51 protein-coding genes (1 of these 51 only partly in view) are annotated in these 56,436 nt (G+C 71.8%); 30 read left to right on the top strand and 21 right to left on the bottom strand.

Annotated elements, in window-relative coordinates:
• Window positions 1-51 precede the first annotated feature (51 nt).
• Window positions 52-405 (bottom strand): SsgA family sporulation/cell division regulator, encoded by a 354-nt coding sequence (locus tag P8A18_RS13165; protein ID WP_306054418.1) that lies wholly within the window; start codon window positions 403-405, stop codon window positions 52-54.
• A 217-nt stretch (window positions 406-622) separates the two neighbouring features.
• On the opposite strand from P8A18_RS13165, the gene P8A18_RS13160 reads away from it, so the two are divergent.
• The 11 genes from P8A18_RS13160 (at window position 623) to P8A18_RS13110 (ending at window position 12,536) form a co-directional block, all read left to right on the top strand.
• Complete coding sequence (locus P8A18_RS13160; protein WP_306054417.1) at window positions 623-1,678, top strand: energy-coupling factor ABC transporter permease; 1,056 nt, start codon at window positions 623-625, stop codon at window positions 1,676-1,678.
• A 1-nt stretch (window position 1,679) separates the two neighbouring features.
• Entirely contained in the window at window positions 1,680-2,441 is a 762-nt protein-coding gene (gene cbiQ, locus P8A18_RS13155; protein ID WP_306054415.1) for a cobalt ECF transporter T component CbiQ, read from the top strand.
• On the top strand, window positions 2,438-3,211 hold the full coding sequence (locus P8A18_RS13150; protein ID WP_306054413.1) for an energy-coupling factor ABC transporter ATP-binding protein: 774 nt from the start codon (window positions 2,438-2,440) through the stop codon (window positions 3,209-3,211). The genes cbiQ and P8A18_RS13150 overlap by 4 nt, the downstream gene beginning before the upstream one ends.
• A gap of 105 nt (window positions 3,212-3,316) precedes the next feature.
• Entirely contained in the window at window positions 3,317-4,477 is a 1,161-nt protein-coding gene (locus P8A18_RS13145) for a serine hydrolase domain-containing protein (protein WP_306060875.1), read from the top strand.
• Window positions 4,474-5,274: an SDR family NAD(P)-dependent oxidoreductase gene (locus P8A18_RS13140; RefSeq protein ID WP_306054411.1), complete on the top strand. Its 801-nt coding sequence runs from the start codon at window positions 4,474-4,476 to the stop codon at window positions 5,272-5,274. Before P8A18_RS13145 ends, P8A18_RS13140 begins: the two co-directional genes overlap by 4 nt.
• 119 nt (window positions 5,275-5,393) lie before the next feature.
• The gene (locus P8A18_RS13135) at window positions 5,394-5,960 is read left to right on the top strand and encodes an RNA polymerase sigma factor (RefSeq protein WP_018551980.1); all 567 of its coding nucleotides are present in this window, start codon (window positions 5,394-5,396) and stop codon (window positions 5,958-5,960) included.
• Entirely contained in the window at window positions 5,957-7,015 is a 1,059-nt protein-coding gene (locus P8A18_RS13130; RefSeq protein ID WP_306054409.1) for a hypothetical protein, read from the top strand. The genes P8A18_RS13135 and P8A18_RS13130 overlap by 4 nt, the downstream gene beginning before the upstream one ends.
• 91 nt (window positions 7,016-7,106) lie before the next feature.
• Window positions 7,107-8,345, top strand: coding sequence for a sensor histidine kinase (locus P8A18_RS13125; protein WP_306054407.1), 1,239 nt, complete (start codon window positions 7,107-7,109; stop codon window positions 8,343-8,345).
• The gene (locus P8A18_RS13120; protein ID WP_306054404.1) at window positions 8,342-9,016 is read left to right on the top strand and encodes a response regulator; all 675 of its coding nucleotides are present in this window, start codon (window positions 8,342-8,344) and stop codon (window positions 9,014-9,016) included. The genes P8A18_RS13125 and P8A18_RS13120 overlap by 4 nt, the downstream gene beginning before the upstream one ends.
• Before the next feature lie 140 nt (window positions 9,017-9,156).
• A complete protein-coding gene (locus tag P8A18_RS13115; RefSeq protein ID WP_306054402.1) occupies window positions 9,157-10,002 on the top strand; it encodes an ABC transporter ATP-binding protein in 846 nt (281 codons plus the stop codon).
• The gene (locus P8A18_RS13110) at window positions 9,999-12,536 is read left to right on the top strand and encodes an ABC transporter permease (protein WP_306054400.1); all 2,538 of its coding nucleotides are present in this window, start codon (window positions 9,999-10,001) and stop codon (window positions 12,534-12,536) included. The genes P8A18_RS13115 and P8A18_RS13110 overlap by 4 nt, the downstream gene beginning before the upstream one ends.
• Before the next feature lie 118 nt (window positions 12,537-12,654).
• On the opposite strand, the gene P8A18_RS13105 is transcribed toward P8A18_RS13110, so the two are convergent.
• From P8A18_RS13105 to P8A18_RS13090, 4 genes are all read right to left on the bottom strand, one after another.
• On the bottom strand, window positions 12,655-13,089 hold the full coding sequence (locus tag P8A18_RS13105) for a DoxX family protein (protein WP_306060873.1): 435 nt from the start codon (window positions 13,087-13,089) through the stop codon (window positions 12,655-12,657).
• Between the two features lie 19 nt (window positions 13,090-13,108).
• Window positions 13,109-14,866: a discoidin domain-containing protein gene (locus P8A18_RS13100; RefSeq protein WP_306054398.1), complete on the bottom strand. Its 1,758-nt coding sequence runs from the start codon at window positions 14,864-14,866 to the stop codon at window positions 13,109-13,111.
• A 170-nt stretch (window positions 14,867-15,036) separates the two neighbouring features.
• Complete coding sequence (locus tag P8A18_RS13095; protein WP_018551990.1) at window positions 15,037-16,110, bottom strand: DUF1996 domain-containing protein; 1,074 nt, start codon at window positions 16,108-16,110, stop codon at window positions 15,037-15,039.
• 188 nt (window positions 16,111-16,298) lie between these two features.
• Window positions 16,299-17,189, bottom strand: coding sequence for a LysR family transcriptional regulator (locus P8A18_RS13090; protein WP_306054395.1), 891 nt, complete (start codon window positions 17,187-17,189; stop codon window positions 16,299-16,301).
• 91 nt (window positions 17,190-17,280) lie between these two features.
• Here P8A18_RS13090 and P8A18_RS13085 point away from each other — a divergent pair, with 91 nt between their 5' ends.
• The gene (locus P8A18_RS13085; protein ID WP_306054393.1) at window positions 17,281-18,228 is read left to right on the top strand and encodes an EamA family transporter; all 948 of its coding nucleotides are present in this window, start codon (window positions 17,281-17,283) and stop codon (window positions 18,226-18,228) included.
• Entirely contained in the window at window positions 18,225-18,857 is a 633-nt protein-coding gene (locus P8A18_RS13080) for an NAD(P)-dependent oxidoreductase (protein WP_306054391.1), read from the top strand. Before P8A18_RS13085 ends, P8A18_RS13080 begins: the two co-directional genes overlap by 4 nt.
• Here P8A18_RS13080 and P8A18_RS13075 read toward each other — a convergent pair.
• The 3 genes from P8A18_RS13075 to P8A18_RS13065 all read right to left on the bottom strand — a co-directional run bounded on the left by P8A18_RS13075 (window position 18,851) and on the right by P8A18_RS13065 (window position 22,930).
• Entirely contained in the window at window positions 18,851-19,372 is a 522-nt protein-coding gene (locus P8A18_RS13075) for an NUDIX hydrolase (protein WP_306054389.1), read from the bottom strand. The two genes, P8A18_RS13080 and P8A18_RS13075, sit on opposite strands and share 7 nt — an antisense overlap.
• Window positions 19,369-21,015, bottom strand: coding sequence for a penicillin-binding transpeptidase domain-containing protein (locus tag P8A18_RS13070; RefSeq protein ID WP_306054387.1), 1,647 nt, complete (start codon window positions 21,013-21,015; stop codon window positions 19,369-19,371). Before P8A18_RS13070 ends, P8A18_RS13075 begins: the two co-directional genes overlap by 4 nt.
• Before the next feature lie 136 nt (window positions 21,016-21,151).
• On the bottom strand, window positions 21,152-22,930 hold the full coding sequence (locus tag P8A18_RS13065; protein WP_306054385.1) for a dolichyl-phosphate-mannose--protein mannosyltransferase: 1,779 nt from the start codon (window positions 22,928-22,930) through the stop codon (window positions 21,152-21,154).
• Window positions 22,931-22,983: 53 nt separating this feature from the next.
• On the opposite strand from P8A18_RS13065, the gene rsmI reads away from it, so the two are divergent.
• The 5 genes from rsmI (at window position 22,984) to P8A18_RS13040 (ending at window position 27,761) form a co-directional block, all read left to right on the top strand.
• The gene (gene rsmI, locus P8A18_RS13060) at window positions 22,984-23,880 is read left to right on the top strand and encodes a 16S rRNA (cytidine(1402)-2'-O)-methyltransferase (protein WP_306054383.1); all 897 of its coding nucleotides are present in this window, start codon (window positions 22,984-22,986) and stop codon (window positions 23,878-23,880) included.
• Window positions 23,881-24,039: 159 nt separating this feature from the next.
• Window positions 24,040-24,426 (top strand): hypothetical protein, encoded by a 387-nt coding sequence (locus tag P8A18_RS13055; RefSeq protein WP_306054381.1) that lies wholly within the window; start codon window positions 24,040-24,042, stop codon window positions 24,424-24,426.
• A gap of 57 nt (window positions 24,427-24,483) precedes the next feature.
• Window positions 24,484-25,350 (top strand): TatD family hydrolase, encoded by an 867-nt coding sequence (locus P8A18_RS13050; RefSeq protein ID WP_306054380.1) that lies wholly within the window; start codon window positions 24,484-24,486, stop codon window positions 25,348-25,350.
• A gap of 651 nt (window positions 25,351-26,001) precedes the next feature.
• The gene (gene rsmA / locus P8A18_RS13045; RefSeq protein WP_306054378.1) at window positions 26,002-26,871 is read left to right on the top strand and encodes a 16S rRNA (adenine(1518)-N(6)/adenine(1519)-N(6))-dimethyltransferase RsmA; all 870 of its coding nucleotides are present in this window, start codon (window positions 26,002-26,004) and stop codon (window positions 26,869-26,871) included.
• Complete coding sequence (locus tag P8A18_RS13040; protein ID WP_306054376.1) at window positions 26,868-27,761, top strand: 4-(cytidine 5'-diphospho)-2-C-methyl-D-erythritol kinase; 894 nt, start codon at window positions 26,868-26,870, stop codon at window positions 27,759-27,761. The genes rsmA and P8A18_RS13040 overlap by 4 nt, the downstream gene beginning before the upstream one ends.
• A 4-nt stretch (window positions 27,762-27,765) precedes the next feature.
• Here the strand turns inward: P8A18_RS13040 and P8A18_RS13035 are convergent, their stop codons facing one another.
• Window positions 27,766-28,407 (bottom strand): lipoprotein, encoded by a 642-nt coding sequence (locus tag P8A18_RS13035; protein WP_306054374.1) that lies wholly within the window; start codon window positions 28,405-28,407, stop codon window positions 27,766-27,768.
• A 117-nt stretch (window positions 28,408-28,524) separates the two neighbouring features.
• Between P8A18_RS13035 and P8A18_RS13030 the strand changes: the two genes are divergently transcribed.
• The 5 genes from P8A18_RS13030 (at window position 28,525) to P8A18_RS13010 (ending at window position 37,282) form a co-directional block, all read left to right on the top strand.
• Window positions 28,525-30,345 carry an ABC-F family ATP-binding cassette domain-containing protein gene (locus P8A18_RS13030; RefSeq protein ID WP_306060871.1) on the top strand — a complete coding sequence of 607 codons (1,821 nt, stop codon included), beginning with the start codon at window positions 28,525-28,527 and terminating at the stop codon, window positions 30,343-30,345.
• Window positions 30,346-30,489: 144 nt separating this feature from the next.
• Window positions 30,490-32,331 (top strand): outer membrane protein assembly factor BamB family protein, encoded by a 1,842-nt coding sequence (locus tag P8A18_RS13025; RefSeq protein WP_306054372.1) that lies wholly within the window; start codon window positions 30,490-30,492, stop codon window positions 32,329-32,331.
• Window positions 32,332-32,579: 248 nt separating this feature from the next.
• Entirely contained in the window at window positions 32,580-34,409 is a 1,830-nt protein-coding gene (locus P8A18_RS13020; protein WP_306054370.1) for an outer membrane protein assembly factor BamB family protein, read from the top strand.
• Between the two features lie 110 nt (window positions 34,410-34,519).
• Window positions 34,520-36,466 (top strand): outer membrane protein assembly factor BamB family protein, encoded by a 1,947-nt coding sequence (locus tag P8A18_RS13015; RefSeq protein ID WP_306054368.1) that lies wholly within the window; start codon window positions 34,520-34,522, stop codon window positions 36,464-36,466.
• A gap of 123 nt (window positions 36,467-36,589) precedes the next feature.
• On the top strand, window positions 36,590-37,282 hold the full coding sequence (locus tag P8A18_RS13010; RefSeq protein ID WP_306054366.1) for a response regulator transcription factor: 693 nt from the start codon (window positions 36,590-36,592) through the stop codon (window positions 37,280-37,282).
• Between the two features lie 31 nt (window positions 37,283-37,313).
• Here P8A18_RS13010 and P8A18_RS13005 read toward each other — a convergent pair whose 3' ends face one another.
• Window positions 37,314-37,616, bottom strand: coding sequence for a hypothetical protein (locus P8A18_RS13005; RefSeq protein ID WP_306054364.1), 303 nt, complete (start codon window positions 37,614-37,616; stop codon window positions 37,314-37,316).
• Between the two features lie 15 nt (window positions 37,617-37,631).
• Complete coding sequence (locus tag P8A18_RS13000; protein WP_306054362.1) at window positions 37,632-39,302, bottom strand: sodium:solute symporter family protein; 1,671 nt, start codon at window positions 39,300-39,302, stop codon at window positions 37,632-37,634.
• Window positions 39,303-39,540: 238 nt separating this feature from the next.
• Between P8A18_RS13000 and galT the strand changes: the two genes are divergently transcribed.
• From galT to galK, 3 genes are read left to right on the top strand one after another with little or no spacing between them, the layout of a single operon-like run.
• The gene (gene galT, locus P8A18_RS12995) at window positions 39,541-40,584 is read left to right on the top strand and encodes a galactose-1-phosphate uridylyltransferase (protein ID WP_306054360.1); all 1,044 of its coding nucleotides are present in this window, start codon (window positions 39,541-39,543) and stop codon (window positions 40,582-40,584) included.
• Window positions 40,581-41,561: a UDP-glucose 4-epimerase GalE gene (gene galE / locus P8A18_RS12990; protein WP_306054357.1), complete on the top strand. Its 981-nt coding sequence runs from the start codon at window positions 40,581-40,583 to the stop codon at window positions 41,559-41,561. The genes galT and galE overlap by 4 nt, the downstream gene beginning before the upstream one ends.
• A complete protein-coding gene (gene galK / locus P8A18_RS12985; protein ID WP_306054355.1) occupies window positions 41,558-42,724 on the top strand; it encodes a galactokinase in 1,167 nt (388 codons plus the stop codon). Before galE ends, galK begins: the two co-directional genes overlap by 4 nt.
• A gap of 15 nt (window positions 42,725-42,739) precedes the next feature.
• Here the strand turns inward: galK and P8A18_RS12980 are convergent, their stop codons facing one another.
• Entirely contained in the window at window positions 42,740-43,183 is a 444-nt protein-coding gene (locus tag P8A18_RS12980) for a GNAT family N-acetyltransferase (RefSeq protein WP_306054353.1), read from the bottom strand.
• Between the two features lie 256 nt (window positions 43,184-43,439).
• Here P8A18_RS12980 and P8A18_RS12975 point away from each other — a divergent pair, with 256 nt between their 5' ends.
• Window positions 43,440-44,249: a response regulator transcription factor gene (locus tag P8A18_RS12975; protein ID WP_306054351.1), complete on the top strand. Its 810-nt coding sequence runs from the start codon at window positions 43,440-43,442 to the stop codon at window positions 44,247-44,249.
• Here P8A18_RS12975 and P8A18_RS12970 read toward each other — a convergent pair.
• Entirely contained in the window at window positions 44,208-44,705 is a 498-nt protein-coding gene (locus P8A18_RS12970; RefSeq protein WP_018554244.1) for a MarR family winged helix-turn-helix transcriptional regulator, read from the bottom strand. The two genes, P8A18_RS12975 and P8A18_RS12970, sit on opposite strands and share 42 nt — an antisense overlap.
• Window positions 44,706-44,793: 88 nt before the next feature.
• Between P8A18_RS12970 and P8A18_RS12965 the strand changes: the two genes are divergently transcribed.
• Entirely contained in the window at window positions 44,794-45,588 is a 795-nt protein-coding gene (locus tag P8A18_RS12965) for a trans-aconitate 2-methyltransferase (RefSeq protein ID WP_306054348.1), read from the top strand.
• Window positions 45,588-45,953, top strand: coding sequence for a VOC family protein (locus P8A18_RS12960; protein WP_306054346.1), 366 nt, complete (start codon window positions 45,588-45,590; stop codon window positions 45,951-45,953). The genes P8A18_RS12965 and P8A18_RS12960 overlap by 1 nt, the downstream gene beginning before the upstream one ends.
• A gap of 74 nt (window positions 45,954-46,027) precedes the next feature.
• On the opposite strand, the gene P8A18_RS12955 is transcribed toward P8A18_RS12960, so the two are convergent.
• The 3 genes from P8A18_RS12955 to P8A18_RS12945 form a co-directional block, all read right to left on the bottom strand.
• On the bottom strand, window positions 46,028-47,785 hold the full coding sequence (locus P8A18_RS12955) for an FG-GAP repeat domain-containing protein (RefSeq protein ID WP_306060869.1): 1,758 nt from the start codon (window positions 47,783-47,785) through the stop codon (window positions 46,028-46,030).
• A gap of 194 nt (window positions 47,786-47,979) precedes the next feature.
• On the bottom strand, window positions 47,980-48,666 hold the full coding sequence (locus P8A18_RS12950; RefSeq protein ID WP_306054345.1) for a TetR/AcrR family transcriptional regulator: 687 nt from the start codon (window positions 48,664-48,666) through the stop codon (window positions 47,980-47,982).
• Window positions 48,663-49,643, bottom strand: coding sequence for an acyl-CoA desaturase (locus P8A18_RS12945; protein WP_306054343.1), 981 nt, complete (start codon window positions 49,641-49,643; stop codon window positions 48,663-48,665). Before P8A18_RS12945 ends, P8A18_RS12950 begins: the two co-directional genes overlap by 4 nt.
• Window positions 49,644-49,979: 336 nt before the next feature.
• On the opposite strand from P8A18_RS12945, the gene ppc reads away from it, so the two are divergent.
• Window positions 49,980-52,709, top strand: coding sequence for a phosphoenolpyruvate carboxylase (ppc, locus tag P8A18_RS12940; RefSeq protein ID WP_306054342.1), 2,730 nt, complete (start codon window positions 49,980-49,982; stop codon window positions 52,707-52,709).
• Between the two features lie 36 nt (window positions 52,710-52,745).
• On the opposite strand, the gene P8A18_RS12935 is transcribed toward ppc, so the two are convergent.
• The 5 genes from P8A18_RS12935 to glmU form a co-directional block, all read right to left on the bottom strand.
• Window positions 52,746-53,213, bottom strand: a complete 468-nt coding sequence (locus P8A18_RS12935) for a hypothetical protein (RefSeq protein ID WP_306054340.1) — start codon at window positions 53,211-53,213, stop codon at window positions 52,746-52,748.
• Entirely contained in the window at window positions 53,210-53,803 is a 594-nt protein-coding gene (gene pth / locus P8A18_RS12930) for an aminoacyl-tRNA hydrolase (protein ID WP_306054338.1), read from the bottom strand. Before pth ends, P8A18_RS12935 begins: the two co-directional genes overlap by 4 nt.
• A 107-nt stretch (window positions 53,804-53,910) precedes the next feature.
• Window positions 53,911-54,492 (bottom strand): 50S ribosomal protein L25/general stress protein Ctc, encoded by a 582-nt coding sequence (locus tag P8A18_RS12925; protein ID WP_306054336.1) that lies wholly within the window; start codon window positions 54,490-54,492, stop codon window positions 53,911-53,913.
• Between the two features lie 239 nt (window positions 54,493-54,731).
• Window positions 54,732-55,706: a ribose-phosphate diphosphokinase gene (locus P8A18_RS12920; protein ID WP_306054333.1), complete on the bottom strand. Its 975-nt coding sequence runs from the start codon at window positions 55,704-55,706 to the stop codon at window positions 54,732-54,734.
• 120 nt (window positions 55,707-55,826) lie between these two features.
• On the bottom strand, window positions 55,827-56,436 hold the 3' end of the coding sequence (gene glmU, locus P8A18_RS12915) for a bifunctional UDP-N-acetylglucosamine diphosphorylase/glucosamine-1-phosphate N-acetyltransferase GlmU (protein WP_306054331.1). Its footprint extends 839 nt past the window's final position; the window shows 610 of its 1,449 coding nt (coding positions 840-1,449); its start codon lies off the right edge, out of view; the stop codon is at window positions 55,827-55,829.

Below are 56,436 nucleotides of genomic sequence, written 5' to 3'. Positions count from 1 at the left end.
TCTCGCCATGTCCGCGTGCGTCGTGCACGGGGGCTCTCGCCATGTCCGCGTTCAGGCTCGGGTGGCCTCGGGCGCCGGGGTCTCGCGGTGCGTACGCCGTATGAAGCGGACCAGCGGGGCGCTGTCGAACTGGACCACATCGACGCCGGCCGCGTCGTGCCGCTCCACGACCAGCTGCACCCGGCCGCACGGCCATATCCGCCAGCCATCCTGCTCGACCGGGTAGCGCAGCCCCCGCTCCAGCAGCTCGCGCTCGACGGCCCACTCCGTGCCGCCGGGGTAGGCGACGCGGACGGTGGCGGGGGTGTCGGAGCTGTCGTACCGCAGCTCGACCGGGACGACGGGCAGGTCGCGGGCGTCGGTGACGAGCCGGGCTCTGGCATGTTCATGGATCACGGGGGACATGGGCCGGCTCTCCTCCTGTGTATGTAGCTTTGTCCTCTAATGTCCCATATTTTACGTAAAGAGCATCATGGGAGTCCTGTGCAGTTGTGACTGACGTGCTCTTGCGAATCGTTCGCAACAGGGTCCTATCATTGAGAGGTTCATGACCCCGCGAGAGGTTCATGACCCCGCGCACCCGGCGCAGCAACGCAGGAACGCAGGAAGCGGAGCCTCCCTCATGCATGTACCCGACGGATTCATCAACCCACCTGTATCCGCCGTGGCGGGCGTCGTCGCCGCCGGTGCCGTCGCCGTCAGTCTGAGGGGGGCCCGCCGCGAGCTCGATGAGCGGACCGCGCCCCTGGCCGGGCTCGTCGCCGCCTTCATCTTCGCCGTACAGATGCTGAACTTCCCCGTGGCGGCCGGCACCAGCGGCCATCTGCTCGGCGGGGCGCTGGCCGCGATCCTCGTCGGGCCCTATACCGGCGTGCTCTGCATATCCGTCGTCCTGCTCATGCAGGGCATCCTCTTCGCCGACGGCGGGCTCACCGCGCTCGGCGTCAACATCCTCGACATGGGCATCGTGACGACCGTCGTCGCGTACGCCCTCTTCCGCGGCCTGGTCGGCGTGCTGCCGCGCACCCGCCGCTCCATGACCGTCGCCTCCTTCGTCGCCGCGCTGGTCTCCGTACCGGCCGCGGCCTGCGCCTTCACGCTGATGTACTGGATCGGCGGCACCACGGACATCCCGATCGGCAAGGTCTTCACCGCCATGGTCGGCGTGCACGTCCTCATCGGCCTTGGCGAGGCCCTGATCACCGCGCTGACCGTCGGCGCCGTCATCGCCGTCCGCCCCGACCTGGTCCACGGCGCGCGCGGTCTCGCAGCCCCGCTCAAGCTGCGCGTCGACGGCGAACTGGTCGACGCCCCCGCGCCCACGCCCGAGCCCGCGCCCGCCCACCGTTCGACCCGCGGCCTGTGGGCCACCGGCCTGATCACCGCCCTCGTGCTGGCCGGCTTCGTCTCCTACTACGCCTCCGCCAACCCGGACGGCCTGGAGAAGGTCGCCACCGACAAGGGCATCGACAAGGAGGCCAAGGAACACGCGGCGAAGGACTCCCCGCTCGCCGACTACGGCGTCAAGGACGTCTCCAACGCCCGGCTCTCCGGCGGACTCGCCGGCGTGATCGGCGTCGGCGTCACCCTCGTCGCCGGCAGCGGCGCCTTCTACGTCGTCTCCCGCCGCCGCAGGAACGACGACGACGCCGGCCACCGCACCGACGAGAAGGTCTGACGTGAGCGCGGGTCACACCCACAAGCTCTACCGGCACGGGCACTCGCCGGTCCACGACCTGCCGCCGCACTGCAAGCTCGCCGCCGTCTTCTGCTTCGTCGTGGTCGTCGTCTCCACCCCGCGCGAGGCCGTCTGGGCCTTCGGGCTCTACGCGCTGCTCATCGCGGGCGTCACCGCGCTCGCCCGCATCCCGGCCGGCTTCCTGCTGAAACGGCTGCTCATCGAGGTGCCGTTCGTCGCGTTCGCCGTGCTCATGCCGTTCGTCGTGCCCGGCGAGCAGACCCACGTCCTCGGACTCTCCGTCAGCGTCCCCGGCCTCTGGGGCGCCTGGAACGTGCTGGCCAAGGGCACCCTCGGCGTCGCCGCGTCCGTGCTCCTGGCCTCCACCACCGAACTGCGCTCCCTGCTGCTCGGCCTCCAGCGCCTCAGACTGCCGCCGCTGCTCGTCCAGATCGCCTCCTTCATGATCCGCTACGGCGACGTGATCACCGACGAGATGCGCCGCATGTCCATCGCCCGCCGCTCCCGCGGCTTCGAGGCGCGCGGCGTACGGCAGTGGGGCGTCCTCGCCAAGTCGGCCGGCGCCCTGTTCATCCGCTCCTACGAGCGCGGCGAACGCGTCCACCTCGCCATGGTCAGCCGCGGCTACACCGGCTCCATGCCGGTCATCGACGAGGTGACCGCCTCACGCACCCAGTGGGCGTACGCCTCGGCCCTCCCGCTGCTCGCCCTCGCCGTGTGTCTGGTGGGATGGACCGTATGAGCCCCGACCCCGCCCCAGTACCGCCCTCCCTGGAGGTCAGCGGCCTCGCCTACGCCTACCCCGACGGCCACCAGGCGCTCTTCGGCGTCGACCTGACCGTCGGGCGCGGCGAACGCGTCGCGCTGCTCGGCCCGAACGGCGCCGGCAAGACCACCCTGGTCCTCCACCTCAACGGCATCCTGGAGGCGGGCGCGGGATCGGTGCACGTCGCCGGGCTGCCGGTGGGCAAGCGCCACATGGCCGAGATCCGCCGCCGCGTCGGCATCGTCTTCCAGGACCCCGACGACCAGCTCTTCATGCCCACCGTCCGCGAGGACGTCGCCTTCGGACCCGCCGCCGGCGGGCTGCGCGGCGCCGAGCTGGAGGAGCGGGTCATGGAAGCGCTGAAGCAGGTCGGCATGGAGGAGTACGCGGCCCGGCCGCCGCACCACCTCTCCTTCGGCCAGCGCCGCCGCGTCGCCGTCGCCACCGTCCTCGCCATGCGGCCGGAGATCCTCGTCCTGGACGAACCCTCCTCCAACCTGGACCCGGCCTCCCGCCGCGAACTCGCCGACATCCTGCGCGCGTTGGACGTCACCGTCCTGATGGTCACGCACGACCTGCCGTACGCGCTGGAGCTGTGCGGCCGCGCGGTCATCCTCAGCGACGGGGTCATCGCCGCCGACGACCGCACCCAGGACCTGCTGTGCGACACCGCGCTGATGCGCGCCCACCGCCTGGAACTCCCCTTCGGCTTCGACCCGCGCTCGGTGACGATCCAGGCACCGTGACGGCGTGGGCCCATTTGTTCCGTGCCGGTGAACTTGTGGTGACCCGGCCCACTTCCCACCTGCGGTGCCGTGCACCATGGGGGGATGAGCGGGAGCGGAGCAGGGGTGGACGTACGGGGTACGGCGGCGCCCGGATTCGAAGCGGTCCGGGACGCCTTCGTCCGTAACTTCGAACAGCGCGGTGACCGCGGGGCCGCGGTCACCGTCTACCGGCACGGGCGCAAGGTCGTCGACCTGTGGGCCGGCACCAGAGACGTGGACGGCACCGAACCCTGGGCCGTCGACACCGTCCAGGTCGTCCGCTCCGCCGGCAAGGGCATCGCCGCGGCCGTCCCGCTGCTGCTGCACCAGCGCGGCCAGATCGACCTGCACGCCCCGGTCTCCACGTACTGGCCCGAGTTCAAGGCGAACGGCAAGGAACGCGTCCTCGTCCGCCACCTCCTCGCCCACCGGGCGGGAGTCCCCGCCCTGGACCGGCCGCTGACCCCCGACGAGGCCGCCGACGGGGTGAGCGGGGCACGGGCCGTCGCCGCCCAGCGCCCCGCCTGGGAGCCCGGCACCGACCACGGCTACCACGCGCAGACCTACAGCTGGCTCGTCGGCGAACTCGTGCGGCGCGTCACCGGACGCACCGTCGGCCGCTGGGTCGCCGAGGAGATCGCCCGCCCGCTCGGCCTGGACTTCTGGTTCGGCATCCCGGCCGACGAGGCCCACCGCATCGGCCGGATCGGCCCGGTCGAACCGCCGGCCGGCGAGAACACGGGCGCCCTGCGGATGCGCCCCAAGCGCTCGGTCGTGGACGCCTACCGCGACCCGGAATCGCTCACCCGGCGGGCGTTCGGCGCCATCGACCCGTTCCCCGACGAGAACGCCCCCGGCTACCGCGCCGCCGAACTCCCCGCGTCCAACGGCATCGCGACGGCCCGCGGCCTGGCCCGCTGCTACGCGGCGATGATCGGCCCGGTCGACGGCCACCGGCTGTTCGCCCCGGCCACCCTCACCCTCGCCCGCACCGAGGAGTCGGCGGGCCCGGACCAGGTCCTCGTCGTCAACACCCGGTTCGGGCTGGGCTACATGCTCCACGGCCCCGCGAGCCCGCTGCTCGCGCCCGGCTCCTTCGGCCACCCCGGCCGGGGCGGCTCGCTGGGCTTCGCCGACCCCGAGTCCGGCATCGCCTTCGGCTACGTGACCAACGGCCTCCAGAAGGGAGTTACCGCCGACCCCCGGTCCCAGGCCCTGGTGCGGGCGGTACGGTCGGCGCTATGACTCCTGCCGCCCCCGCCGCCCGCGCGCGCTTCGACGGTCACTCCGTCCTCATCACCGGTGCGGGCCGGGGCATCGGCGCCGCCACCGCCCGCCTGCTGGCCGCCGAGGGCGCCCGCGTCCTCGTCACCGACCTGGACGGCGACCGGGCGGAGTCCGTGGCCGCCGCGATCCGCGAGAGCGGCGGCACGGCCGAGGCGCTGGCCTGCGACGTGGCGGACCGGGGAGCGGTCGAGGCGGCCGTCGCCCGCGCCGTCGAGGCGTTCGGCGGGCTCGACGTCCTCGTCAACAACGCGTACGCCTGCACCGTCGACAGCACGCTCTTCGAGGACGAGCCGGACGAGACCTGGCACCGCGACCTGGACATCACCCTCGGCGGCGCCTACCGCTGCGCGCGCGCCGCGATGCCGCACCTCGCCGCGTCCGGGCGGGGCGCGATCGTCTCCATCGGCTCGGTCAACGGCATGCAGGACTTCGGCAACCACGCCTACAGCGCCGCCAAGGCGGGCCTGGCGAGCCTCACCCGTACGCTCGCCGGCCACGCCGGACCGCGCGGCGTGCGGGCCAACCTCGTCGTGCCCGGCACGATCCGCACCGACGCCTGGGCGGGCCGCGAGGCCGAGCTGGACCGGGTCAGCTCCCTCTACCCCCTCGGCCGCGTCGGCGAACCGGAGGACATCGCGAAGGCGGTCGCGTTCCTCGCGTCGTCGGACGCGGAGTGGATCACGGGCACGTCGCTGTGCGTGGACGGCGGGCTGACCGCGGTCAACACGGGGTTCCGGGCGGCGGTTTCCGAGTAGCGCGTCGGAGCGGCCCCGGCCGGGCGGCTCGCGCCCGTACCTCCTTTGCGAACGCTCACCCCGCCCGTGTGCAAGTACGGGGTGAGACCGCCACCCGGCGGGCTCGGACAGGAGACTCCATGGATCCGGACGAGGACCTGTTGGCTCGCTCCGCACGCGAGCCAACGGCATTCGAGCCGCTGGTCGCCCGGCACTCCCAGGCCCTGCACGGCTACCTCGTACGCCGCGCGCCGGCAGCCGCCGACGACCTGCTCTCCGAGGTGTGGCTCCAGGCGTACGCCCACCGCAAGACGTTCGACGCCGAGCGCGGCTCCGCCAGGGGCTGGCTGTTCGGCGTCGCAGGGAACGTACTGTCCCGGCACCGGCAGGCCGTGGCACGCGCCGCCGCCCGCGAACAGCGCCAGCACCCCGACGCCACGACAGCCGACCCCTGGCAGGCCGTCGACCAGCGCCTGGACGCCGCCTCCGTCGGCCCCGAGCTGCGCGAGAAGCTCGCCGAACTCCCCGAGAACGAGCGCGAGCTGCTGCTCCTCGTGGCGTGGGAGCAGCTGACCCCCGCCGAGGCCGCCGCCGCCGTCGGCGTCCCCGCCGGCACCGCACGTTCCCGTCTGCACCGGGCCCGTACCCGGCTGCGCGACGGACTTTCCAGAACCACCCGTACGACCCTGACGGGAGACTTCGCATGACGCACGAGAACCAGCACAAGGACCTCCTCGACTTCCCCGGCGCCGCCGCCCTGGAGCGCGCCGGCCGGACCGAACCGCTCGACCCGGCCGTCCAGGCACGGGCCCACTCACTGGTCCTGGGGGCCATCGCGGCGGACGCCACGGACACCCAGGAGACCGTCCGGGCCGAGGTCGTCAAGCCCCGCTTCGGCCGGAACCGGATGTTCGCCCTCGCCGCCGCGGTCGCGGCCATCGCGGTGGGCGCCGCGATCCTTCCGGTCACGGACATCGGCGGCGACGGACCGGCGGCCAGCGCGTCGGCGTCCGAGGTGTTCACCACCATGGCCAACCACTTCACCATCGCCGACCGCGTCAACAGCGAGTCGATCACAGAGCACCTCAAGGGCAAGTCGGCGACCGCCCCGTACTGGAAGACCAAGGTGACGGGGTGGGTGGAGGGTAACCACGCCTCCACCGACACCATCTACCTGAGCCGTAACTCGATGACCATCAAGAGCGAGGACGGGACGACCGCCGTCAAGAAGTTCGACTCGGAACGCGAGTGGGCCGTCGGCAAGGGCTGGGTGGACTGGGACCACCTCAAGAACCTGCCCGCCGAGCCGGACGCACTGCGCCGCGCACTTTCCGCCGGAGCCAAGGGGAGCGACGCCGCCGCGGAGCAGACCGTCCGGCAGGCCGGTGAGCTGCTGATCAGCGCGCCCATCACCAACAAGGTGCGAGCCGCGGTCTTCCGCGTCCTGGCGAAGACTCCCGGCGCCACGGTGAAGGAGGGCGTGAAGGACGCGGTCGGCCGCTCCGGCACCCGGATCACCTGGAAGTGGGACAAGCGCTTCACCGAGCAGAACCCGAAGGACTGGGGCTTCAGCCCGGCCACGGACGGGAAAAACCCCAAGGGCTACAAGCTGGAACCCGGCCCGATCCTCCGCCAGCACTGGATCGTCTCCCCGTCCGACGGCCGCATCCTGGAGGTCAACCACGACGAGCACGACAAGCCCGGCCACGTCGTCCGCCGCTCGACCTACCTGAGCGTGGGGCCGGCGAAGACCACGGACTGACACCCGGCCCGCCACCCGGCCTCCCGGCAGCGGACAGCCCCCGGGAGGCCGTTCGGCCGGCCCCCGCCGCGGTGCGCATACGCTGGTGAGCATGACCTCAGTGGAGGAGAAGCGCCCGCGCGCGCTGCTCGCGGGCGCTTCGCGGCGGTGGGTGCGGGCGCTGCCGTGGGCCGTGGCGTTCGTGCTGTGCGTCGCCCTGCTGCCCACCACCATCCAGGTCCTCACCGCCGACTACGGCCTGAACGGGGGCGTCGCCGGCGCGCTGGCCGTCGCCCAGGCCGCACCGCTGCTGCTCGCCGTCGTACGGCCGCTGCACGCCTGGTACGTGGTCTTCGCCGCCGACGTGGCGGGGGCGCTCGCCCTGCTCGCCGTCGACTTCGAGGAGCGGCTGCTGTGGCCGTTCCCGCCCATGGAGATCGTCGGGTACGTCGGCCTCTGCCTGGCCCTGGGCCTGCGCGAGCGGCGCCGGACGCTGCTGCTGGTGTGGCTGGCCACGGCGGTCGCGAACGTGGCCCTCGGGTTCGCCGCGCCCCACGGCTTCGGCGCCGGGGACCTGCTGTTCACCATCCTCGGGGGCGTGGCGCTCCTGCTGGGCGGTGCGCTGCGCGAGCGGTCCGAGGTTCAGCGCAGGCTGGCCGAGCAGGAGACGATCAGCGAGGCCGAGCGCGGCCGGCGCACGCTGCTGGAGGAGCGTGCCCGGATCGCCCGCGAACTGCACGACGTGGTGGCCCACCACATGTCCGTCATCACGGTGCAGGCGGACACCGCGGAGTACCGCCACGACGGGCTGCCGCCGCGGATGCGGGAGGAGTTCACCACCATCGCGGCCACCGCGCGCCAGTCGCTCGGCGAGATGCGCAGGCTCCTCGGCGTGCTGCGCAACGAGGAGGCGGACGGCGAACTCGTGCCCCAGCCGGGCCTGGCGCAGATCGGATCCCTGGCGGAGGCGACGGCGAGGGCCGGCGGGCCGGTGGAGTTCACCCCCTGCGACGCCGACGTGCCGGAAGCGGTGGGCCTGTCCGCATACCGGATCGTCCAGGAGGCCCTCGCGAACGTCGTACGGCACGCGCCGGGAGCACCCACGCGGGTCTCGCTGTCCGTGTCGCAACCCGAACCGCCGGCCGGCCCGCGGCTCACCGTCCTGGTCGTCAACGGCCCGCCGCCCGAGCCGCCCGCCGGGCCGCTCGAAGCGAGCGGTACCGGGCACGGGCTCGTCGGCATGCGCGAGCGGGTACGGATCATCGGCGGCACCCTCGACGCGGGGCCGCTCCCGGACGGCGGCTTCCGCGTCGCCGCCCGGCTTCCTCTGACCGGAACGGACACCACGTGACGACACGCGTCATCATCGTCGACGACCAGGCCATGGTGCGGGCGGGCTTCGCCGCGCTGCTGGCCGCCCAGAGCGACATCGACGTGGTGGGCGAGGCCCCCGACGGCGCGCAGGGCGTCGAGCTGAGCCGGCACACCCACCCCGATGTCGTGCTGATGGACGTCCGGATGCCCGGGATGAACGGCCTGGAGGCCGCACGCGACCTCCTGCACCCGCCGTCGGGCGTGACGCACCGGCCCCGCGTCCTGATGCTCACCACCTTCGACGTCGACGACTACGTCTACGAGGCGCTCCGGGCGGGCGCGAGCGGCTTCCTCCTCAAGGACGCGCCACCGGCCGACCTGATCGCGGCGGTCCGCGTCGTGGCCGCGGGCGACGCGCTGCTCGCCCCGTCCGTGACGCGCCGCCTCATCGCGGACTTCGTCAAGCAGCGCCCCGCCGCCCGGGGCAAGCCCGCGCAGCGGCTGAAGGGCCTGACGGAGCGCGAGACCGAGGTCCTCGCACTGGTGGCCCGCGGCCTGTCGAACGGCGAGATCGCGCGGACACTGGTGCTCGCCGAGCAGACGGTGAAGACCCACGTCAGCCGCGTCCTCACCAAGCTCGACCTGCGCGACCGCGCCCAGGCGGTGGTCTTCGCCTACGAATCGGGGCTGGTGGCCCCGGGCGAGTAGGCGGTGGGCGCTCGCCCGCTCTCCGCCACCCCCTACGGCCGTAGTACCGCCGGTTTGGCTCCCGGGTATGACGCCCGGCGCACAGCCTTCCCCGCACTCTTCATCCGTCGGAGAAGCGCACGTGTGAAGGAGACCGGAAAATGAGGCTACGCAGCGGCAAGCGGCAGAAGGCGGGCGACCGGCCACAGGCGGACAACCGGCCCGGGGGCCCGGCCGCCACGCCCGGCCTCGCCGTGGAACTGCGCGACGTCCGGCGGCACTACGGACGCGGGGCGGGCACGGTGCACGCCCTCGCGGGCATCGACCTGGCCCTGCCGCGCGGCACGTTCACCGCGGTCATGGGCCCGTCCGGGTCCGGAAAGTCGACCTTCCTGCAGTGCGCCGCCGGACTCGACCGGCCGTCGGCGGGATCGGTACGGCTCGGCGGTACGGAGATCACCGGCATGAGCGAGAACGAGCTCACCGAGCTGCGCCGCAGCCGCCTCGGCTTCGTCTTCCAGGCGTTCAACCTGCTGCCGTCGCTGACCGTGGAGCAGAACGTGCTGCTGCCGATGCGCCTGGCCGGGCAGCGCCAGGACCGGCACCGGGCGCAGGCGGTGCTCGCCCAGGTCGGGCTCGCGGACAAGGCGCGGCGCAGGCCGGCGGAGCTCTCCGGCGGCCAGCAGCAGCGCGTGGCCGTCGCCCGCGCCCTGATCACCGAACCGGACGTGATCTTCGCGGACGAGCCCACCGGCGCCCTCGACACCGGCACCGCCGCCGAGGTCCTCGGCCTGCTGCGCAACGCGGTGGACGCCCTCGGCGCCACCGTCGTCATGGTCACCCACGACCCGGCAGCGGCCGCCTGGGCCGACCGGGTGCTGTTCCTCGCCGACGGCGCCTTCGCCGGCCACGTCGAGCGGGGCTCGGCGGAGCGCATCGCGGCCGGGATGGCCGCGCTCACCTCCCGTACCGCCCGCGCCGGGGCGATGGCGGGGGCGGCGGCATGAGGCGCCCCAACGGACTCGCCCGCGAGGCCATCCGCTTCAAGCCCGCGTCCTTCGCGGGAACCTTCCTCGCGCTGCTCATGTCCGCACTGATCGTCTCGGCCTGCGGAATCCTGCTGGAAACCAGCCTGCGCGCCTCCGTGCCGCCCGAGCGGTACGCCGCCGCGCCGGTCGTCGCGGCGGCGGACCAGAACGAGTACGTCGTCACCGGCAGTGGCGAGGACCTGGAGAAGGAGGCGACGCCGCTGCCGGACACCGCACGGATGGACGCCGGGCTGGCGGCGAAGGCCGCCGAGGCACCGGGCGCGGCCGCCGCCGTCGCGGACTTCACCTTCCCGGTGCACGCGCCGGGCGCCGGCTCCGGCGCCCGCGAGCCGCACGTCCCGGGCGGTGTGCTCACCGCGCACGGATGGGGCGCGCACACCTTCACCGGCACCTCGCTGACCGACGGCTCCGCGCCCCGCGAGGGCGAGGTCGTGCTCGACGCGGGTACGGCCCGCGCCGCGCGGGCTGTTGTCGGCGACACCGTCGTACTGGAGACCGCCGCCGGGCGGCAGGACTTCCGCGTCGCCGGCGTCGCCGACGCCGGTCCCCGGGAAACCGCCCGGGACTCCGGCGAGGCGGGCGCCACGACCTGGTTCGCCGACGCCCAGGCCCCCACCCTCGCCGGGCACCCCGGCAAGGCCGACGCCGTCGTCGTGCTGGCGGAGAAGGGCACCGGCACCGACGCCCTCGCCGACGCCGTGAAGAAGGCCCTCGCCGGCTCCGGTGTCCTGGTCCACACGGGCGACGACCGGGGCGCCGTCGAGGACCCTGGCCTCGGGTACGCCAAGGTGACGCTCTTCGGGATCGGCGGCTCCTTCGGTGGCATCGCGGCCATCGTCGCCGTCTTCACCGCCGCCGGGACCGTGGCGCTCTCGGTCGGCCAGCGGGCCCGCTCCTTCGCCCTGCTGCGCGCCATCGGCGCCACCCCGCGGCAGGTCCGCCGCGCGGTCGCCTCCGAGGCGCTGCTCGTCGCGCCGCTCGCCGGGATCGTCGGCTGCCTGCCCGGCATCGGGCTCGCGCACTGGTGGTTCGGGCAGCTCCAGGACCGGGGCGCCGTCCCGCGCGCCGTGGACCTGCACGTCTCCGGGCTCCCGCTGCTCGCCGCCGTCGTCATGGGGCTGCTCACCGCGCTCGGCGCGGGCTGGACGGCCGGGCGCCGGCCCGCGAGGATCAAGCCGGGGCAGGCGCTGTCGGAGGCGTCGGTCGAGCGGCTGCGGCCCGGCCCGGTCCGCACCCTCCTCGGCGTCGCCGCCCTCGTCGGAGGCGCGATCCTCACCGGCGTGGCCGCCCGCTCCTCCGGAGACGACGCCGCCGGCGCCGCCCTCGGCGTGGTCATGCTCTTCATGCTCGCCGTCGGGCTGCTCGGCCCGCTGGTGGCCCGGCTGTGCGCGGGCCTGTTCGGGCTGCCGCTGCGCGGCGCGGGGCCGGCGGCCGGGCTCGCGGCCGCCAACTCCCGCGCCAACGCCCGCCGCCTCGCCTCCGCGATCACCCCGATCGTGCTCGCCGTGGCCTTCTCCTCGACCCTCGTGTTCATGCACACGAGCGAGAGCCACGCCGCCGACAAGCAGCTGCGCGCCGGCATCACCGCGGACCACGTGGTGACGGACCCGGCCGGGCTCCCGGTGGACGCGGCCGCCCGCGCGGCCCGCGCGCCGGGTGTCCAGGCAGCCGTCGGGCTGCTGAACACACAGGTGCTGGTGCCGACCGGCTCCGGCGAGTTCAAGTCGCTGCTGGGCGCGGCCACCCAGGGTGTCACCGGCTCCGGCGCCGAACTGGCGAAGGTGCAGGACCTGGACGTACGCGAGGGCAGCCTCGACCGCCTCGGCACGGGCCGTATCGCGATCGACCGCACCCTGGCGGCCTCGGCGGGCGCCGGTGTCGGCGACCGGCTCCCGCTCCACCTCCCCGACGGGACCGAGGCCGCCCCCGAGATCGTCGCGGTCTACGGCCGCGGGCTCGGCGTGGCCACGGTGACCATGGACCGGGCCTCCCTGGCCGGGCACGTCACCTCGGGCTTCGACAGCACACTGCTGGTACGGGGCGGCTCGGAGAAGTCGCTGGCCGCTCTGGGCCAGGTCACCGACGCCTCCGGCTACGCCACCGAGCAGAACCGCGACGCGAAGCTGGGCGCCTGGATGAACAACACCATGGCCGCGGTCCTCGGCGGGTTCGCCGCCGTCGCAGCGGTCAACACCCTGGTGATGACGGTCCTGGACCGCCGCCCCGAACTGGGCGCGCTGCGCCTCGTCGGCGCCACCCGGCGGCAGGTGATGACGATGCTCCGCTGGGAGGCCCTGCTGGTCTCCGCGGTGGGCCTGGTCCTCGGCTCCGCGATCGCCGCGGCCACGCTGATCCCGATGATGGACGGCGTGACCGGTGACGCGCCGTACGTGCCCCGGGCGATGTACGGGGCCCTCACCGCGGCCGTCGGCGGCCTGGCCCTGCTCGCGGTCGCGCTGCCGGCCAGGGGCGCGCTGCGCCGCCGGCCGTAGCGGAGCCGTACGGGGCGGGAGCCCGGGTGGTGCCGGCCCCGCCTCCGGACCGGCGGGGGAACGCCGAACGGCCTCCCGGGGGCAGTCCCGGGAGGCCGTTGGCGGCGTAACCGTTCCCTCAAACGGGGACGCCGAGATGGTGTTCCGGCCGCTCGTCCGAGGCCCGGCGGCCGGGCAGCAGACGGGCCGCCGACAGGGTGCCGGGGCCCGTGAAGACGAGCAGCAGCAGGGTCCAGCAGAACAGGACCGCCGCCTCGCCGCCGTTCTCGATGGGCAGGAGGGCCGCCCGCTGGTGCACGTCGAAGTACGCGAAGGCCATCGAGCCGGAGCCCAGGAACGCGGCCGTTCTCGTACCGGTGCCGAGTGCCACCAGGACACCGCCGGCCAGTTGGACGACGGCCGCGTACCAGCCGGGCCAGGCGCCCGCCGGTTCGGGCGCGCGGCCCAGGGCGCCGAAGAGCGAGGCGATCCCGTGGCAGGTGAACAGCAACCCGATGACGATACGGAACAGGCCGAGCACGTGGGGCCGGACGCGGTCCAGGTGAGTGATCATCATGAGTGCCGTCCTCCGGTCAGCTGTAGACGCCGAACTCGTAGAGCGAGTAGCCGTAACCCGAGCCGCGTTCCGTGCCGTTGATCCGGACGTAGCGTCCGGTCCCGTTGACGTCGAGGTCGTCGATGTCACCGTTGCCGTCCGTCACGGACTCGACCGTCGTCCAGTTCTGGCCGTCCTCGGACGTCTGGATCTCGTAGGACTTGGCGTACGCCGGGTCCCAGGCGAGCTGCACGTGCTTGAAGGCCGTGGACGTGCCCAGGTCGACCTGGAGCCACTGCGGGTCGCTCCAGTCACTGGCCCAGCGGGTGTCGAAACTGCCGTCCACCGCGTTGTCCGCGCCGCACGGGCAGCCGCCCGTCGGGTCCGTCTGGAAGGAGGAGGCGGTGGCGGGCCTGCCCTGGGCGACGTTCGTGCCGTCCACCTTCGGCGGGACCACCTTGAGGGACTTGGTCTCGATGCCCACGTTGCCGTGGCCGTCCGTGGCCTTCACGTAGACCTTGTAGACGCCCGTCTTGCCCGGGGCCTTCGCGGTCAGGGAGCCGTCGCCGTTGTCGGTGGTCCCGGCGGGGACGAGCGCCTTGTTCTCGTCGATGTAGTTGCTGCTGAAGAGGACCTGGTAGGTGATCGCGTCACCGTCGGGGTCGCTCGTGCGGGTGCTGATGTGCACGTCCGAGCCGGTCGGGACGCCTTCGGTGGCGTTGTCGACGGTCATGTCCGTGATCACCGGCGGGGTGTTGTCGCCGGAGGTGTCGGCGCCGTACGCCTTCTTCACCGCGTAGTACGAGAGCCGCTTCTCGCCGCCCGGCAGCAGGTTGAACCAGACACCGCCGAAGTCGTCCTCGACGCCGTAGTGGAACATCGTCGCGCCCAGGGCCACCCCCGTGTGACCGGTGACGCAGTCCCACGCCTTGGTGTATCCCTCGGCCTTCGCGGGGTCGGTGGGCTCGTCCGGTACGCCGTTGGCGTCGTCGTCCACCTCCCACTCACCGGCCGGCCCCGTCTCGGTGACGATGTACGGCTTGTCGTAACCGCCCTGCTCCCAGTCGGACTTGATGCCGCACACCGCGTCGTAGGCGTTCACGGCGTACAGGTCGAGGTCGGGGGCGTTCTTCTTGTAGTACGGCCAGGCGCCGGTCCAGGCGTCCGTGGAGGTGACCGGGTGGTTCGGGTCCACCTCGTGGATCTTCTTCGCGATGTCGTTGACGAAGGAGGTGTACGCGTCGCGCTGGGCCTCCAGCTCGTCGCCGCCGTAACAGTTCTGAAGGCCGAGCGTGGACTCGTTGCCGACGTTCCACATGAGGACGCCGGGGTTGTCCTTGTAGGTGTCGACCCACTTGGGGAACTCGGCGAGCATGTCGTTCTTGTACTGCGTGTCCGTCAGGTAGTTGACGCAGCCGCCGCTGCCGGGGCCGCCGCCGGGCTGGAGCCAGAAGCCGGCGATCACCTTGACGCCGTTGGCCGCCGCCGTGTCGAAGAGCGGCTTGCTGGTGGCGTCCGTGCCCCAGGTGCGGATGGTGTTGACGCCCATCGACGCCACATCGGGCAGGTACTTCTCGGCGTCGGCGACCGACGGCCCCCAGGTGAGGCCCTTGACGGTATACGGCGAACCGTCCACGGTCAGCTGCCAGTCGCCCTGCGAACCGGTGACCTTCACGACGTTGCCGGCCGCCTGGGCCGCCGGTGCCTGGAGGGCGAGCAGACCGCCGCCGAGCAGGGCGGCCGCCGCGACCGGTGCGACGAGGCGCCGAGCGGTACGGGTGGGGGGATGGTGCATGTGACTCTCCTTGCGAGTGGGGGGAGTTGGGGGGATGGAGGAACGAGTGGGGGGAAGGGGCGGCCGGGTAGGGCGGCCGGGTCGCGCGTGGTCCGGGGCCGATCTTGGAGAGCGCTCTCCGGCGCGGTCCGAAAAAAGGCCCCGGACGTGGGGGTGCGCGGGAGTGCCGGCTACGGCAGTTCGTAGTTCTCGTCGAGCACCGCGCCCTGGTCGGGGTGGTTCTCGTCGTAGCCGTGCGGGTCGCACTGGAGGCCGCCCTTGACGCAGTGGGTGACCATCGCGTCGAGCGTGGCGGCGTCCCAGCCGTTCATGAAGTCGTAGTGGAACGAGAAGCCGGCGCCGCTCGCCAGCTTCACCTGCGACATGTCACCGTTGACCGGCCAGGCCATCTTGAACTCGATCATCGGCAGTGCGACCGGGTGGTCGGCCGGGCAGGCGTTGTAGTTGTTGCCCGAGGCCACCGGGTAGGCCATGTGGCTCGTGTGGTCCGGCGTGTCCAGGTGGATGCCGTCCCAGCAACTCGGCGCCTGGAGACGCAGGTTGAGCTGCACGTCCTGGCGGTCGGGGCAGGTCGCCGGGAAGTCGTAGTTCTTGAACGAGTCACCGCACTCCCAGCCCTCGACGGTGCCCTTGAGGTTCTTGAACTCCTCCTGGCTCTGCATCGGGCTGCCGACGACGTACCGCAGGCCCTTGGGGAAGGGGCGGACGCTGGTGTAGTCGGTGACGCCCGACTTGTAGTAGATGGTCTGGACGCCGTCCGGGAGGATCTTCGTCTCCCCGTCGAACAGACTCGGCATCCAGTAGCCGGACTTGTCGCCGGGCGCCAGGCACGTGGTGTCCCCGGACTCCAGCGAGGCGGCGGTGGTGTAGGCGTCGGTCGTGGTGTTGCCCATGAATGTGTGGTCGTGGGACTTGCCGGGCTGGCCCGGGTAGACGATCGGGTCGTCCGGGGCGGTGTGCGTGGGGGCGCACTTGGCCTGGAACTCGTGGAAGTACGCCTGCGGCGGGACCGCCGTCGAGGGTACGACCCCGGTGACCGGCGGGTCGGCCATGATGTAGCCGTCCCCGTCCGGGTCGTCGCCCGAAGCCTTGGTGGACGCCTCCATGCCGGGCATCCCCGGCATGGAGTACGCGGCGTGCTCCGCGTGCGCGGAGGTGGCCGACGTGGTGGTTTCGGTGGATGCGTTCGCCGTCGCCGCGATCCCGGCGATGCCCGCCGTGGTCAGGCCGAGCGAGGTGAACAAGAGCAGTCCGGTGAGGGTTCTGGACCTCCGTGGCATGGAGAGACCTCCTGCTGCGTCGTGGGGGAGCGTGGAGTGGGAGAGCGTGGACCGGGCAACTGCGGGGATACTGCGAGGGTTTGGGAGAGCGCTCTCCCGCTGTGGAGTGTTCCGCTCCTGACAAGAGCGTGTCAATAGTTCGTGTCGTCACTTCACGAGTCGCGCCCCTCGTGTACGGGAATGCCGAGCGCCCCCAGGAACGCCGTGGCCGCCGGGGTGCGGCCCGAGCGGCTCCAGGCGGCGTGCTGTACGCGGGCCGGCGCGTCGGACACCTCGACGGCGACGATCCCGGGGAGCCGGTCGGCGTACGCCGGGGGCAGCATCGCCACCGCGAGGCCGGGGGCGACGAGGGCGGCGATGTAGTCGGCGGTGGTGACCTCGAAGGCGACGTCGCGGACGAGGCCGGCGGCCGAGAAGGCCTGGTCGGTCTGGGCGCGGCCGGCTGTTCCCGCCGGGAAGTCCACGAACACCTCCGAGGCGATCCTGCGCAGGTCCACGGCGGGCGCGCCGGCCAGTGGATGGCCCGGGGCGACCACGGCGACGAGCCGGTCGCGGCCGAGTTCGTGGAAGGCGAGGCCCCGGGGCGTCGCGGTGGCGGGCAGCCCGAGGAAGGCCACGTCGAGAGCCCCCTGACGGACCTGCTCGGCCAGTTCGTCGCTCGCGCCGACCCGCAGGCTGATCCGCACCTGCGGGTAGCGGCGGCGGAAGTCGCGCAGCGCCGCGGGGATGTCGACGGCGGTGACCGTCGGGATCAGGCCCACGGCGAGCCGTCCGCGCACCTCGCCCACCGCAGCGGCGACCTCGGCGGCGGCGCGTTCCGCGGCCTCCAGGCACTGGCGGGCGGCCGGGAGGAACGCCTCACCGGCCGGGGTGAGCCGCACCCGGCGGGTGGTGCGCTCGAAGAGCCGTGCGCCCAGCTCCCGTTCGAGCCGGCCGATCTGGTGGCTCAGGGCCGACTGCACGACGAGGCACTGCTCGGCGGCCCGGGTGAAGCTGTTCGTCTCGGCCACCGCGATCACGTAACGCATCTGCTGAAGCTCCATGGACTCATCGTGAATCCATCTCGGATCGAGATCAATGACGTGACAGACATGTGTTGGACTCATCAATGGTTCCCGCGTGAGACTTCGAGACATGACAAGACGACCCACGCGGAGGGCCCCCGGCGGGGCGGGCGGTCTCCGTTCCGGGACCCTGCCCCGCACCGCCCTGACCGCGCTCGCCCCGGCGGTGTGGGGGACCACCTACATCGTCACCACCGAGTTCCTGCCCGCCGGGCACCCCCTGTTCGCCGGACTCCTGCGCGCCCTGCCCGCCGGTCTGATCGCCCTCGCGTTCACCCGCACGCTGCCGCGCGGGGTCTGGTGGGGGAAGGCGGCGGTGCTCGGTGTGCTGAACATCGGCCTGTTCCTGCCGCTGCTGTTCATCGCCGCCGAACGTCTCCCGGGAGGCGTCGCCGCGACCCTGGGCGCCGCGCAGCCGCTCGTCGTCGCCGTGCTGGCGGTGGCGGTCCTGCGCCAACCTCTCTCCGCACGCCCGCTGTTGTGGGGCGTGACGGGAGTGGCCGGGGTCGGTCTCGTGGTGATCGGGCCCAGCGCGGCACTGGACACCACCGGAGTCGTCGCGGGCCTCGCCGGAGCCGTCACGATGGGCCTCGGCGTGACGCTCACCAAGCGGTGGGGGCGCCCCGAGGGGGTGGGCCCGCTCGCCTTCACCGGCTGGCAGCTCACCGCGGGCGGCCTGTTCCTGGCACCCCTGACCTTCCTGGCCGAGGGGGCGCCCCCGGCGATCGACGGCCGGGCCGCGCTGGGCTACCTCTGGCTGGGGCTGGTCGGCGGCCTGATCACCTTCGTCCTGTGGTTCCAGGGCATCGCCGCCCTGCCGGTGACCTCGGTGGCGGTCCTCGGGCTGCTCTCCCCGCTGGTCGCGGCCGGCCTGGGCGCGCTGGTGCTCGGCCAGACGCTGGGCCCGGTCCAGCTCGTGGGCTTCGCGCTCGCCCTGGCGTCGATCGTCGGGGGCCAGCTCCCGGGGCGCGCCCCTGTTGTCCTCCCCACTCCCGTACCGGAAAGGACTCCTCGATGAGGATCGCCGTCATCGGAGCCGCAGGCATGGCCGGCTCCCGCGTCGTCACCGAAGCCGCGGGCCGGGGCCACGCGCTCCTCGCGGTGTACCGCCGCAGCCGGCCGGACACCCTGCCACCCGGTGTCACCGCGACCGGGGGCGACGCGGACGACGCCGACGCCATGGCCGCTCTGTTCGAGGGCGTGGACGCGGTCGTGGCCGCGACCCGGCCCCCCGCCGGGCACGAGCACACGATCGCGGCGACCACGACGTCCCTGCTCGACGCGGCGGCCAGGACCGGTACGCGCATCCTCGTCGTCGGCGGCGCCGGGCCCCTGAAGGTCCCCGGCCGCCCCGCACAACTCGTCCTGGACAGCGCGGAGTACGTACCTCCGCAGTGGCGCACGGTCGCCGCCGCCAGCTCCGCGCAACTGGCCGCCTGCCGCGCGCACCCGGCCGACTGGGTCTACCTCAGCCCGCCCGCCGTACTGGAACCGGGCACCCGCACCGGCAGGTACCGCCGCGGCACCACCACCCTGCTCACCGCACCCGACGGCACCTCCCGGATATCGGCGGAGGACTTGGCGGTGGCGGTATTGGACGAGCTGGAAGTGCCGCGCGGGGAGCGGCACTTCACGGTGGGCTACTGAGCGCCGGCGGCCCGCAGGGCGGCGGCGGTCCTGTCGTGGACCAGGAAGTCGCCGGGGGCGCAGTTCTCCTTGAGCCGGGGCAGGTCCTCGGGCCCGAACCAGTCGTACGCGCTGTTCTTGGACCACTCGAGCGCGGGGTGGTCCAGATCGCCGTCGACGTCCACGAGGTAGTCCGCCTCCTGTCGCTCCCCGCGTCCGTCGTCGCCGGTCCAGGGGGCGTGGCCAAGGAACCGCCGGACCCGGCGAAGGCGCCACCCGGTCTCCTCGCCCACTTCCCGGGCGAGGGCGGCCAACAGGGTCTCGCCGGGCTCGACATGGCCGCCGACGAGGTCCCAGCAGCCGGGGAACAGCCGCCGGCCTGGTGCGCGCTTCTGGGCGAAGGCGCGGCCCCGGTGGTCGAGGATCACGGCGCCGACGGCCCACGTCTCGCCGTCGGCGGGGACGGGCACGCGGACGCCGGGGTCGACCAGGATGTGCGGGACCGGCGCCCCGGGCCCCTGGCCCGCCGGGCTCACGGCCCCGCCCGCAGGACCTCCGCGACGACCGGGCCCGCCGCGTCGCCGCCGTGGCCGCCGGACTGGACGAGGGCGGCTGCCGCGAGGTCGTTGCAGAAGCCGGCGAACCAGCTGTCGGACGTGGCGTGGCCGTCGACCTCCGCCGAGCCGGTCTTGGCGCCCTTGTCACCGCGCACGCCCGCCATGGCCTGGGTCGCGGTGCCCTCGCCGCTGGTCGCGGTGTAGCGCAGCATGTTCTTCAGCTGCGAGGACACCCCGGGCGGCAGCGGGCTCGCGGTGGCGAAGGTCCGGTTGTCGAGGTCCTTCGGGACGATGTAGGGCTGGAGGAACTGGCCCCTGACCGCGGTCGCGGTGACGGAGGCCATGTTCAGCGGGTTCATCTGGATCTTGCCCTGGCCGATGAACGAGGCGGCCGTCTCGGCGTCGGAGGACGTCGGCACCTCGCCGTCGACCGTCACCATGCCCGTCTGCCAGTTGAGGCCGATCCCGAAGTACTGCTTGGCCTCGGTGCCGAGGGCGGTGTCGCGCTTGTTGCCCAGGGGCAGCACCGGCTTGATGAACGCGGTGTTGCAGGACCTGGCGAACGCCCGCTTCAGCGTGGGGTTGTCCGTCATCGAGAAGTCGTCCAGGTTGTGGAAGACGACCCCCACCCAGGGCACGGTCGAGGGGCACTCGACGGGCGTGTTCTCGCCGCCCAGGCCGTTCTGGATGATCATCGCGGCGGTGATGATCTTCATCGTGGAACCGGGGGCAACCCGGCCCTGCCGGGCCGCGTCGAATGCGTCGTCCCGGTTGTTCGCGATGGCCCGGATCGCCCCCGTCGACGGCTCGACCGCCGCGACCGACGCCTGCGCGAACTTCTTCACGCCCCGCTCGGCCGCCGCCTGGATCTTCGCGTCCAGTGTGGTCTGCACCTGGCCCGGCTTGCCCTTGACCAGGGTCAGCAGCGTCCTGTCCGCGCCGTCGGCGTTCGCGCTGTTGATCCAGGTCTCGATGCCGGCGGTGCCACCGGCCTTCTCGCCGTACTTCTTGCGGAGCTCGTCCAGGATGCCGCCCAGCGACGGGTACTTCTCGGTACTGAGCACCTGGCCGTTGCGGTCGACCGCCTCGATCGCCGCGGAGGACGCCTCGCCCGTCTCCAGCGACTCGCCCTTCGCGAGGTCCGGGTGGATGACGGACGGCTCCCAGTCGACCAGCGCGTGCCCGGTCGTCAGTCCGCGGACCACGGTCAGCTTCGAGGCGTACGACCAGGGCTTGGACGTGCCCTGGTACGAGACGGTCGCCTTCACGGTGTACGGGACCGTCGAGCCGGTCGCCGCGCCCGGGGTGATGACCGCCTTGGTGACGTGGGCCGTCTCGCTGTAGCCGGCCAGGGCCGGTTCCGCGTCGCCCTTGTTGTTGGTGAGCTCCGCCGCGACCGCCGCGTCGCCCTTCGCCCACGCGGCGAGGAACTTCTCCGACGTCTCGGCGATCTCCTTCTCGGTGACCGGGCCGGTCCTCACCTCGGACGAGTCGGCGGCCGTACTCGTACCGCCGCCCCCGCCACCGAGCCCGTCCAGGACGTTGTACGCCCCGTACCCCACCCCGCCCAGCACGAGCGCGAACGCCCCGCCGACTATGCCTATCTTCGCTCCACTACGCATTCCCTGTCGTCCCCATCCCCCCGGAGCCCCCTCTTGAACGCGTTCAAGAGGGCTGTGCGGGGCACTTTACGGGACAGTAGCGACAAGGGACTTGGTTGTTATCGGAATGCGATGCGCTACGGCGTCAACAAGCGCCTCAAATCCAGGTATCCAGCCACATCCGGTCCCGCCAGGAATCCTCCGGAATGGGAGTTCCCGTGTACAGCGGCCAGAAATAGATGAAATTCCAGACAATCAACAGAACCAGCACACCGGCCGCCACCGCCCCCAGTGTCCGGCGCCGTTCGCCCGAGGGATCGGGTTTCGCCAGGCCCAGTTCGTACCGGGGCCCGGAGTCCGCCGCCGGGCCCAGCATCGCGCCGATCATCATCGCCACCGCGAGACACAGGAACGGCACGAACACCACCGCGTAGAAAAGGAAGATGGTGCGTTCCTGGTACAGGAACCACGGCACCCAGCCCGCGGCCACCCCGCAGGCGATCGCGCCCGCCCGCCAGTCGCGGCGGAAGATCCAGCGCCACAGCACGTACGCCAGGGCGAAACAGGCCGCCCACCACAGCAGCGGGGTGCCGATGGCCAGGACCTCGCGGGAGCACTTGCCGGTCGCCGACGCCGCGCAGCCGTTCTGCTCCTCGTAGAAGTACGAGACGGGCCGGCCCAGCACGATCCAGCTCCACGGATTGGACTGGTACGTGTGACCCGACGTCAGGTTCACATGGAAGTCGAACACCTGGTTCTCGTAGTGCCACAGGCTGCGCAGCCAGTCCGGCAGCCAGGTCCAGCCGCCGCCCCTGCCGTCGGTCGCCGCCCAGTCCCGGTAATAGCCGTGCCGGTCCGGACCGTCGCTGACGATCCAGCCCGTCCAGGACGCGAGGTACGTGAGGACCGCGACCGGCACCGTCGAGACGAACGCCGGCACCACATCCCGCCGCAGCACCGCCAGATACGGGCGCACCGCGCCGGCCGTGCGGCGCGCGCCCACATCCCACAACACCGTCATCAGGCAGAACGCGACCAGGATGAACAGCCCGTTCCACTTCGTACCGAAGGCCAGGCCCAGCGAGATCCCGGCGGCGATCCGCCACGGGCGCCAGCCCAGACGCAGCCTCTCCGCGACCCCGGCGTCCGGACGCAGCACACCCTCCGCGTCGACCGGCAGCGCTGCCGCGAGCCGCTGTCTGGACCAGTCGCGGTCGATCAGCAGACAGCCGAACGCGGCCAGCACGAAGAACATCAGCACCAGGTCGAGCAGCGCGGTGCGGCTCATCACGAAATGCAGCCCGTCCACCGCGAGCAGCAGCCCCGCCAGACAGCCCAGGAACGTCGAGCGGAACAGCCTGCGGCCGATCCGGCACAGCATCAGCACCGACAGCGTGCCGAGCACCGCGACCATGAACCGCCAGCCGAACGGCGTGAACCCGAACATCTGCTCACCGAGGCCGATGATCCACTTGCCGACCGGCGGGTGCACCACATAGCCCGGGTCCGTCGGCACCGGCACCTGCGACGGGTCATTCAGGATCAGCTTGTCGACGTCCTTCGGCCACGCCCCCTCGTACCCCTGGTTGATCAGCGCCCAGGAGTCCTTGGCGTAGTACGTCTCGTCGAATATCACCGCGTGCGGGCTGCCCAGCTTCCAGAACCGCAGCACACCCGCGACCAGCGCCACCAGCAGCGGCCCGCCCCACGCCGACCAGCGCACCACCCGATCCGCGAGCAGCGGGGGCACGCCGAGCACCGCCCACAGCTGGTACCCGGGCCGCGTGTACGGCGGAATCAGCCGCTCCCGCAGCCCGATCCCGGGACGCGGGTAATGGCCGAAGCGGCGGAGCCGCTGCTGCCAGGAAGTCGGCTCCGGGCCGTGCTGCTCCCCGGCGTCTTGGCCCTGCCGGGCTTCGGGCGCTGTACTCGTCACCGCGCCATCGTAGGGAACGCGACTGTGCGGGTCTCGCTGCCCGTGCTGGGAGGATGGGCGTTGTGACTGGAACGACTGGAACGCTCGTGCTCGCAGGGACCCCCATCGGCGACCTGGCGGACGCCCCGCCACGCCTCGCCGCCGAACTGGAGGCCGCCGACGTCATCGCCGCCGAGGACACCCGCAGGCTGCGCCGGCTGACCCAGGGACTCGGCGTCCACACCACGGGCCGCGTCGTCTCCTACTTCGAGGGCAACGAGACCGCCCGTACGCCCGAACTCGTCGAGGCGCTGGCCGGCGGCGCCCGGGTCCTGCTCGTCACGGACGCCGGCATGCCCTCCGTCTCCGACCCCGGTTACCGGCTCGTCGCCGCCGCCGTGGAACGCGACATCAAGGTCACCGCCGTCCCCGGCCCCTCCGCCGTGCTCACCGCGCTCGCCCTGTCCGCGCTGCCGGTGGACCGGTTCTGCTTCGAGGGCTTCCTGCCGCGCAAGGGCGGCGAACGCCTCTCCAAGCTCCGCGAGGTCGCCCGCGAGCCCCGCACGATGGTCTTCTTCGAGGCCCCCCACCGGCTCGACGACACCCTCGCCGCGATGGCCGAGGTCTTCGGCGCGGAGCGGCGGGCCGCCGTCTGCCGCGAGCTGACCAAGACGTACGAGGAGGTCAAGCGCGGCCCCCTGGCCGACCTCGCCGCCTGGTCGGCCGCCGAGCAGGTACGCGGTGAGATCACCGTCGTCGTGGAGGGCGTGGCCCCGGGGGGCGAGGAACTGGACGCCGAGGAGCTGGTACGCAGGGTGCGGGTGCGCGAGGAGGCGGGGGAGCGGCGCAAGGAGGCCATCGCCGCCGTCGCCGCCGACGCGGGGCTGCCCAAACGCGAGGTGTTCGACGCCGTCGTCGCGGCAAAGAATGCCGCCAGGACCGGCCATGCGGACGGTAAAGGACTATCGTGAAAAGCAAAGCGAGAGCCGCGTACCGGGCTGTTTCGCCACGACAAGGCCAAAACCGCTCCAATACTCGACAGGGCCCGGTGCGCTTCCGCCGGTAGAGGCGTCCACTGGAGCCAGGACGCATTCTCCGGAGTGCTTGTCCAGCGGACAAGAGGAGCAGGCATGAGCGACATAGCAACCACCGTGCACGAGGCCTACGCCTTCGCCTGCATGAGGTGCGGACACGGCTGGGAACAGTCCTACGAGATCGAGCACCACGTCGACGCCTCCCAGCACGCCTACGTGGTCTACAAGGCGGACGGCGAGCGGGTGCCCTCCCCCCTCTCCACCCCCACCTGCGCGAACTGCGGCGGGCACGTCGTACGGATCATGAGGGCCGGCCGGGTATCGACCGTCCAGCAGCTCCTGCGCAACCCGGACCGCACCCAGCCGGCGGCGGGGCCGCTGACCCCCGAGGAGCCGCGCGAGGAGCCCGTCGCCGCCACCGCGGCACCGGCCGCCGGCCACCACTGGCACCTCTCCGACCTTCTGCACCCCTTCCGCAAGTGAGCCGTGGGCCGTGTGCGGCCTGAACCCGTCCGCCGCGGTCCTCGTACGATCGTGGCCATGAGCCGTACCGAAGCCCCGCCGCTGCCCGAACCCCTCCGGGTTCCGGTCGCCGATTCGCACACCCACCTGGACATGCAGGACGGCACCGTCGAGGAGGGCCTCGCCAGGGCCGCCGCGGTCAACGTGACGACCGTGGTGCAGGTGGGGTGCGACGTGAAGGGGTCCCGCTGGGCCGCGGAGACCGCCGCCGCGCACCCGGGCGTGCACGCGGCGGTGGCCCTGCACCCCAACGAGGCGCCGCGCATCGTGCACGGTGATCGGGATGGGTGGTCGCGGCAGGGGGCCCGGGAGGGCGGTGGCGCCGCCGCCCTTCACGACGCCCTCGCCGAGATCGACGCACTGGCCGCGCTGCCGCATGTGCGCGGGGTCGGCGAGACCGGCCTCGACTACTTCCGTACCGGGCCCGAGGGCATGGCCGCCCAGGAGGAGTCCTTCCGCGCCCACATCGAGATCGCCAAACGCCACGGCAAGGCGCTCGTCATCCACGACCGCGAGGCCCACGCGGACGTCCTGCGCATCCTCGCGGACGCGGGGGCGCCGGAGCGGACCGTCTTCCACTGCTACTCCGGCGACGCGGAGATGGCGCGGGTGTGCGCCCGCGCCGGGTACTTCATGTCGTTCGCCGGCAACGTGACCTTCAAGAACGCCCAGCCGCTGCGCGACGCGCTGGCGGTGGCGCCGGTGGAGCTCGTCCTCGTCGAGACCGACGCGCCCTTCCTGACCCCGGCCCCCTTCCGGGGCCGCCCCAACGCGCCGTACCTGATCCCGGTCACGCTCCGGGCGATGGCGACGGTGAAGGGGCTGGAGGAGGACGAGCTGGCGGCGGCGGTGGCGGACAATACGGCGCGGGCGTTCGACTACTGAGCCGCCCCGGTCCGGGGTGCGGGGTTCCGTCCTCAATCGCCGGACGGGCTTGGGGGCGTCGTCGTCCGTGGGGTACGGGTCGCCCACCGTCCGGTGGGTGGGGGTGGGGTCCCTCCGGGCAGACTCCTCAAAAATGGCGTGTTCACCCGACGACGCGGAGGACCCCGGTCGTACGCCATTTTCTGCGGGGACTGCCCTGCACGCCCCCACCCGGACGCCTATGCGTCTGCGACAGTCGTCCCACCGGCGTGCAGACGCGTGGCGGCCGGTCCGGGGGCGTGCAGGGGAGTCCCCGCAGGACGACGAACAGATACCCGGGCACGGCTGCGTACCGGCGGAACGTTCGTCGTCTGAGGAGACGCCCCGGAGGGACCCCGGACCCCACCCTGGACGCGCAGGCGTGCTTTTGAGCCCGTCCGGCGCTTGAGGACGGAACCGATCGGCCCGGGACAGGCCAAACCCGCGGGGACCGACGCCCCACCCAAGCCGGTCCGGCGCTTGAGGACGGAACCCTCCGCCCCGGACCGGGGCAAACCCGCGGGGGCCGGCGCCCCACTCAAGCCCGTCCGGCGATTGAGGACGGAGCCCTCCGCCCCGGACCGGGGCAAGCAACGGCACAGGCCCCCGCCCGGAGGGCCGTACGCTGAGTACGTGAGCACAGAGCCCGACGCCCTCCTGGGCCCCGCAGACATCCGTGAGCTGGCCGCGACCCTGGGCGTACGTCCCACCAAGCAGCGCGGCCAGAACTTCGTCATCGACGCCAACACGGTCCGCCGGATCGTGCGGACGGCGGGGGTGCGGCCGGACGACGTGGTGGTCGAGGTCGGGCCGGGGCTCGGCTCGCTGACCCTCGCGCTGCTGGAGGCCGCCGACCGCGTCGTCGCCGTCGAGATCGACGACGTGCTCGCCGCCGCCCTGCCGGCCACCGTCGCCGCCCGGATGCCCGGCCGCGCCGACCGGTTCGCGCTGGTGCACTCGGACGCGATGCTCGTACGGGAGCTGCCGGGCCCGCCGCCCACCGCGCTCGTCGCCAACCTCCCGTACAACGTCGCCGTGCCCGTCCTGCTCACCGTGCTGGACCGCTTCCCGAGCATCGAGCGGACGCTCGTCATGGTGCAGGCGGAGGTCGCCGACCGGCTGGCCGCCCGGCCGGGGAACAAGGTGTACGGCGTGCCGTCGGTGAAGGCGAGCTGGTACACGGACGTCAAGCGCGCCGGCTCCATCGGCCGCAAGGTGTTCTGGCCCGCGCCCAACGTCGACTCCGGGCTCGTCTCGCTGGTGCGCCGCACCGAACCCGTGGCGACGACCGCGAGCAAGGAAGAAGTCTTCGCGGTCGTGGACGCGGCGTTCGCCCAGCGCCGCAAGACGCTGCGCGCGGCCCTGGCCGGCTGGGCCGGCTCCGCGCCGGCCGCCGAGGCCGCCCTGCTCGCCGCGGGCATCTCGCCGCAGGAGCGCGGCGAGTCACTGACGGTCGAGGAGTTCGCCGCCGTCGCCGAGAACAAGCCCGGGAGCGCGGGATGAGTGTCACCGTACGGGTCCCCGCCAAGGTCAACGTCCAGCTCGCGGTCGGTGCCGCGCGCCCGGACGGCTTCCACGACCTGGCGAACGTCTTCCTCGCCGTCGGCCTGTACGACGAGGTCACCGTGACGCCCGCCGAATCGCTGCGGATCACCTGCTCGGGGCCGGACGCGGCGCAGGTCCCGCTGGACGCGTCCAACCTGGCCGCGCGGGCCGCGACAGCTCTCGCGGCGCTCCACGGCATCGCGCCGGACGTGCACATCCACATCGACAAGGACATCCCCGTCGCGGGCGGCATGGCGGGCGGCAGCGCGGACGGGGCCGGCGCCCTGCTGGCCTGCGACGCGCTGTGGGGGACCGGCGCGAGCCGGGACGAGCTGCTCGGGCTCTGCGCCGAGCTGGGCAGCGACGTGCCGTTCAGCCTCGTCGGCGGCGCCGCCCTCGGCACCGGGCGGGGTGAGCGGCTGAGCCCGGTCGAGGTGGGCGGCGCGTTCCACTGGGTGTTCGCGGTCGCCGACGGCGGGCTGTCCACGCCCGCGGTCTACCGCGAGTTCGACCGGCTGACGGCCGGGACCCGGGTCCCCGGGCCCGTCGCCTCGGATGCCCTCCTGGACGCGCTGCGGACCGGCGACGCGAAGGCCCTGGCCGGCGCCCTGAGCAACGACCTCCAGGCCCCCGCCCTGTCGCTGCGCCCCTCGCTGGCGGACACCCTGGCCGCGGGCACCGAGGCGGGCGCCCTGGCCGCGCTGGTCTCCGGCTCGGGGCCGACCACCGCGTTCCTGGCCGAGGACGCGGCGGCGGCCCGCGAGGTGGCCGCCGCGCTGACCGCGTCGGGCACCTGCCGCACCGCCCGCACGGCGGCGTCCCCGGCCCCGGGTGCGACGGTCCTGTAGGCGGTCAGCCCACCCGTACCGTCCGCTTCGCCAGTTCGTACGCCGGCAGCATGCCCTTGTGCTCGTAGGCGTCGAATCCGCCCAGCTGGACGACGACCGGACCTTCGGGCGTGGCGACGGCGAAGGCGCGGGCGGGGCGGGACTCCTCCACGAGCTTGCTGTGGAGGGTGTAGGACACCTCGGCCGCGGTCGTCTTCCCGGCCGCGGCCTTCGTGTAACTGATCTTCGAGGCGTTCTTCTCGGCTCCGACGAAGCCCTCCAGCGTCTCGCGCGGCGAGGCGTCCTTGTTCTTCCCCTGCCACACCCGCAGGAACCCGATGTGCCCGGCCGGCTTGGCGTCGATCTCGCAGACCATGGTGACCGGGCCCTGGGTGGCGAGCCCGGCGAAGTCCGAGTCCGGCTCGATCGGGGCGACGGCCTTCGCCTTCCACAGCTTCGCCAGGTCGAACGTCACCGGCAGCTCGCAGCCGGAACCGGGGCCTCCGACGGTGCCGCCCCCGGCCGCCGTCTTCACGGCCGGAGCCCCGGCGGACTTCTCCGCCTTCGCTCCGCCGTCGGTGTCCGGATCGGATGAGCAGCCGGTCAGCACGGCCGCGGCCAGCAGTGCGGGTACCAGCCCGCGAACGGTACGACGCGTCATGAACATCCCCACCCCTTGATCGTTTGCGCGCAACGTACACCGGGCCGGGCGGGCGCTCGTACCGAGGTCCGCGCCGTGGCGACTACGCTGAAGGCCGGAGTTTTCCTCAATGCTGGAGCGTTCGTGGCCGTCAACCTCGTCAATGTCGAGCAGGTCAGCAAGGTGTACGGCACCCGTGCCCTGCTCGACGGTGTGTCCCTCGGCGTCTCCGAGGGCGACCGGATCGGTGTCGTCGGCCGCAACGGCGACGGCAAGACGACCCTGATCCGGATGCTGGCCAGGCTGGAGGAGGCGGACAGCGGCCGCGTCACCCACAACGGCGGGCTGCGTCTCGGCGTGCTGACCCAGCACGACTCCCTCGACCCGGAGGCCACGGTCCGCCACGAGGTCATCGGGGACCTCGCCGACCACGAGTGGGCGGGCAGCGCCAAGATCCGTGACGTGCTCACCGGCCTCTTCGGCGGGCTCGACCTGCCCGGCTTCGAGCACGGCCTGGACACCGTCATCGCCCCGCTCTCCGGCGGTGAGCGCCGCCGGATCGCCCTCGCCAAGCTCCTGATCGCCGAGCAGGACCTGATCGTCCTCGACGAGCCGACCAACCACCTGGACGTCGAGGGCATCTCCTGGCTCGCCGGCCATCTGCGGGCCCGCCGCTCGGCCCTGGTCTGCGTCACCCACGACCGCTGGTTCCTGGACCAGGTCTGCACCCGCATGTGGGACGTCCAGCGGGGCACGGTCCACGAGTACGAGGGCGGCTACAGCGACTACGTGTTCGCCCGCGCCGAGCGGGAGCGGATCGCCGCGACCGAGGAGACCAAGCGGCAGAACCTGATGCGCAAGGAGCTGGCCTGGCTGCGGCGCGGCGCCCCCGCCCGTACCTCCAAGCCGCGCTACCGCATCGAGGCAGCCAACGAGCTGATCGCCGACGTGCCGCCGCCGCGCGACACCAGCGAGCTGATGAAGTTCGCCAACGCCCGGCTCGGCAAGACGGTCTTCGACCTGGAGGACGTGACCGTCCAGGCGGGCCCCAAGACCCTGCTCACGCACCTCACCTGGCAGCTCGGCCCCGGCGACCGGATCGGCCTGGTCGGGGTGAACGGCGCGGGCAAGACCTCGCTGCTGCGGGCGCTCGCGGAGGCGGCCCGTACCCAGGGCGAGGAGCAGCCCGCCGCCGGGAAGATCGTCGTCGGCAGGACCGTCAGGCTCGCCTACCTCTCCCAGGAGGTCCACGAGCTGAAGCCGAGCCTGCGGGTGCTGGAGGCGGTCCAGCAGGTCCGCGACCGGGTCGACCTCGGCAAGGGGCGGGAGATGACCGCCGGGCAGCTCTGCGAGAAGTTCGGCTTCACCAAGGAGAAGCAGTGGACGCCGGTCGGTGACCTCTCCGGTGGTGAGCGGCGCCGGCTCCAGATCCTGCGCCTGCTGATGGACGAGCCCAACGTCCTGTTCCTCGACGAGCCGACCAACGACCTCGACATCGAGACCCTGACCCAGCTGGAGGACCTGCTCGACGGCTGGCCGGGCTCCATGATCGTGATCTCCCACGACCGGTTCTTCATCGAGCGCACCACGGACCGTGTGATGGCCCTGCTCGGGGACAGGTCGCTGCGGATGCTGCCGCGCGGCATCGACGAGTACCTGGAGCGCAGGCAGCGCCAGGCCGAGACCGCGACGCCCGCCACGCCTTCCGTACCCCGCGAGCGGACGGCCGAGGCCCCGGCACCCGCGGTCTCCGCGCAGGCGGCCCGCGCGGCCAAGAAGGAGCTGCAGAAGGTCGAGCGGCAGCTCGACAAGATGTCGACCCGCGAGACGACCCTGCACGCCCAGATCGCCGAGCACGCCACCGACTTCGAGAAGGTCGCGAAGCTGGACGCCGAGCTGCGCGAACTGGTCGCGGAACGCGATGTGCTGGAGATGCGCTGGCTCGAACTCGCCGAGGACGCCTGAGCGTCGGCCGGTTCGCTGTCGCAACCGAGCCGCGACAGGTGTGACTGCTGGGGCTTGTGAAGCGGGTGGTAGAAAGAAGCCTTGCCCGGTGCGGGGGATGACCGTGCCGCTTCACAGGTGACAACGGAACAGGGGGACGGGCCGATGAGCCAGCCGCCCGGACAGCAGCCGCCGCAGGGCGGGTTCGGAGCACCGTACGACCCGCAGACCGGTACGGGGGCCGGCACCGGATCGTCCGGATCCGGTGCCCATCCGCAGCCGGCCGGACCGTACGACGCACCCGGCAGGCCCGGCCCGTACGGACAGCCGCCGCAGCCCTCAGGCCCGTACGGACAGCCCCCGGCCCAGCCCCGGCCGGGCTACGGCTACCCGCCCCAGCCCGGCCCGTACGGGCAGCAGCCCCCGCAGCCGCCCACCCAGCCCGGCTACGGCTACCCGCCCCAGGGCCACGGCCACCCGCAGCCCGGTCCCGGGCAGCTCTCCGTGCATCAGATGCCGACCCAGCAGTACGGCGCGCCGCCGCCGGCCGGGCCGCAGGGCGGGGGCGGCTGGTTCCGCGGCCGGGCCGCGAAGGCCGTGGGGGTCGCGGTCGCCGTGGCGCTCGTGGCCGGCGCCGGAATATGGTTCGCCGTCGGCGGGGACGGCGACGACGACAAGCCCGTGGCGGGCCCGACCCACTCCGCCTCGCCCACCGTCTCGCCCTCGCCGACCGGGAGCAAGGCCACGGGGGAGCCCGTGATCAGCCCGGAGGACGAGGCCCGGACCATCAACGCGGGCGTCAAGTCCGGTGAGGCGAAGGTCCTCTGGCTCCAGAAGGGCGGCGTCGACCTGCCGGCCGGCGGCGAGGACGTGTACGGACCCTGGTTCGCGGGGGACACCGTCGCGAAGGCCATGTTCTACACGGTCTCGGGCTACTCGGTCTCCGACGGCACCCTCCAGTGGAGCGTCCGGCTCCCCACCCGGATGTGCTCCGCGCCCTCGCTGCCCACCGACGACGGCAAGATCGTCCTCGCGATCAGGCACGACACCTCGGAAGGCGCCGAGTGCAACACGTTGCAGATGATCGACCTCACGACGGGCAAGGCCGGCTGGCGGAAGACGTTCGTACGCAAGGGCATCTGGGACGGGCTCTCCGACCTCGCGATGTCGGTCAACGGCGGCACGGTCACCGTGGGCCGCACCAGCAGGTCCGAGGGGTTCCGGGTCAGTGACGGCAAGCAGCTCTTCGGCGAACAGTCCGGCGCGTGCCAGCCGTTCGGCTTCGCCAGCGGGCCCGTGGCCATCGCGGCGACGAGCTGCCACACCGCCGACGACGACTACAAGGACCAGCAGGTGCAGCGGATCGACCCCGCCACCGGCAAGGTCCTGTGGACGTACAAGCTCAAGAAGGACTGGGAGATCGCGCAGTTCTACTCCGTCAGCCCGCTCGTCGTCTCGCTGAAGCAGCCGGACAAGTGGGGCATCCTGGTGCTCAACGACGACGGCAGCTACCGGACCCAGCTCTCCGGCGGTCCGGGCGAGTACGCGCCCAAATGCGATGACGAACTGATGGCGCTCAGCAAGAACCTGGACAACTGCATGGGCGTGGCCGCCGACGCGAACACGTTCTACATGGCCACCAGGACGGGCACCGAACGCGACAACAAGATCGTCGCCTTCGACCTGACGACCGGCAAGTACCGCTGGTCGGCGAAGTCGCCGGACGGGCAGACGGCCACGCCGCTGCGGGTCGAGAACGGCAAGCTGCTGATGTACGTCAGCCCGGTCCTGAAGAAGGGCGGCGGCATCGCCTCCCTCCCGTCCACCGGCGGCACCCCGCTGATGGTGCTTCGGCATCCGGCGTCGGGCGCCGACATGGAACTCGGCTTCGTCGGGCCACGCGTCGTGTACGTGGGCGGGCGCACCCTCCTGATGCGGACGAGGCTCAGCGGCATCAGCGGAGACGAAGAGGTGGACGCGCGGTCCATGGTGGTCTTCGGGAACTGACGGTCCGGAGCATCACGGCGGTATCACGGCCCGGTCCTCCCTTGGGAACAGGGGTGGACCGAACCGGGGGCGGTGCTGGGGCGGGTGGTACAAAGAAGTCCCGCTCGACTGACGTAACACTGCGGGATCCATGCCCGATTCGCTCCATTTCGCCGTGATCCGGGGGGTCTTGACCGACCCGCGGAGCCCCGGCGGGATCGCGGGGGAGTCCGGAACGGGCACCGGACCGCACGAAGGGGGACGTGCTGATGACCCAGCCGCCCGGACAGCAACCGCCGCAGGGAGGCTTCGGCGCTCCGCAGGAGCCGCCGCACGGGGTACCGCAGCCGCCCCAGGGCCCGCCGCAGACGCCGCCGCCGCCCGCCCAGCCGCCCCAGGCCCCGGCCGCGCCGCCGACCCCGCCGCCCGCGCAGCCGGGCTACGGCTACCCGCAGCAGCCCGGCCCGTACGGTCAGCCGCAGCAGCAGCCGGGACCGTACGGTCAGCCGCAGCAGCCCGGTCCGTACGGTCAGCCGCAGCAGCCGGGGCCGTACGGTCAGCAGCCGCAGCCCGGTTACGGCTTCCCGCAGCAGCAGTACCCCGGCGCCCCCGTGCCGCCCGGCCCGGGAGGTCCGGGCGGTGGTCCGTCGAAGCGCAAGCCCGCCATGATCATCGGTGCCGCCGTCGTCGCGCTCCTGGTCGTCGGTACCGGTGTGTACTTCGCGACGAGCGGGGGCGACGACGACGATGACAAGCCCGTCGCGAAGCAGAGCGAAGAGGTCCAGAAGCCGTCCGTCTCGCCCTCCGTGGACAAGGGCGACGGCAACGGCACCGGGCGGGAGGACGACGACCTCAACAGCGGCCGCAAGGACGGCGAGGCGAAGGTCCTCTGGCTCCAGAAGAACGACGTCGACCTGCCGCGCAACGGCGCGGACGTGTACGGGCCGTGGCTCGTCGGCGACACCGTCGTCAAGGGCATGTACCGCACCATGTCGGCGTACGCGGTGGCCGACGGCACGCAGAAGTGGACGCTGAAGCTGCCCGCGGACATCTGCTCCGCGCCCCAGCAGACCACCACGGACGGCAAGATCGTCATCGCGATCAAGAACGGCACCACCGACAAGGCCGACTGCTCCATGCTCCAGCTCATCGACCTCAACACGGGGAAGGCGGGGTGGAAGAAGGAGGTCAAGAAGAGCGGGCTCTTCGACATGATGTCGGACCTCTCGATGGCCATCAGCGGCGACACCGTGACGGCCGGCCGCACCGGAGCCTCCAACGCCTTCCGGGTCAGCGACGGCAAGGAGCTGTTCGGCAAGCGGAGCGGCAACTGCCAGCCGTTCGCCTTCGCCGGCGGCACCAAGCTCATCGCCGCGACCAGCTGCCGCACCGACGACGCCGACAACCCGCAGCACGAGATCGAAGAGGTCGACCCCGGCACCGGCAAGCCCAAGTGGACCTACAAGCCCGCCCGCGGCTGGGAGGTCGACAAGGTCTACTCGGTGAGCCCGCTCATCGTGTCGCTCACCAAGGGCAGCAGCAGCGACGACAAGAAGTGGAGCATCCTCGCCCTGCGCGAGAACGGCACGCTCCGCTCCCAGCTGGTCGGTGACAAGGGCGACAAGTTCGCCCCGGACTGCGGCGGCGCCTTCACCATCTTCGGCAAGCGCCTCGACGGCTGCACGGGCGTCGCGGCCGACGCCAACACCTTCTACATGGCCACGCAGGACGACACCAGCGGCTCCGCCCGCACCAACCAGGTCGTCGCGTTCAACCTGAACACCGGCAAGCCGAAGTGGAAGGCGAAGGCCCCCGCCGGGCAGACCGTGAAGCCGCTGGGCATGGAGGGCGGCAACGTCCTGCTCTACGTGAACGCGGCCTACGGCAAGGGCGGCGGCATCGCCACCCTGTCCCCGTCCGGCGGCAGCCCGCAGATGGTGCTCAAGCACCCGGACTCGACCTCGTCGATCGAGAGCTCGTTCTACAACGAGAAGATCCTCTACGCGGACGGCCGTTCGTTCGTGGCGAGCGGGCGGGTCAGCGCGAGCAACGACAAGGAAGAGCTGGAGACGAAGACCATGATGGCCTTCGGCAAGTGACGGCTCACCGCGGCATCTGAGACACCGCCGGCCGCGGGCGGCAGCAGCCCCGCCCGCGGCCGGTTCCGGCCCACCGACCGACCCCCTTTTTCTCCGAGGTACGCAACGCCATGACACAGCCGCCCCAGCAGCCGCCCAACGAACCGCCCCAGGGCCCGCCCCCGGGCGGCTTCGGCGCCCCGCAGGACCCCCCGCCCGGCGGCTTCGGCGCCCCGCAGGACCCGCCGCCGGGCGGTTTCGGTGCTCCGACCCCGCCGCCCGCCGACCCGTTCGGCAAGCAGCCGAACACCCCGCCGCCCCCGGCGACCCCGCCCCCGGCCACCCAACCCCCCGGCGGCTACGGCTCCCCGCCGCCCCCCGGCCCGCCCCAGCAGCAGCCGGGCTACGGCTACCCGCAGGCGCCGCCGCCCCAGCAGCCGGGCTACGGCTTCCCGCAGGGGCAGCCGCAGAGCCACGACTACCCGACGCAAGCGGCGTACGGCCACCCGGGCCAGCAGGCCCACGGCTACCCGACCGCCCCGATGCAGCCCGCCTACCCGTCGCCCCAGCCGGGCGGCAACGGGCCGAAGAAGTTCTCCACGCAGGCGCAGATCATCGTCGCCGCCGTGGTCGCCGTGGCACTGATCGTCGGGGCCGGCGTCTGGTACGCCTCCAGCGGCGGGGACGGCGACAAGAAGGACGAGGCCGGCTCCTCCTCCGGCACCACGGGCGAGGGCAAGGGCGGCAAGGGCGGCAAGGACGGCTCGGACGGCTCGGACGAGAACGGCACCGGCGGCGGCACCGGCAAGGAGAAGGCCCCCGCGAACGTCACCTCCGCCGTCGGCTTCCAGCTGCCCCACCCCAAGGTCGCCTCCGTCACCACCGTCTCCGGCTCCTGGATGACCGACAAGGCGTACGTGAAGTCGGGCATCAACGAGATCGTCGGCTACGACCGGGACAAGGGCACCAAGCTCTGGTCGATCCCGCTCGACGGCCAGGTGTGCGCCGCGACCAAGCACATCACCAAGGACTTCAAGACCGCCATCGCCTTCGAGGAAGCCAAGCGCACCAAGACCACCAAGTACGCCAGCTGCACCCAGGTCGGCGTCCTCGACCTGGCCGCCGGCAAGCTCGTGTGGAGCAAGTCGGTGACCGCCTCCAGCAGCGGTGACCGCCCCGTCCGGTTCGACGAGGTCACCCTCAGCGGCACCACCGTCGCCGCCGGCGGACTGGACGGCGGCGCCGCCTTCGACCTGAACACCGGCGCCGAGCGCTGGAAGCCCAAGGTCAGCACCGACGGCTGCTACGACAAGGGGTACGGCGGCGGCGAGGCCCTCGCCGTGGTCCGCAAGTGCGGTAAGTACGACGACCCGCAGCTCGTCATCCAGGCGCTGAACCCGACCACGGGCGCCCCGCTCTCCTCGTACAAGATGCCGGCCGGCGTCGACTACGCGAGCATCGTCTCGACCAAGCCCCTCGTGGTGGCCGCCGACGTCGGCGACACCGCCGGGGACGGCAGCGGCATCTCGGACTTCTTCTCGATCGACGCGGCCACCGGCAAGCTGATCACCCGTATCCCCGCCGACGCGGAGAAGTACGCGGCCAACTGCCGCTCCACCAAGGTCGAGAGCTGCCAGCACCTCGCCGTCGGCAACAACCGGCTCTACCTGCCGACCGAGGAGCACGACGGGGCGGGCGAGGACTACGGCCGGACCAACGAGATCGTCTCCTTCGACCTCACCACCGGCAAGCAGACCGGCGACCGGGCCGACGCGGGCGAGCGCTTCACGGTCTTCCCGCTGCGGATGGACGGCAACAACATCATCGCGTACAAGGAACCCCCGTACAACGAGGGCGGCGAGGTCGTCTCGATCGACGGCAGCACCTTCAAGGAGACCGTCCTGATGCGGAACCCGGGTGACGAGGCCGTCCGGGACGCGGAGACGAGCTTCTCCCCGAACTACGCCGAGTACCTGTACGCGGAAGGCAGGCTGTACATCTCCGAGACGATGGTCAGCGAACCCCGCAAGAGTTCGTTCGGCAAGGAGTACCTGGTGGTGTCCTTCCACACCAGCTGATCCCGATTCACGGGTGTGGGGGTGGAACCGGCCGGTTCCACCCCCACACCCGTACCCGGGCGTGTAACTTGCAGGCCCTGGCAGGCCGGGGGGCCTGGTGTCGGTGTACGGGGGGACAGTTCGATGAGTGTCCGGCTCATGGTGGTCGACGACCACCGCCTGCTGGCCGAGGCGCTGGCTTCGGCGCTGAAGCTGCGCGGCCACCGGGTGCTGGCCGCGGCCGCCCCCACCTCGGGCGCGGCGGACCTGGTGGTCGGCCGGGCCCCCGAGGTCTGCCTGTTCGGCACGGCCGCCCCCGCCGTGCCCGGCACCTTCGACCCCGTCGTCCGGATCAGGCGCGAGCGCCCGCAGACCGCGGTGGTGGTCCTCGGCCCGGTGCCCAGTCCGCGCGGGATCGCCGCGGCGTTCGCGGCCGGCGCCGCCGGTTACGTCCGGCACGACGAGCGCATCGAGGGCGTCGAGCGCGCCATGGTCAAGGCCCGCGCGGGCGAGGCGGCCATCGCGCCCGGCCTCCTCCAGAGCGCCTTCGCGGAGCTGCTCGACCCGGTGAGCCAGCCCGACGACGAGGGCCGGCGGCTGCTGCGGCTGCTCACCCCGCGCGAGGTCGAGGTCCTGGTCCGGGTCGCAGAGGGCGAGGACACCCGGCTGATCGCGGCCGGTATGCGGATCGCGCCGAGCACCGCCCGTACGCATGTGCAGCGCGTCCTGATGAAACTCGGCGTCGGCTCCCGCCTGGAGGCCGCGGCGCTGGCCGCCCGCACCGGCCTGCTGGACCGGGCGGCGGGCACACGGCAGGGGCCGGGCACCGTCGGGTGACGGTGCCCGGCCCCTGCCGCGCGGCGGTGTCTCAGCCCTCCGGCGTGTCCTGCGGTGTGTCCTCCGGCGCGGGTGCCGGGGCCTGGGCCGGGCGCAGTTTCAGCCAGACCAGGAAGAACAGCCCGAGCGCCAGCATGGCGAGGCCGGTCCAGAGGTTGATGTGGACGCCCTCGGCCTTCTTCAGGTCCTCGTCGGACGGGCTGATCCCGGCGATGGTCACGATGATCCCGTAGACCACGAAGAGGCCGCCGATGATCCGCCGGATGTCGAAGAGGCGGGCCGCCGTGGCGGACTTCTGCTCCAGTTCGGAGACTTCCTTGCGCAGGTCGGACATGGTGGGTTGCTCCGATCAGAACGAGTAGGGGACGTAGCACAGGGCGGCGAGCACGATGGCTCCCCAGCCCAGCAGCGCGGGCCTGCGGTACCAGGCGCTGTCGCCCTCCTCGGGCACCTCGGCGGCGTCCGGGGACTCGGTTCCGTAGACGAGGCCGGCGAGTTCGGCCTCGGGCTTGGGAGCGGTGAAGAGCGTGACCGCGATCATGACGACCGCGCCGGCGACGAAGCCGACGATCGCGGAGACGAAGTTGGCGCCCTGGTCGCTCGGGATGTCGATGACACCCTGCTTGTAGATGACGAAGTAGTTGACCATCGCGGCGGTGGTGCCCGCGACCAGCCCCCAGACACCGGACTTCATCGAGGCGCGCTTCCAGAACATGCCGATGATGAACACGACGAACATCGGGACGTTGAAGAACGAGAAGAGCGTCTGGAGGTAGCTCATGATGTTGGAGAAGCTGGCGGCGATGAACGCCGTGCCGATGGAGGCCAGCACCCCGATCGCCGTGATCAGCCGGCCGAAGCGCAGGTAGTACGCGTCCGGCTGGTCCTTCTTCACGTACCGCGCCCAGATGTCCGTGGTGAACACGGTGTTGAACGAGGAGACGTTGGCCGCCATGCCGGCCATGAACGCGGCCAGCAGACCGGTCACCGCGATGCCGAGCACGCCGTTGGGCAGCAGCTCCCGCATCAGCAGCGGGATCGCGTCGTTGTAGGTGGTGCCCGAGCCGGCGGCGCCGATGTTCGGCACGATCACGGCGGCGACCAGTCCCGGGATCATCACGAGGAAGACGATGAACATCTTCGGGAACGCGGCGATCAGCGGGGTGCGCCGGGCGGCCGAGAGGTTCTTCGCGGACAGGGCGCGCTGCACCTCGGCGAAGTTCGTCGTCCAGTAGCCGAACGAGAGCACGAAGCCGAGGCCCAGGATGATCGTCAGCCAGTTGGCGCCGAGGGGGTTGGCGTCACCGATGCCGGTGCCGCCCCAGGCGGTCATGAAGTTCTCGCCGTGGCTCGACGTGAGCGAGTCGCTCAGCCCGTCCCAGCCGCCGACGCGCTTGAGACCGAGCACGGTCAGCGGGATCAGCGCGGCGAGGATGACGAAGAACTGGAGCACCTCGTTGTAGATCGCCGACGAGAGCCCGCCGATCGTGATGTACGCCAGCACGAAGAAGCCGGCGACGACGATCGCGACCCACTGCGGCCAGCCGAGGAGCGCCTCCACGACGATCGACAGGGCGTACAGGTTGACGCCCGCGATCAGGATCGCCGCGAAGGCGAAGAGTATGGAGCTCAGCAGGTGCGCCGACCTGTCGAAGCGCTGGAGCAGGAACTCCGGTACGGAGCGCACCTTCGAGCGGTAGTAGAACGGCATCATCACGAGGCCGAGGAAGACCATCGCCGGGATGGCGCCGATCCAGTACCAGTGCACCACCGCGACGCCGTACTGCGCGCCTGTCGCCGCCATGCCGAGGATCTCGGTGGCACCGAGATTCGCCGCGACGAAGGCCAGACCGGTCACCCAGGCGGGCAGTGACCGTCCGGAGAGGAAGAAGTCGAGGCTGGTCCTGACGCTCGCCCGAGCGGCGAAGCCGATGCCGAGTACGACGGCGAAGTAGATCGCCAGGATCGTGTAGTCGAGCCCGTTCGTGGGGAGTCGGAGCCCTGCTGCCAGGTATTGCATGGGGGGAGTCTCGCTTCGTTTCGCGAACTGAACCCGAAGGAAACTACGCCCTTATGTTCGGAAAGTGAACACTTCCCAAGAGGTTCTTTGTTTGTTTGTGATCGTATTGCCTGAATCCCGGGCTCCACGCCCCTGAGATCCACCACTCGGCACCCTCGCGCGCGCCGCCGTCGACTCATTGACGCATCTGTTGACTTGTGGTTCATTGTGTTCGCTTATGTTTGGTGGGAGGAGTCTGGTGAAGAAGACGGTTACGACGCTCGCCGACGGCCGGGAGCTGATCTACTACGACAGCCGCGACGACGTCGTGCGCGAGGCGGCCGACACGCGTCCCCTCGACGCCGTCTCGACCTCGTCCGAGATCCGCCGCGACCCGCTGCTCGGCGACAGCGTCGCCATCGCCTCGCACCGCCAGGGCCGTATCTACCACCCGCCGGCCGACGAGTGCCCGCTCTGCCCCTCGCGCGAGGGCCGGCAGAGCGAGATCCCGGAGGCGGACTACGACGTCGCCGTCTTCGAGAACCGCTTCCCCTCCCTGGCCGGCGACTCCGGCCGCTGCGAGGTCGTCTGTTTCACCTCCGACCACGACGCGTCCTTCGCCGACCTCACCGAGGAGCGGGCCGGGCTCGTCCTGGAGGCGTGGACCGACCGCACCGCCGAGTTCGCCGGGCTGCCGCAGGTCGAGCAGGTGTTCTGCTTCGAGAACCGGGGCGCCGAGATCGGCGTCACCCTCGGCCACCCGCACGGCCAGATCTACGGCTACCCCTTCGTCACCCCGCGCACCGAGCTGATGCTGCGCTCCATGGCCGCCCACCACGCGAAGACCGGCGGCAACCTCTTCGACGACGTGATCGCCCGCGAGGAGGCCGACGGCACCCGGATCGTGCTCGCCACCGAGCACTGGATCGCCTTCGTGCCGTACGCGGCGCACTGGCCGTACGAGGTCCATCTGCACCCCCGCCGCCGCGTCCCCGACCTGCGGGATCTCGACGAGGGGGCGCGCACGGAGTTCCCACAGGTCTATCTGGAACTCTTGAGGCGATTCGACCGGATCTTCGGACCCGGGGAGCCGCCGACCCCGTACATCTCCGCCTGGCACCAGGCGCCGTTCGGGATCCCGGACCGTGAGGACTTCGGGCTGCATCTGGAGCTTTTCACCATCCGACGGACCTCCGGCAAGCTGAAGTTCCTCGCGGGTTCCGAATCCGGCATGAGCGTGTTCATCAACGACGTGCCGCCGGAGACCGCGGCCCAGCGACTGCGAGAGGTAGCGAGCCAGTGAGCGAGTCCCCGAAGAAGTACCTGGTGACCGGCGGTGCCGGATACGTCGGCAGCGTCGTGGCCCAGCACCTGTTGGAGGCCGGCCACACCGTCACCGTCCTGGACGACCTCTCCACCGGCTTCCGCGCGGGCGTTCCGGCCGGCGCCGACTTCATCGAGGGGCGCGTCCAGGACGCCGCGAAGTGGCTCGACGCCTCCTACGACGGGGTGCTGCACTTCGCCGCGTACTCCCAGGTCGGCGAGTCCGTCACCGACCCCGAGAAGTACTGGGTCAACAACGTCGGCGGCTCCACCGCCCTGCTCGCCGCGATGCGCGACGCCGGGGTGCGCACCCTGGTCTTCTCCTCCACCGCCGCGACCTACGGCGAGCCGGTCTCCAGCCCCATCACGGAGACCGACCCCACCGCCCCGACCAGCCCCTACGGCGCGACCAAGCTCGCCGTCGACCACATGATCACCGGGGAGGCGGCGGCCCACGGCCTGGCCGCGGTCTCGCTGCGCTACTTCAACGTGGCGGGGGCCTACGGCAGCTGCGGCGAGCGGCACAGCCCCGAGTCCCACCTCATCCCGCTGGTCCTCCAGGTCGCCCTCGGACAGCGCGAGTCGATCTCCGTCTACGGCGACGACTACCCCACCCCGGACGGCACCTGCGTCCGCGACTACATCCACGTCGCCGACCTCGCCGACGCCCACCTGCTCGCCCTGGACGCGGCCACCGCGGGCGAGCACCTGATCTGCAACCTCGGCAATGGCAACGGCTTCTCGGTCCGCGAGGTCATCGAGACGGTCCGCGAGGTCACCGGCCACCCCGTCCCCGAGACCGCGGCCCCGCGCCGCGGCGGCGACCCGGCCGTCCTCGTCGCCTCCGCCGCCACCGCCAGGGAGCGCCTCGGCTGGCAGCCGTCCCGCGCCGACCTGGCCGGAATCGTCTCCGACGCCTGGACGTTCGCCCGCCGAGAGGAACCCACCGCACCATGACCGACGACGCCGAGCTGACCGCCTCCTTCACCGAGCTCTACGGGGGTGCGCCCGAGGGGATCTGGGCCGCACCCGGCCGGGTCAACCTGATCGGTGAGTACACCGACTTCAACGACGGCTTCGTCATGCCGCTCGCCCTCCCGCACACCGCGCGCGCCGCCGTCGCCCGCCGCACCGACGGCGAGCTGCGGCTGCACTCCACCGATGTGCCCGGCGGTGTCGTCCGGCTCCGCGTGGACGAGCTGACCCCGAACGAGGGCCACGGCTGGGCGGCCTACCCCGCCGGGGTCGTCTGGGCCCTGCGCGAGGCCGGCCACCCGGTCACCGGCGCCGACATCCAGCTGACCTCCACCGTCCCGACCGGTGCCGGGCTCTCCTCGTCCGCCGCCCTCGAAGTGGTCACCGGGCTCGCCCTGAACGACCTCTTCGGGCTCGGGCTCGCCCCAGCCGACCTGGCGGTCATCGCCCAGCGCGCCGAGAACGCCTTCGTCGGCGTGCCCTGCGGGGTCATGGACCAGATGGCGTCCGCCTGCTGCACCGAGGGCCACGCCCTGCACCTGGACACCCGCGACCTCGGCCGGCGCCAGGTCCCCTTCGACCTGTCCGCGCACGGCCTGCGGCTCCTGGTCGTGGACACCCGCGTCAAGCACGCGCTGGGCGACGGGGCGTACGCGGAGCGCAGGGCCGGCTGCGAGGAGGGCGCGCGCCTGCTCGGCATACGCACCCTGCGCGAGCTGCCGTACGAGGAGCTGGGCGCCGCCCTGGACCGGCTGGCCGAGGCCGGTGCGGACGAGTCCGTCGTGCGCTACGTACGCCATGTGGTCGGCGACAACCAGCGCGTCGAGCGGGTCATCGCGCTGCTCGACGCCGGCGAGGTGCGGGCGGCGGGACCGGTCCTCACGGCGGGGCACCGCTCGCTCCGCGACGACCTGCGGGTCTCCTGCGCGGAGCTGGACCTCGTGGTCGACACGGCGAACGCGGCCGGGGCGCTCGGCGCGCGGATGACCGGGGGCGGCTTCGGCGGCTCCGCGATCGTGCTGGTCGAGGAGGAGCGGGCGGACGCGGTCACCAAGTCCGTGCTGGAGGCGTTCACTTCGGCCGGGTACGGGACGCCGGGCGTCTTCCCCGCGGTGCCGTCGGCAGGCGCTCGCCGGCTCGTCTGAACGGGCCGGAACGCGTCAGCCGAGTTCCTTCGTAAGGGTGAACTCCGTGATGCCCGGCGGGTAGTCGTCCACCTGCCCGCGCACCTCGTAGCCCCGCTTCCGGTAGAAGCCGGGGGCCTGGAAGTCCCAGGTCTCCACCCGGGAGCGGGTGCACGACCGGTCCGCCCGCGCCACCCGTTCCGCCTCGGCGAGCAGCCGCGAGCCGAGGCCGGAGCCCCGGTGCGGGGTGTCGACCCAGAGCAGGTCGACATGGAGCCAGTGCGCCCAGGTCCGCCCGGTCAGCCCCGCCGCGACCCGGCCGTCGGTGTCCAACGCCCATACCTCCAGCGGCACTTCGCGCGCGTCGGGCGTGGCGCGCAGGGCGCTGATCCGGGGTGAGCGCGCGGTGTTCTCGTCCCGCAGCCGCCTGTTCAGCAGCGCACGCCGCTCCTTGTCCACTTCTGTCTCAAGACGAAACATGCGCCTCACCCTAGGACCTGTCGTCACATTCCCGCCCTCCGGGCGAACGACGCGAATGTGACGACAGGCCCTAGGGGGCGCTCCCGGACAACTTCCGTCAATCCCCCTTCCGGCCCGGTCCGCCGCCCGTACGCTGATGCACAGCGCCGGTGGGGGCCGGTGCCGTATGCAGGGGTACGAGACAGCCGGGCGCCACGGGTGCCGGTCCGGCCCCGTCGGGGGGACGCACGCTTCGGGGCGCCCCAGAACACACAGCATGGGGGTGCCTGTGGCCCGTATCCGGGTTCTCGTGGTGGACGACCACCGGATCTTCGCCGAATCGCTCGCCGCCGCGCTCGCGGCCGAGCCGGACGTCGACGTGGCGGCGGCGGGCAGCGGCCCGGCCGCGCTGCGCTGTCTGGAGCGCGCGGCGGCGGAGGGGCGCGGTTACGACGTCCTGCTGGTCGACGCCGAACTGGGCAACCTGGCCCCGGCGGGGCGCGACGGCGCGGGCCCGGTACCGGTGCCCGCCCCGCGCGCCGGACAGCCGGCCCCGGTCGACGGGATCTCCCTGGTCGGCGCGGTCCGCGCGGCCCGTCCCTCGGTCCGTACGGTGGTGCTCGCCGAGAAGGACGACCCGGGCCGGGCCGCGCTCGCCCTCCAGGCCGGGGCCTGCGGCTGGGTCGCCAAGGACAGCTCGCTGCAACGGCTGCTGGCGGTGATCAGGGGGGTGCTGCGCGACGAGACCCATCTGCCCGCCGCCCTGCTCACCGGGGTGCTGCGGGAGCTGCTGGCCGGGCGCAAGCACCGCACCGAGAGCGAGGAGCTGGTCGAGTCGCTGACCCCGCGCGAGCGGGAGGTGCTGCGGTGCATGGTCGCGGGCCTGGGCCGCAAGGCGGTCGCGGAACGTCTCTTCCTCTCCCCGCACACCGTGCGCACGCACATGCAGAACGTCCTGGGGAAGCTGGGCGTGCACTCGACGCTGGCGGCCGTGGCGCTGGCCAGACGCGCCGGGGTCGGCCCGGCCGATCTTCAGGACCCGGCGCTACCCGGGGATGTTGTCGAACGGGGCAGTCAACTGGCGTAGCAGCCCGGCCAGTTCGGAGCGCTGCTGGTGCGAGAGCTCGCCGAGGATGGCGCGCTCCTGGGCCAGCAGCCCGGCCAGTGACTGATCGGCCTTGTCGCGGCCCTCGGGGGTGAGCCGGACCAGGACCCCGCGCCGGTCGCTGGGGTCGGGGAGCCGCTCGACGAGGTTCTTCTTGGTGAGGCGGTCGATGCGGTTGGTCATCGTGCCCGAGGTGACCAGCGTCTGGGTGAGCAGCTGGCCGGGGGAGAGCTGGTAGGGGGCGCCGGCGCGGCGCAGCGACGTGAGCACGTCGAATTCCCACGGCTCCAGCTGGTGCTCGGCGAAGGCGATCCTGCGGGCCCGGTCGAGGTGGCGGGCCAGGCGGGAGACGCGGCTGAGGACCTCCAGTGGTTCCACGTCGAGGTCGGGGCGCTCGCGGCGCCATGCAGCGACCAGTCGGTCAACCTCGTCCTCCATGTGGATCAGTGTAGAGGGTCTGTCGACATGAAGTCTCTTGAATTCAAGTGTCTTGACATCAAGATAGTTGTGAATGATCCTGAACTCCATGACCGCACCCGTCTGGGATCCGCAGCAGTACCTGCGCCACGCGGACCACCGAACCCGCCCCTTCCACGACCTGCTGGCCCGCGTCCCCGACCCGCCCGGCACCCGGGGGCGCATCGCCGACCTCGGCTGCGGCGCCGGCAACGTCACCGCCCTGCTCGCCGCGCGCTGGCCGCACGCCCGGATCACCGGCTACGACAACTCCCCGCAGATGCTGGAGCGCGCCCGCGCCCACGCCACGGAGCTGCTGGACTTCGCCGAGGCCGACGCCGCCACCTGGACGCCCTCCGAGCCGTACGGCCTGATCATCTCCAACGCCCTGCTCCAGTGGATTCCCGGCCACGACGGCCTCCTCCCGGGCTGGCTGGACGCCCTGCTCCCCGGCGGCACCCTCGCCCTCCAGGTCCCCGGCAACTTCGACCGGCCCAGCCACGCCCTGATGCGCGAACTCGCCGAGTCCCCGCGCTGGCGCTCCCGCCTGGGCGGCCGGCTCCGCCACGCCGACGCCGTACTGAGCCCGGCCGGCTACCTGGACCTGCTGACGGGCCCCGGCGTCACCGCCGACGTCTGGGAGACCACCTACCTCCACCTGCTGACCGGCGAGGACCCCGTCCTGGACTGGGTGAAGGGCACCGGCCTGCGCCCCGTCCTGACCGCGCTCGCCGACGACGAGGAGGCCCGGGACGCCTTCCTCGCCGACTACCGCGACCTGCTGCGCACGGCCTACCCCCGTGGCCCGCACGGCACGGCCTTCCCCTTCCGCCGTATTTTCGCCGTCGCCCACCGGGAGAAGTGATGATCACCGCCCTCGACCACGTCCAGCTCGCCGCCCCCGAGGGCAGCGAGGACGCCCTGCGCGCGTACTACACCGATGTGCTCGGCATGACCGAGATCGCCAAGCCGCCCGTGCTGGCCGCGCGGGGCGGCTGCTGGTTCGCGGCCGGCCCGGTCCAGCTGCACCTGGGCATCGAGGCCGACTTCCGCCCGGCCCGCAAGGCCCACCCGGGGCTGCGCGTCACGGGCATCGAGGCGTACGCGGCCCGGCTGACCGAGCGCGGCGCCGAAGTGGTCTGGGACGGCAACCTGCCGGGCCACCGCCGCTTCTACAGCCACGACCCGGTCGGCAACCGGCTGGAGTTCCTGGAGCCGGTGACCGGCTGAGCCCGCCGGGACACGGCAGCGCCCCGCCCCCACGAACGAGCGCGGGGACGGGGCGCGGGGTTCACGCGGGCCGGTCAGTACAGGCCGTTGTAGGTGTCCCAGCCGTAGCCGATCTTGACGCGCTTGGTGAGCTGGCCGGTGCCGGTGGACGTGTAGCGGTACACGTCGCCCTTGCCGTCGACGCCGATCAGGTCGGCCCTGCCGTCGCCGTCCATGTCGCCCGGAGCGGCGAACTGCTTGTAGATGTTGTAGCCGGTGCCGATCTTGACGCGGGCCGAGAGCGGCTTCGCGGCGTCGCCCGTGCCCTTGTACAGGTAGAGCGTGCCGTCCTTGGCGATGGCCACGACGTCCGCGATGCCGTCGCCGCTGAGGTCCCCGGCGCCGACGATCTTGGTGTACGACTGGTAGCCGTAGCCGACCTTGACCTTGGCGGCGAACTTGGTGCCCAGGCCGTTGCCCTTGTACAGGTACAGGTCGCCCTTGGTGTCGCGGGCCAGCAGGTCGCCCTTGCCGTCGCCGCTCAGGTCGCCGGGACCGGTCAGGCTGTTGTAGACCTGCCAGCCCGACCCGATGTACTCGGCGCCGACGTAGAGCTGGCCCTGGTACTGCTGGACGAGGTCGCCCCAGCCGTCGTTGTCCAGCGAGGAGGCGAGCGACAGGCTCACCTGGTTCCAGCCGGTGTCCGAGCTGTCCAGCTGGCGGGGGAAGAACTGCCCGTTGTTCCGGGCCTGGTACCAGTAGAGGCTGCCGCCCTTGGTGCGGCCCTCCAGCTCGTGCTTGCCGAAGTCCGGGTTGCCGCCCGCGCCGACGAACAGCGCCGCCGCGTTCCATCCGCTGCCGGAGGCCACGCGCGGCTCGAAGGTGCCGGTTCCGGTGGACAGGTAGGTGAAGACGTCGCCGCCGGGCTTGCGGGCGAGGAGGTCGCCGAGGCCGTCGCCGTCGACGTCGTCGACACCGATGAGCTGGTTGTAGATGTCGTAGCCGTAGCCGACCTTGACGCGCGCCTTGAACGGCTTCGCCGGGTCGCCGGTGCCCGCGTAGAAGTACAGGTCGCCGCCGGTCGTACGGGCGATGACGTCGCCGAGCCCGTCGCCGTTGACGTCGTTGGTGCCCACGATCTGGTCGTAGACGTTCCAGCCGTAGCCCACCTTGACGCCGGCCTTGAAGGGCGCGCTGTCGACCTTGCCGGTGGAGATGTAGACGTAGATGTCACCGGAGGGCGTACGCGCGATCAGGTCGCCGCGGCCGTCGCCGTTCAGGTCGCCGGGGGAGACGACCTTGTTGTACTTCTGCCAGCCGTTGCCCGACCAGGTGACGTAACCCGTGCTGTCGGCGCCCCAGCTCTGGTAGAGCGAGAGCTTGCCCGCCGCCGAGAGCGTCAGGACCTCGGACATGCCGCCGCCGTCGAGGTCGCCCGGCGTGATGATGTCCTTGGGCGTCTCGAACTGGTCGTCACTGTTGATCTGGTACGGGTGCGAGCCCGACGCGTCCGTGATGGCGTAGAGGTTGCCGTCGAGCCCCCGGTACAGCGTGTCGCTGTAGCCGTCGCCGTCGAGGTCGCTCAGCGGCTTGGCCGGAACGGCGGCCGCCGACGCGGCGCCCGGCGCACGCGAGGCACCGGACTCCTTCTTCGCGGTGCGCTTGGGCAGCGTCAGCGTCGGCTGCCCGCCGGACTCCGGGGTGAACTGCGGAGTGGCGCCGCGCGGGACGGGCGCCGATTCATCGGCCGAGGCCGGGGCCGCCAGCAGCATGCCGGCGGAGAGAACGAGTGCGGTGCAGGCCGCGAGCCGCCGCGCGCGCTTCGAGCGCGGAACAGAGCGGCCGGGTTCCACAGAAGACAAAGCCCCCCCAGGGGTAAGTGGTGGAACCGGGTGAATAGCCTTCACGGGTGCATGACATGCAGCGGTGAAGGACCATTCCCGGGATATTCACAGACTCTACAACTGTGTACAGCGCAACTGAAGTGGTTTTGCCGGGGATCAACATCGCGGCTCGGCCGCACACCGCCCTCGGCCCCACCGGCCGTTCAGCTCTTGCGGTGGCCGATCAGCCGCGGCTTCGACTCCAGGTTCTCCAGACCGTGCCAGGCCAGGTTCACCAGATGGGCCGCGACCTCAGCCTTCTTCGGCTTGCGCGCGTTCACCCACCACTGCCCCGTCAGCGCCACCATGCCCACCAGCGCCTGCGCGTACAGCGGGGCCAGCTTCGCGTCGAAGCCGCGGGCCTTGAACTCCAGCCCGAGGATGTCCTCCACCTGGGTCGCGATATCACTGATCAGCGAGGCGAACGTGCCCGTGGACTGGGCGACCGGCGAGTCACGGACCAGGATGCGGAAACCGTCCGTGTACGTCTCGATGTAGTCCAGCAGCGCGAACGCCGCCTGCTCCAGCAGCTCACGCGGATGCCCCGCGGTCAGCGCGCTGGTCACCATGTCCAGGAGCTGGCGCATCTCCCGGTCCACCACGACCGCGTACAGCCCCTCCTTGCCGCCGAAGTGCTCGTAGACGACCGGCTTCGAGACCCCCGCGCGGGCGGCGATCTCCTCCACCGACGTGCCCTCGAAGCCCTTGTCGGCGAACAAGGTGCGACCGATGTCCAGCAGCTGCTCCCGGCGTTCCTTCCCGGTCATCCGGACCCGGCGGGCCCGTCGGGCGGAGGGTGCACGGGTGTTCTCGCTGCTTGCGCTGGAGTCGGTCGCCACGTCGTCCATCATGCCGGGTCGGCCGCCGCGCGGTCGCGCCGGGACTCGATACGGGCGGAGTCGGGCCAGCGCACGTCGTACGCCCAGCCGGCCTGCTCGAACCACCGGATCAGCCGGGCGCTCGAATCGATCTGACCGCGCATCACCCCGTGCCGGGCGCTGGTCGGGTCCGCGTGGTGCAGGTTGTGCCAGGACTCGCCGCACGACAGGACCGCGAGCCACCACACGTTGCCGGACTTGTCGCGGGACTTGAAGGGGCGCTTGCCGACCGCGTGGCAGATCGAGTTGATCGACCACGTCACGTGGTGCAGCAGGGCCACCCGTACCAGGGAGCCCCAGAAGAACGCCGTCGCCGCACCCCACCACGACATCGTCACCAGACCGCCGATCAGCGGGGGGACGGCCAGCGAGACGATCGTGAACGTCAGGAAGTGGCGCGAGATGCCGCGGATCGCCGGGTCCTTGATGAGGTCCGGCGCGTACTTCTGCTGCGGGGTCCGCTCCTCGTCGAACATCCATGCGATGTGGGCCCACCACAGGCCCTTCATCAGCGCCGGCAGCGACTCACCGAAACGCCACGGCGAGTGCGGATCGCCCTCCGCGTCCGAGAACCGGTGGTGCTTGCGGTGATCGGCCACCCAGCGCACCAGCGGACCTTCGACCGCCAGCGAACCGGCCACGGCCAGGGCGATGCGGAGCGGACGCTTCGCCTTGAACGAACCATGCGTGAAATACCGGTGGAAGCCGATCGTGATGCCGTGGCAGCCGATGAAGTACATCGCCACCATCAGACCCAGATCGAGCCAGCTCACACCGCGGCCCCAGGCCAGCGGCACCGCCGCGACCAGCGCCACGAACGGCACGACGATGAACAGCAGGAGCGCGATCTGCTCGATCGACCGCTTGTTGTCCCCGCCGAGCGTGGCGGAGGGAAGGGATGGGTCACCGGCCGCCGGAGCGGCCTCGATCACTTCGGGGCTGGTCTTCATGGGGAGTCCCCTGAGGGTGAGAGCGGGTCGGACAGCCAGGGTTACGCATCCGTAACCTACGGCTTCGTAAGTATGTCAGCGCGAAGGCCCGCCCACGAGAGGACGAAACACCACGCACAGACGGACGAATACCGGGTAGACACACTCCGCGTACCCCGGCCGGACACGTCACGAACCGAGGACACCTTCCGGGGCGCGAACAGCACCCAGAGCACGGACACCTATCCTGGAGAGGTCGGACAGCGCGGTCCGCACCCTGCTTTCCGGGGTGGCGTCGGCATCCGCCGACCGCGGTCCCCGGGTCCCGTGCACAACCACTGCAAGGAGCCGCACACTGTGAGCAGTGCCGACCAGACCCCCGCCGCCAGCCCCGAGCTGCGCGCCGACATCCGACGCCTCGGCGACCTCCTGGGCGAGACCCTCGTACGCCAGGAAGGCCAGGAACTCCTCGACCTCGTCGAGCGCGTCCGCGCCCTGACCCGCACCGACGGCGAGGCCGCGGCCGAGCTCCTCGGCGACACGGACCTGGAGACCGCGGCCCAGCTCGTCCGCGCCTTCTCCACCTACTTCCACCTCGCCAACGTCACCGAGCAGGTCCACCGCGCCCACGAGATGCGCGACCGCCGCGCGGCCGAGGGCGGCCTCCTCGCCCGCACCGCCGACCGGCTCAAGGACGCCGACCCGGAGCACCTGCGCGCCACCGTCAAGAACCTCAACGTGCGCCCGGTCTTCACCGCGCACCCCACCGAGGCCGCCCGGCGCTCCGTCCTCAACAAGCTCCGCCGCATCGCCGCCCTCCTCGACACCCCCGTCATCGAGGCCGACCGCCGCCGCCAGGACCTCAGACTCGCCGAGAACATCGACCTCATCTGGCAGACCGACGAGCTGCGCGTCGTGCGCCCCGAGCCCGCCGACGAGGCCCGCAACGCCATCTACTACCTGGACGAGCTGCACGCCAACGCCGTCGGCGACGTCCTGGAGGACCTCGCCGCCGAACTCGAACGCGTCGGCGTCGAACTCCCCGCCGGTACCCGCCCCCTCACCTTCGGCACCTGGATCGGCGGTGACCGCGACGGCAACCCCAACGTGACCCCCGCCGTCACCTGGGACGTCCTGATCCTCCAGCACGAGCACGGCATCACCGACGCCCTCGAACTGGTCGACCAGCTGCGCGGACTGCTCTCCAACTCCATCCGCTACACCGGCGCCACCGACGAACTCCTCGCCTCCCTGCAGACCGACCTCGAACTCCTCCCCGAGATCAGCCCCCGCTACAAGCGGCTGAACGCCGAGGAGCCCTACCGCCTCAAGGCCACCTGCATCCGCCAGAAGCTCGTCAACACCCGCGAGCGCCTCGCCACCGGCCGCCCCCACCGCCCCGGCTGCGACTACCTCGGCACCGCCGAACTCATCGCCGACCTCGTCCTCATCCAGGACTCCCTGCGCCGGCACCGCGGCGGCATCGTCGCCGACGGCCGCATGGACCGCACCATCCGCACCCTCGCCGCCTTCGGCCTCCAGCTCGCCACCATGGACGTCCGCGAACACGCCGACGCCCACCACCACGCCCTCGGCCAGCTCTTCGACCGGCTCGGCGAGGAATCCTGGCGCTACGCCGACATGCCCCGCGACTACCGGCAGAAGCTCCTCGCCAAGGAACTGCGCTCCCGCCGCCCCCTCGCCCCCACCCCGGCCCCGCTCGACGCCGCCGGCGAGAAGATCCTCGGCGTCTTCCACACCATCAAGGAAGCCTTCCAGCGCTTCGGCCCCGAGGTCATCGAGTCCTACATCATCTCGATGTGCCAGGGCGCCGACGACGTCTTCGCCGCCGCCGTCCTCGCCCGCGAGGCCGGCCTCATCGACCTCCACGCCGGCTGGGCCGAGATCGGCATCGTCCCCCTCCTGGAGACCACCGACGAGCTGCGCGCCGCCGACGTCATCCTCGACGAGATGCTCGCCGACCCCTCCTACCGCCGCCTCGTCTCCCTGCGCGGCGACGTCCAGGAGGTCATGCTCGGCTACTCCGACTCCTCCAAGTTCGGCGGCATCACCACCTCCCAGTGGGAGATCCACCGCGCCCAGCGCCGGCTGCGCGACGTCGCCCACCGCTACGGCGTACGCCTGCGCCTCTTCCACGGCCGCGGCGGCACCGTCGGCCGCGGCGGCGGCCCCTCGCACGACGCGATCCTCGCCCAGCCCTGGGGCACCCTGGAGGGCGAGATCAAGGTCACCGAGCAGGGCGAGGTCATCTCCGACAAGTACCTCATCCCCGCCCTCGCCCGCGAGAACCTCGAACTGACCGTCGCGGCCACCCTCCAGGCATCCGCCCTGCACACCGCGCCCCGCCAGTCCGACGAGGCCCTCGCCCGCTGGGACGCGGCCATGGACACCGTCTCCGACGCCGCCCACGCTGCCTACCGCAAGCTCGTCGAGGACCCGGACCTGCCGTCCTACTTCCTCGCCTCCACCCCCGTCGACCAGCTCGCAGACCTGCACCTGGGCTCACGGCCCTCCCGCCGCCCCGGCTCCGGCGTCTCGCTCGACGGCCTGCGCGCCATCCCGTGGGTCTTCGGCTGGACCCAGTCCCGGCAGATCGTGCCCGGCTGGTTCGGCGTCGGCTCCGGCCTCAAGGCCCTGCGCGAAGCCGGCCTCGACACGGTCCTGGAAGAGATGCACGAGCACTGGCACTTCTTCCGCAACTTCCTCTCCAACGTGGAGATGACCCTCGCCAAGACCGACCTGCGCATCGCCCGGCACTACGTCGACACCCTCGTCCCCGACGAGCTGAAGCACGTCTTCGACGCCATCGAGACCGAGCACGCCCTCACCGTGCAGGAAGTCCTCAAGGTCACCGGATCCACCGAACTGCTCGGCACCAGCCCGGCGCTCCAGCAGACCTTCGCCATCCGGGACGCCTACCTGGACCCGATCTCCTACCTCCAGGTGTCCCTGCTGGACCGCCAGCGTCAGGCCGTCGAACGCGGCGAGGAAGCCGACCCGCTGCTCGCCCGCGCCCTGCTGCTCACCGTCAACGGCGTCGCCGCGGGCCTGCGCAACACCGGCTGACCCGGCACGGACCGCGGGCGGGGCGCGTTCAGCGCCTCACAGGGCGATGAACGCCGCCATCAGCAGCGCCCCGCCCGCGATCCCGGCACCCCACGCCGTCCGTGTCAGCCGCAGACCCCCGCCGATCACCAGCGCCGCCAGCACGAGCGCCCCGCCCAGCGGCACCCACGCATGGAAGAAGCCCGCGGCCCCGGTCCGCACCACCTCGTCCGTGCCCGGCTTCACCACCACGTCGAAACGGTCCCCCTTGCGGGCCGCCACCGACTTCTCCACCGACACCCGGGACCGCGCCCCGGCCCCGTCCGACGGCGCGTACGGCCCCGTACAGACCTCGCTGCCGCACCCCGTCACCGTCATCGTCCCGTGCTCGCGCCCCTTGGCCAGCACGATGTGGTGCGCCGCGTCCCACGACGCCAGCACACCCGCCACCAGCAGCACCAGGGCGACACAGCCGACCGCCGCCGCACGGCCGTAACCCAGCGCACGCCGCTTCGCGCCGCTCACGTGTTGTACGCCGACTGCGCGCGCTCCAGACCCTCCGCCAGCAGACACTCCACCGCGTCGGCCGCCCGGTCCACCTCGTAGGCAAGATCCTTGCGCTCGGCGGACGAGAAGTCCTTCAGCACGAAATCGGCCACCTGCATCCGCCCCGGCGGCCGGCCGATCCCGAACCGGACGCGGTGGTAACCGGGGCCCATCGACTTCGTCATCGACTTCAGCCCGTTGTGCCCGTTGTCGCCGCCGCCCAGCTTCAGCCGCAGCGTCCCGTAATCGATGTCCAGCTCGTCATGGACCGCCACCACATGGTCCAGCGGCACCTTGTAGAAGTCCCGCAGCGCCGTGACCGGCCCCCCGGACAGATTCATGTACGACATCGGCTTCGCGACCACCACCCGCCGGCTCAGCGGACCCGGCGGACCGATCCGCCCCTCCAACACCTGCGCCTGCGCCTTCGGGGCCCGCTTGAACTTCCCGCCGATCCGCTCGGCGAGCAGGTCGGCGACCATGAAGCCGACGTTGTGCCGGTTCGCCGCGTACTCGGGGCCGGGATTGCCCAGCCCCACGATCAGCCAGGGGTCGGTGGCGTCGGACATCGCGCGAAGTCTCCTCGTTCGTACACGTACGGCGGTCGCGGACAGGAAAACGGGGCGGCGGACTCCGGAAGGAGACCACCGCCCCGTCAGTCAAGCAGGTGTGAGGCTCAGGCCTCCTCGGCGGCGTCCTCCGCGGGGGCTTCCTCGACCTGAGCGGCGACGACCGCGAGAACGACCGCCTCCGGGTCGGCCTCGGCGAGCACCGAACCCTCCGGCAGCGGGATGTCCTTGGCGAGGATCGACGCACCGGCGTCCAGGCCCTGCACGGAGACCGTGACGGACTCGGGGATGTTGGTGGCCTCGGCCTCGACGAGCAGCGTGTTCATCACGTACTCCAGCAGGTTGCCGCCCGGGGCCAGGTCGCCCTCGGCGTGCACCGCGATCTCGACGTCGACCTTCTCGCCGCGCTTCACGGTCAGCAGGTCGACGTGCTCGATGTCGCCCCGGAGCGGGTTGCGCTGGACGGCCTTCGGGATGACCAGGGCGTCCTTGCCGTCGATCTCCAGACCGATCAGGACGTTGGCGGTACGGAGCGCGAGCTGGAGCTCGTGGCCCGGAAGCGTGATGTGGACGGACTCGGCGCCGTGGCCGTAGACGACCGCGGGGACCAGGTTGGCGCGACGCGCACGACGGGCGGCGCCCTTGCCGAACTCGGTACGGACCTCGGCGTTGAGCTTGATCTCGGCCATGACGGCACTCCTCGTAAGGTGACGAAACTGCGGATGGTCACCCGGCCCACGACAGGCCTGCTACGAAGAGCGCGCCGATAACGGATCGCCGTACCTATGAGTACGGCCTCCCTCGCCGAGCAACTCGATGAGTCTACCCGGCGGGGAGGCCGCACCCCAAAGTGGATCAGTGGGCGACCGGAGCCACCCGCAACCTGCTGTTCCCGCAGGTCCTATCGTTCCTGCTGCTCGCGCTGGTCCTACTGCTCCTCGAACAGGCTCGTGACCGAGCCGTCCTCGAAGACCTCACGCACCGCGCGGGCGATCGTCGGCGCGATCGACAGCACCTTGATCTTGTCGAGCTCCAGCTCACCCGGCGTCGGCAGGCTGTCGGTGAAGACGAACTCGCTGACCTTCGAGTTCTTCAGCCGGTCGGCGGCCGGACCCGAGAGCACACCGTGCGTCGCCGTCACTATGACGTCCTCGGCACCGTGCGCGAACAGGGCGTCCGCGGCGGCGCAGATCGTGCCACCCGTGTCGATCATGTCGTCGACCAGGACACAGACCCGGCCCTTCACGTTGCCGACGACCTCGTGGACGCTGACCTGGTTGGGCACGTCCTTGTCGCGGCGCTTGTGCACGATCGCCAGCGGGGCGTCCAGCCGGTCGCACCAGCGGTCGGCGACCCGTACCCGCCCGGCGTCCGGCGAAACGATCGTCAGCTTGGAACGGTCGACCTTCGCGCCCACGTAGTCCGCCAGGATCGGCAGCGCGAAGAGGTGGTCGACCGGGCCGTCGAAGAAGCCCTGGATCTGGTCGGTGTGCAGGTCGACGGTGAGGATGCGGTCGGCACCCGCCGTCTTCATCAGGTCCGCGATCAGACGGGCCGAGATCGGCTCGCGGCCACGGTGCTTCTTGTCCTGGCGGGCGTAGCCGTAGAACGGCACGATCACCGTGATCGAACGGGCCGAAGCGCGCTTCAGCGCGTCCAGCATGATCAGCTGCTCCATGATCCACTTGTTGATCGGAGCCGTGTGGCTCTGGATCAGGAAGCAGTCCGCGCCACGTGCCGACTCCTGGAAGCGGACGTAGATCTCACCGTTGGCGAAATCGAAGGCCTTCGTCGGCACGAGGCCCACACCCAGCTGGTGCGCGACCTCCTCGGCCAGCTCGGGGTGGGCGCGGCCGGAGAAGAGCATCAGTTTCTTCTCGCCGGTCGTCTTGATCCCGGTCACAGCACAGTCTCCTCAGACGTGTTCCTGGCGCTGCACGCAGATGTCCCGATGTGCAACGAGCCAGCCGAAATGGGGTGAGCATCTATCACGGTACGCCGTGCGCGACGCGCCTGTTTCCGGTCAGCTTTCGCTGCCGGACTCCTCGACCGCCGCCTGAGCCGCCTGCGCGGCGGCACTTCCCGGACGCTTGCGCGCCACCCAGCCCTCGATATTCCTTTGCTGGCCCCGGGCGACGGCCAGCGAACCGGACGGCACGTCCTTGGTGATGACCGAGCCGGCCGCGGTGTAGACGCCGTCCCCGACCGTGACGGGCGCCACAAACATATTGTCCGAGCCGGTGCGGCAGTGCGAGCCGATCGTCGTGTGGTGCTTGGCCACCCCGTCGTAGTTCACGAAGACGCTCGCCGCACCGATGTTGGTGTGGTCGCCGATGGTCGCGTCCCCCACGTACGACAGGTGCGGGACCTTGGTCCCTTCCCCGATCGTGGCGTTCTTCATCTCCACGTACGTACCGGCCTTGGCCTTCGGGCCGAGCTTCGTGCCCTTCCGCAGATAGGCGTACGGACCCACCAGCGCGCCGGGGCCCACCTCGGCGCCCTCCGCGACCGTGTTGTCCACCCGCGCGCCCGCGTGCACGACGGTGTCCGTCAGCCGCGAGTTCGGGCCCACCTCGGCGTCCTGGGCGAGGTGCGTGGTCCCCAGCAGCTGCGTCCCCGGGTGCACGAGCGCG

Origin of the sequence: Streptomyces sp. Mut1 (assembly GCF_030719295.1) — a bacterium.
Classification (GTDB): domain Bacteria; phylum Actinomycetota; class Actinomycetes; order Streptomycetales; family Streptomycetaceae; genus Streptomyces; species Streptomyces castrisilvae.
This window is presented reverse-complemented; position numbering and strand designations above follow the sequence as displayed.

Excerpts from the sequence above, each read along its gene's own strand:
- P8A18_RS13110 (WP_306054400.1), top strand. The coding sequence starts at position 9,999 with ATGAGGCGCCCCAACGGACTCGCCCGCGAGGCCATCCGCTTCAAGCCC.
- P8A18_RS13150 (WP_306054413.1), top strand. The coding sequence starts at position 2,438 with ATGAGCCCCGACCCCGCCCCAGTACCGCCCTCCCTGGAGGTCAGCGGC.
- P8A18_RS13020 (WP_306054370.1), top strand. The coding sequence starts at position 32,580 with ATGACCCAGCCGCCCGGACAGCAACCGCCGCAGGGAGGCTTCGGCGCT.
- P8A18_RS13105 (WP_306060873.1), bottom strand. The coding sequence starts at position 13,089 with ATGATCACTCACCTGGACCGCGTCCGGCCCCACGTGCTCGGCCTGTTC.
- P8A18_RS12950 (WP_306054345.1), bottom strand. The coding sequence starts at position 48,666 with ATGATGGACGACGTGGCGACCGACTCCAGCGCAAGCAGCGAGAACACC.
- P8A18_RS13130 (WP_306054409.1), top strand. The coding sequence starts at position 5,957 with ATGACGCACGAGAACCAGCACAAGGACCTCCTCGACTTCCCCGGCGCC.
- P8A18_RS12925 (WP_306054336.1), bottom strand. The coding sequence starts at position 54,492 with ATGGCCGAGATCAAGCTCAACGCCGAGGTCCGTACCGAGTTCGGCAAG.
- P8A18_RS13090 (WP_306054395.1), bottom strand. The coding sequence starts at position 17,189 with ATGGAGCTTCAGCAGATGCGTTACGTGATCGCGGTGGCCGAGACGAAC.
- P8A18_RS13070 (WP_306054387.1), bottom strand. The coding sequence starts at position 21,015 with ATGCGTAGTGGAGCGAAGATAGGCATAGTCGGCGGGGCGTTCGCGCTC.
- P8A18_RS13140 (WP_306054411.1), top strand. The coding sequence starts at position 4,474 with ATGACTCCTGCCGCCCCCGCCGCCCGCGCGCGCTTCGACGGTCACTCC.
- P8A18_RS13055 (WP_306054381.1), top strand. The coding sequence starts at position 24,040 with ATGAGCGACATAGCAACCACCGTGCACGAGGCCTACGCCTTCGCCTGC.
- P8A18_RS12980 (WP_306054353.1), bottom strand. The coding sequence starts at position 43,183 with ATGTTTCGTCTTGAGACAGAAGTGGACAAGGAGCGGCGTGCGCTGCTG.
- P8A18_RS12975 (WP_306054351.1), top strand. The coding sequence starts at position 43,440 with ATGGGGGTGCCTGTGGCCCGTATCCGGGTTCTCGTGGTGGACGACCAC.
- P8A18_RS13015 (WP_306054368.1), top strand. The coding sequence starts at position 34,520 with ATGACACAGCCGCCCCAGCAGCCGCCCAACGAACCGCCCCAGGGCCCG.
- P8A18_RS13025 (WP_306054372.1), top strand. The coding sequence starts at position 30,490 with ATGAGCCAGCCGCCCGGACAGCAGCCGCCGCAGGGCGGGTTCGGAGCA.
- P8A18_RS13080 (WP_306054391.1), top strand. The coding sequence starts at position 18,225 with ATGAGGATCGCCGTCATCGGAGCCGCAGGCATGGCCGGCTCCCGCGTC.
- P8A18_RS13160 (WP_306054417.1), top strand. The coding sequence starts at position 623 with ATGCATGTACCCGACGGATTCATCAACCCACCTGTATCCGCCGTGGCG.
- P8A18_RS12945 (WP_306054343.1), bottom strand. The coding sequence starts at position 49,643 with ATGAAGACCAGCCCCGAAGTGATCGAGGCCGCTCCGGCGGCCGGTGAC.
- P8A18_RS12970 (WP_018554244.1), bottom strand. The coding sequence starts at position 44,705 with ATGGAGGACGAGGTTGACCGACTGGTCGCTGCATGGCGCCGCGAGCGC.
- P8A18_RS13005 (WP_306054364.1), bottom strand. The coding sequence starts at position 37,616 with ATGTCCGACCTGCGCAAGGAAGTCTCCGAACTGGAGCAGAAGTCCGCC.
- galK (WP_306054355.1), top strand. The coding sequence starts at position 41,558 with ATGACCGACGACGCCGAGCTGACCGCCTCCTTCACCGAGCTCTACGGG.
- P8A18_RS13035 (WP_306054374.1), bottom strand. The coding sequence starts at position 28,407 with ATGTTCATGACGCGTCGTACCGTTCGCGGGCTGGTACCCGCACTGCTG.
- P8A18_RS13165 (WP_306054418.1), bottom strand. The coding sequence starts at position 405 with ATGTCCCCCGTGATCCATGAACATGCCAGAGCCCGGCTCGTCACCGAC.
- pth (WP_306054338.1), bottom strand. The coding sequence starts at position 53,803 with ATGTCCGACGCCACCGACCCCTGGCTGATCGTGGGGCTGGGCAATCCC.
- P8A18_RS13115 (WP_306054402.1), top strand. The coding sequence starts at position 9,157 with ATGAGGCTACGCAGCGGCAAGCGGCAGAAGGCGGGCGACCGGCCACAG.
- P8A18_RS12960 (WP_306054346.1), top strand. The coding sequence starts at position 45,588 with ATGATCACCGCCCTCGACCACGTCCAGCTCGCCGCCCCCGAGGGCAGC.
- P8A18_RS13125 (WP_306054407.1), top strand. The coding sequence starts at position 7,107 with ATGACCTCAGTGGAGGAGAAGCGCCCGCGCGCGCTGCTCGCGGGCGCT.
- P8A18_RS13085 (WP_306054393.1), top strand. The coding sequence starts at position 17,281 with ATGACAAGACGACCCACGCGGAGGGCCCCCGGCGGGGCGGGCGGTCTC.
- P8A18_RS12965 (WP_306054348.1), top strand. The coding sequence starts at position 44,794 with ATGACCGCACCCGTCTGGGATCCGCAGCAGTACCTGCGCCACGCGGAC.
- P8A18_RS13135 (WP_018551980.1), top strand. The coding sequence starts at position 5,394 with ATGGATCCGGACGAGGACCTGTTGGCTCGCTCCGCACGCGAGCCAACG.
- rsmI (WP_306054383.1), top strand. The coding sequence starts at position 22,984 with ATGGGCGTTGTGACTGGAACGACTGGAACGCTCGTGCTCGCAGGGACC.
- P8A18_RS13010 (WP_306054366.1), top strand. The coding sequence starts at position 36,590 with ATGAGTGTCCGGCTCATGGTGGTCGACGACCACCGCCTGCTGGCCGAG.
- P8A18_RS13000 (WP_306054362.1), bottom strand. The coding sequence starts at position 39,302 with ATGCAATACCTGGCAGCAGGGCTCCGACTCCCCACGAACGGGCTCGAC.
- P8A18_RS13100 (WP_306054398.1), bottom strand. The coding sequence starts at position 14,866 with ATGCACCATCCCCCCACCCGTACCGCTCGGCGCCTCGTCGCACCGGTC.
- P8A18_RS13040 (WP_306054376.1), top strand. The coding sequence starts at position 26,868 with ATGAGTGTCACCGTACGGGTCCCCGCCAAGGTCAACGTCCAGCTCGCG.
- P8A18_RS13050 (WP_306054380.1), top strand. The coding sequence starts at position 24,484 with ATGAGCCGTACCGAAGCCCCGCCGCTGCCCGAACCCCTCCGGGTTCCG.